Consider the following 55,154-nt stretch of genomic DNA (forward strand, 5'->3'; position numbering starts at 1 on the left):
GGTGGCGACGGCGTCGGGTGCCGCGTCGCTCGGGCACCCCGCGGCGGCCGTCGCCTGGCTCGTGCGCCGCCTCGCCGCGACCGGCGAGGGCCTCGCGGCCGGCGAGGTCGTCCTCTCCGGCGGCCTCACCGCCGCCACGCCGGTCGTCGCCGGCGACGTCGTCACCGTGACCATCGACCGTCTCGGCACGGTCGAGCTCGCCTGCTCGTCCTGACCCCCGGAGGCCGCCGTGCCGCTCGTCCAGATCACCCTCGCCCGGGGCCGCAGCCCCGAGCAGCTCGCCGCGCTGGGGGAGGAGGTCACGGCCGCGGTGACCCGCGCGGTCGGCGCGCCCGCCGAGAACGTCCGTGTCGTCGTCACCGAGTGCGAACCGGAGCACTGGTTCGTGGGCGGGGAGTCGCTGGCTTCCTTGCGGGCGTCCGGACGTCGATGAGCCTCGTGCGCGTCGAGGCGCCGGGCGTCGTCACCAGCGACGACGGCCGGCGCTTCGTCGTGCTCGCGGTCCCCGACGGCCTGCGCGTCGTCGACGCCGTCTGCCCGCACAACAAAGGGCCGCTCGAGCAGGGCTGGGTGCGCGACGGGAACGTGCTCGTCTGCCCGTGGCACTGGTACCGCTTCGACCTCGACACGGGGGAGTGCCCGACCTCGCCGCAGCACGTGCTCGGCGTCCACCCCGTGCGCGAGATCGACGGCGTGACCTACGCCGACGTCGGCGACCCGCCCCGGCAGCTGTCGTGGTCGGAGCGTCTGCGGGCCCACGCGCGGGAGTGATGCGCCCGGTTCCTCCGGGTCCTTCGAGCGGGTTCGCGAGGGGCGCCCTGACGACAGGGCGTGGGAGGTATGTTGCCGCGCGTGTCCTCCCCTTTCGGCGGTGGTTCCGGTTCCGGTGACCCCAACCGGTCGGAGTCGTTCGGCTCCCAGCCCACCCAGTACGGGCCCACGGCGGAGCCTTCCGGGCCCTCCGGGCCCCAGCCGTACTACGGGGGGCAGCAGGGCGATCCGTACCAGCAGGGCTACGGGCAGCAGGGGTACGGGCAGCAGCCGTACGGACAGCAGCCCTACGGGCAACCGGGCTACGGGCAGCAGCCGTACGGGCAGCAGGGGTACGGCCAGCCATACGGGCAGCAGCCCTACGGGCAGCAGGGCTACGGCCAGCCCGGCTACGGCCAGCCGGGGTACGGGCCCTACGGCGGCTGGCAGCAGCAGCCGCCACCGAAGAAGAACAAGGCGCTGCCCTGGATCCTCGGGGGCGCGGCGGTGGTGGTCGTCGCGGTGATCGCGGTCGTCGTCCTCGTGGTCACCCTCGGCGGCGGCACGGTCGAGGGCGCGTCGCAGCGCTCGGTGCCGATCCCCGACTCCGACCCCGTCGGCGTCACCGACACGATCACCCTCGACGGCTCGGGCACGGTGTCGGCGATCCAGGTCAACGCCACGATCAGCCACCCGTACGTCTGCGACCTGGTCGTCACCCTGCGCTCGCCGCAGGGCCAGACGGCGGTGCTGTCCGACCTCGACCAGTGCGACCGCAACCGCCCGGGCCTCGCCCTGGCGCTCGACAGCAACCAGGGTGGCCCGCTCGCCCCGCTCGTCGGGCAGTCGGTCTCGGGGGCCTGGACGCTCACGGTCGCCGACCGCGTCGCGATCGACCGGGGCACGCTCGACAGCTGGAACATCACGATCGAGCGCTGATCCCGGCGCACCTCAGAGGGGGACGTGTGGTCGTCCGCCGGGTCGGGGTTGTCGGTCGGGGTCGAGGATCCAGGGTGGGGTGAACCAGGGCCGGCCGTCTCGCATGGTGATGGTCCAGTGGCCGTGGTGGATCAGTTGGTGGTGGTAGCGGCACAGCAGGCACATGTTGTCGAGCGCGGTAACTCCGAGGTCGGCCCATCCCTGCAGGTGGTGGACTTGGCAGCGGCGGGGTGGTCGGGTGCAGCCGGGGAACGCGCAGCCCACGTCTCGGAGGTTGAGCGCGCGGCGGATGGCGTCGGGGGCGGTGCGCTGGCGGCGTCCGACGTCGAGGGGTTCGGACCTCGACCCGAGTACGACGGGCACGATGTCGGCGTCGCAGGCCCAGCGACGCACGGTGCCGGGGTGCACGCGGAGCCCGGATTCGAGCACGCCGTAGCCGCCCTTGTCGGTCAGGGCCTGGCGGAGCCAGCGGTGGTCGATGGTGATCGTGAGTAGCGCGCGCCCCGGGCTCGCGGGTGCCGGCCGACGTCGAGCCTGCTCGGGGCGGCCCGATTCGGGGCGGCGCGGCTCGGGGATCAGCGCGTCGCGCGCGGTGTCCGAGTCGGTGTCCGAGTCGGTGTCCGAGTCGGTGTCCGAGTCGGTGTCCGGCGCGGCGTGCTCGCCCTCGCCGCTGCCCTCGCCAGGGCGTTCACCAGTGCCCTCGGCTGTGTCGTCCGGCTCGTCGCCTGGCTCGTCGGCGACGATGCCGCCAGGGCGGCGAGCCTCGCCGGCGAGGTCCTTCAGCCCCTCGATGCGGCGCAGCGCGAGTCCACGGGTGTCATCCGGTCCGCAGGGGGCGGCCAGGTCGTCGATCACCCCGAGGAACGCTTCGCCGTCGACAGGGTCGGACATCCGCCCACGGAACAGCAGCACCCCGTTCTTGCGACGGGTGAACAACAACTCGTCATCACCGCCGGCGTGCTCTTCGGGTGGTTCTTCCCCGTCGGGGTCGAGGTGCGCGAGCAGCCGGTCCGCGATTGCTTGCAACCCGCGCGGGCCGAGTCGGGTGGCCTCGTCGGCCAGGCGGTGCTCGGCGTCGACCCACTCCCGCAGGGGCAGGGCCTCGACGCGGTCGAGGCGGCGCATCGTGGACCGGATGATCGCGATATGGGCCGGGGCGATCTGCCCGGCGGCGGCGACCGTCGCGGTGGCGGGCAACCGGGCCGGCTGCGGCTCGCCGGTCATGGAGCGGCGACCGCACAGATCGCGGGCCTCGTCGACCAGCCGTTTGGCCTCGACCGCCCCGATCCGCCACAGCTGTTCGAGCAGCCGCCCGGTGGAGCGGTCCCCGGTGTGCTCCGCGACCTGCAGCTCCTCGAGGGCGGCGACCTGCTCCAGACGCACGTAGGCCTCGCGGCGGCGGGCGGTCTCGGCGAGGCGGGCGCGCTCGATCGCGTCCCGCTCCACCGTCCCGAGCACCCGTTCGCTCATGCGTTCGATTCTAGCGGACATGGACGACAGTAGCGACACCCGCGACACCGCCGGGGCCCGTTCACGCACACCGCCTCAACGCTCGGGAGACTGCCCGACCAGCCCCGACGATCACGGGCACCGTGCCGGCGAAGGGCACCCCTCGCTCCTCTATCCGAGCGAAGGTGCCCCTCGCTCAGAGTCGCCGGGGTGAGCAGCCCGACCAGCCCGTGATCACGGGCACCTGGTGCACCGTCGGCGCCAGGCGGACGTGCACGAGGTGCCCGTGATCTCCACGGGCCCGCGCGGCCCGCCGGCGGCGTTCTGGCGAGGGGCGCCCCTCGCTCACCTACCCCGACCGAAGGTGCCCCTCGCTCACGATGCAGGGCCGCCGACCAGCCGGCACCGTTCCGGCGAGGGGCGCCCCTCGCCCATCTATGCGACCGAAGGTGCCCCTCGCTCAGAAAGCCCCGGGCCCCGCGCGCCTCAGTGCTCGGGCTCGTGACCGATCGCCCGGTCGCCGGTGGTCGTGACCTCGCCCGTCCAGTCGCAGCTCGCGCACCAGCAGTAGAACCGCCGCGCGTCGCCCTCCCAGAACTCGTTGGCGAGGCCGAGGTCGCGGGCGCACGCCGGGCAGAAGCGGGGCGCGTCGCGGCGGTGGGCCTCGACGTCCGCGGCGAACCGGCGGTCGATCCTGGCGCCGGGCGAGCCGTCGGGCGCTGTCACGTCCGACAGTCTCACCGCGGGATCGTCCCCGAGTCCACCTGCGCCGAGGTGTCGGGCGCGAGGGTGGCGGTGCCGATGCCGCCCTCGGGGGTGAACGACGGGCGCCCGGCGGCCTTGTCGTCCTCGACGCGCGCGGCCGCGGACAGGTGCACCTGGCGGATGGTCTCGAGCGCGGGGGAGTAGCGCGTGGAGCCCATGGCGCAGAAGTCGAGCGCGAACTCGGCGGCGCCCGCGTGGAACTTGTCCTTCTCGCAGGGCAGGTCGATACGCTCGTGCGGCTCCCGGATGGTGCCCAGCGGGTCCTCGCCCTTGGCGACGGCCTGCATCGCCTGGCGGAACATCTTGCGCAGCAGCGAGACGCCGATGTCCGAGCGCCCCAGGTGCTCGGTGGTGCGATCGGTGATCGGGCCCTGCGTCACCCAGGCCATGATGTCCTGGCCCTCGACGTAGTTGACGACGTGGTTGCCGCGGTCGTCGAACACCGGGATCTCGTAGTCGGGCACGTTCTCCTGCACGACCGGCTCGTAGCCCTCGGGCGCGTGCACCGTGTAGAGCATGAACCGGGTCGTCGTGCGGTTGATCGGCACCCGGATCTGCATCTGGTGGATGCCGCCGCCCCCGACGCGCATGTTGTAGGGGAAGACGAGCGGGTGGCCGACCTTCCAGTCGTCGTTGTCCTCGCTCGCCCCCGAGAGCACGCGGCGCTTGATGATGCCCCACTCGAAGGCGTCGAAGCCGATGCGCTGGTGCTTCTTGCCGAACGACGCCGGGGCCTCGAAGCCCTCGTGGCGGCCGATGAACTCGAAGTAGCGGCCGTGCAGGTGCTCGACGTGGTGGGGGTCGACCGCGTTCTCCATGACCTGCACGTAGTTGCAGGGGATGTCGGCCCAGCCGATGTCGCGGTAGCCGTCCATCACGTAGACGTCGAAGCGCGGCAGCAGCGGCGCCGGGTCGGGACCGATGTAGGCCCAGACGAGCCCGCCCATCTCCTCGACCTTGCCGGCGGTGGCGCGCACCCGCTCCTGGAAGTTGGTGTTCGCCTTCTCGGCCGGCTGGTCGGTGCACGCGCCGTCGGTGTCGAACTTCCACCCGTGGTACGGGCAGCGCAGCCCGTCGCCCTCGACGACCCCGTAGGCCATCGACGCCTTCCGGTGCGGGCAGGGCTCGGGGATGATCCCGTACTTCCCCGAGGGCGAGCGCCACAGCGCGAAGAACTCGCCGAGCAGCTCGACGCGCTTGACGGGGAACTCGGTGAGCTCCCGGGTGAACGCGACGGGGTACCAGTAGCGGCGCAGCACCTCGCCCATCGGCGTGCCGGCCTCGACGGCGGTGAGTTCCTCGTTCTGCTCGGCGGTCAGCACCGGTGTCCTCCCGGGATGTGGCGGTGACCCCGACGCTAGGGAGCCGGCGCGTCCCGGAGAAGAGCTCCGTCCCTCTCCGCGGGATGCGCGCTCAGGCGCCCCGGCGCCGGAACCGTCGCCGGTAGGCGAGCGGCGAGAGGCCGACCTCCTCGGCGAGGTGGGCCCGCAGCGAGGCCGCCGTGCCCAGCCCCGCCTCCGCGGCGACCCGGTCGACGGGCAGGTCGCTGCCCTCGAGCAGACGACGCGCGCGGGCCACCCGCTGCGCCACCAGCCAGGCGTGCGGCGAGGTCCCGGTCTCGGCGCGGAAGCGGCGGGTGAACGTGCGGACGCTCATCGACGCCCGCGCCGCGAGGCCCGCGACGTCGATGTCCTCGTCGAGGTGCTCCACCGCCCACGCCCGCACCGTGCCCGTGGCGCCCGCACCCGCCGGCGGCAGCGGGTGGTCGATGAACTGCGCCTGCCCGCCGTCGCGCCACGGGGCGACGACGAGGTGGCGGGCGACGGCGTTGGCGACCTCCGCGCCGTGGTCGCCGCGCAGCACGTGCAGGCAGAGGTCCAGGCCGGCGGCCAGCCCCGCCGAGGTCGCGACGTCGCCGTCGTCGACGAAGAGCACCGACTCGTCGACCTCGAGGTGGGGGTGCAGCCGGCGCAGGTCGGCGGCGCGGGCCCAGTGCGTCGCGACCCGCCGCCCCTCGAGCCGGCCCGCCGCGGCCAGCACGAACGCGCCGGTGCAGATCGAGAGCCACCGGGCGTGGGCGGGCACGGTGGCGAGCGCGGCGAGCACGTCGTCGGGCAGCACGCCGTCGCGGCGCGCGGGCACGTAGTGGGTGCCCGGCACGATCACGGTGTCGGCCGCTGCGAGCGCCTCCGGCCCGTGCTCGAGCAGCAGCGAGAACCCCGCCGTCGACGGCACCCGCTCGGTCATGCCGCAGACGCGCACGTCGTAGAGCGGGCCGTCGGGACCCTCGGCGGTCCCGAAGACCTGCGGCGGGATCTGCAGGTCGAAGCCGACGACCTCGGGCAGGGCGAGGACCGCGACCACGTGACGGGTCATGGCCGGATTCTTGCACGACATGGCGTTCGGGCCACTGGTCGATCGACGAGCGGTCCCGCAGGCTGTCTCCTCGTGACCGAGACGCGGCCCGACGCCACGCCCACGACGACCACGTCCGCCCGCCGGAACGCCTGGCCGTGGGCCGTCGCCGCGACCGCGTTCGTGACGCTGCTCGGCGCCTCGGGGTTCCGGTCGGCGCCGGGGGTGTTCGTCGAGCCGCTGCACGCCGAGTTCGGCTGGTCGACGGCGACGATCTCGTCGGCGGTGTCGCTCAACCTGCTGCTCTACGGCATCGTCTCGCCGTTCGCCGCGGCGCTGATGGAGCGCTTCGGGATGCGGCGGGTCGTCTCGATCGCCCTGCTGCTCGTCGCCGCCGGCAGCGGCCTCACGGTGTTCATGACGACCGCCTGGCAGCTGGTGCTGCTCTGGGGCGTGCTGGTCGGGGTCGGCACCGGGTCGATGGCGCTCGCCTTCGTCGCCGTGGTCACCGGGCGGTGGTTCGTGCGTCGGCGCGGTCTCGTCTCCGGCGTGCTGACCGCGGCCCAGGCCGCCGGCGGCCTGGTGTTCCTGCCGCTCATGGCCTCGCTCGCCGGGTCGGTGGGATGGCGGTTCGCGTCGCTGGTGGTCGCGGCGGGCGCGCTGGTCGTCGTCCCCCTGGTGCTCCTCTTCCTGCGTGATCGGCCCTCCGACGTCGGCACGGTCGCCCACGGGGCCACCCCCGGCGAGGACGAGCCCGAGGAGGTCGTCACGGGCGGGGCGGCCCGGCGCACCGTCGCCGTGCTGGCCGACGCCGCCCGCACCGGGACGTTCTGGCTGCTCGCGGGCGGGTTCGCGATCTGCGGGGCGACCACCGTCGGCCTGCTCAACACCCACTTCGTGCCCGCCGCCCACGACCACGGGATGCCGGCCACCACCGCCGCGGGACTGCTCGCCGTGGTCGGCGTGTTCGACGTGCTCGGCACCATCGCCTCGGGCTACCTGACCGACCGCGTCGACCCGCGCAAGCTGCTCGCCGTCTACTACGTGCTGCGCGGCGCGTCGCTGCTGGTGCTGCCGTTCCTGCTCGCGCCGACCGCCGCCCCGCCGCTGTGGGCGTTCATCATCTTCTACGGCCTCGACTGGGTCGCGACGGTGCCGCCGACCGTGGCGCTGTGCCGCGAGCGCTTCGGGTCGCGGGCGCCGATCGTGTTCGGCTGGGTCTTCGCGGCCCACCAGCTCGGCTCGGCGATCGCCGCGGTCGGCGCCGGACTGATCCGGGACGTCACCGGCGCCTACGACGGCGCCTGGTGGTCGGCCGGTGCGCTGTGCGTGGTCGCGGCGGGGCTCTCGCTGGCCATCCGGCGCTCGGTGACGACCCGGACTGCCGGCGACCCCGCCCGCCGTTAGCGTCGGCCGGGTGACGATCTCCGTGCACCCCGGCGCCGACGACCGCGACTGGGGCGGACGCCTCCCGCGCAACGAGACGCTCGAGCTCGACGACGACCAGCGCGCCGTCCGCGACCGGATCGTGGAGCGCGGCGCGGTGTGGGCCGAACGCTCCGGCTTCGCCGCGACCGACGACGCCGGCGGGCTGCTCGGGCCGTTCAACGCGTTCGTCCTGCGCCCCGAGCCGGGGACGGCGTTCAACCGCTGGATCGCCACCGACCAGCGCCACTCGTCGCTGGCCGCGCCGATCCGCGAGGTCGTCATCCTCACCGTCGGTGTCGCGTGGCAGGCCGACTACGAGGTCTACGCCCACGTCGCCGCCGCCCGCAGCGCCGGGCTGTCCGAGACGGTCATCGCCGGCCTGCGCGAGGGCTCCACCGAGGGCTTCGCGGACGACGAGCTCGCCGCGCACCGCTTCGCCGACGAGCTCGTGCGCACCCACCGCGTCGCCGCCGGGACCTACGCGCGGGCCGAGGAGCTGTTCGGGCGCGACGGGGTCCTCGACCTGGTGCACCTCGTCGGCATGTACCTCGCGACCTCGGCGCTGCTCAACGCCTTCGAGATCCCCGCGCCGCCGATCCCGGACTAGGTTCGCTCCCGTGGCGCCGCGGCCGAGCTGGGAACTGGGCTCGGTCCGCAACGCCGCGCGGCTGCTCAAGGAGTTCTCGGTCCTCGACCGCGAGCTCGGGGTCGCCGAGCTCGCCCGCCGTCTCGACCTGGGCACGAGCACGGTGCACCGGCTGCTCGCGACCCTCGCCGACGAGCGCCTGCTCGAGCGCGGGCCCGGCGGCACCTACCGGCTCGGACTGGCCGTCCACGAGCTCGGGGCGAGCGTCGCACCGCACGTCGGGCTGCACGAGGCGGCGATGCCGGCGATGGCCGGGCTGCGCCACGCGACGGGGGAGACCGTGCAGCTCGCGGTGCTCGACGGGATGGACTCGGTGTACGTCGAGCGCCTGGAGAGCCCGCACACCGTCCGGATCTTCGCGCGGGTCGGGACGCGCCTGCCCGCGACGACGACCAGCACGGGCAAGGTGCTGCTGGCCGCGCTGGCCCCCGAGGAGCTCGACGCCCGGCTCGCCGCGTGGACGCCCGAGCGCCCGACCCCGCACTCGATCGCCGACCCGGCCACGCTGCGGCGGCGCCTGCGCGAGATCGCCGAGCGCGGCTGGGCCGACAACCGCGAGGAGAGCCGGCTGGGCGTCGTCTCGGTCGGCGCGCTGATCCGCGACGGCGCGGGCGAGCCGGTCGCCGCGGTGAGCGTGGCCGTCCCCGTCGCGCGGGCGGCGGCGGCCACGATGCGCCGCTACACCGCGCTCGTCACCGACACCGCCGACGTCATCAGCCGCCGCCTGGCCCTCACGTGACCGGACGCGCCCGCGCGAGGCCGACGAACGCGACGATCCCGAGCACCGCGACGGCCCCGGCGAACACCATGCCGGACGTCACCAGCCCGAACGCCGCCGACGCGACGCCCTCGCCGATCACCGGCAGCGAGATGCCCACGTAGAGCACGAGGAAGTAGCTGGACGCGACCTCGCTGCGCTGCGCCGCCGGGCTGCCCGCGCTCACGGCGCCGAGCCCCGCCCGGAAGCTCATGCCCTGCCCGGTGCCCGCGACCACCGCGCCCGCCACGAGCAGCGCGAGCGAGGCGAGCCCGATCGCGGCGCCGACCAGCAGCACGCCGACGACCAGCATCGCGCAGCCGACGAGCAGGGCCGGGCGCTCGGCGAGCCGGGACGAGGCGATCTGCCCGACGGTCGAGGCGCCGAAGAGCGCGAAGACGACGAGCCCGTCGACGAGGTGGTCCTGGATGTGGAGGACCTGCGTGAGGAAGGACGGGGACACCCCGGTGAACAGGCCGAGCACGGCGAACCCCGCGAACCCCGCGATGGCCGCGCGCACGAACACCCCGCGGACCTCGGGCGGCACCGCGATCCGCTGCGGTCGCCAGCTGACCGGGCCGTCCGCGGTCTCGATCGGCTCGACGACCCTCCAGAGGGCGACGCCCACCACGAGCACCAGCACGATGTGCACGAGGTAGGGCAGGACGAGCGGGGCGGGCGCGTACTGCGCGAGCGCGCCGGCCACGACCGGCCCGAGGCCCAGACCCAGCATGTTCACCGACGCCGCGAGCAGGCTGTGGCGCTGCTGGCGGCCCTCGGGGGCGAGGTCGACGATCGCCGCGGTGGCGGTCCCGGTGAAGATGCCGGCCGAGATCCCGGACAGGACGCGGCCGACGAGGAGCGCGGTGACGCTGTCCGGGACGAGGAAGACCGCGCTCGACACCGCCGCGAGCACGAACCCGGGCAGGAGCACCGCGCGGCGTCCGAGCTGGTCGGAGAGCCGCCCGAACAGCAGCAGCGCGAGCGTCACGCCGACGGCGTACGCCGCGAAGACCACGGTGACCATGACCCCGCCGAACCCGAGGCGCTGCTCGTAGATCGGGTAGAGCGGGGTCGGCAGGGTCGCGCCGAGCATCGTCACGAGGAAGGCGAGGGCGACCACCCCCGCCGCCGGCGATCCGCGCAGGCCGCGGGGCGCCCCGCGGGTGGAGGTCTCGGTCGACGAGCTGATGGTGGTCCTCCGTCCGGTCGACGGAGGCGTGTTCCCGGGCGGTGGCGGCCGTACGCGCGCCGGCTCGCAGGTGGCGCAGCTCACACGGCGGATGGCTATCCTCGTGCGGGAGACCGCGCGTCCTCCTGGAGGCCCCCATGACCACCGACCGGCAGGACGTCGCCTCGCCCGAGTTCTACCTCGACCAGGCCCTGGCCGCGTTCGAGCGGGCGCGCGAGCTCACCGACGTCGACGAGCACCCGGCCACCTACGGCGTCGTGCTGCACGACATCGCCCTGGTGCACGAGTCCAGCGGGCGGGTCAGCGAGGCCGCCGACCTCTACCGCCGCTCGGCGGCCGCCAAGCGGATCGGCTCCGCCCCGGACGACCTGCAGATCACGCTCTCCGCGCTCGCGACGTGCCTCATCGACGCCGGGGAGGTCGGCGAGGCCCACACGGTGGCCGACGAGGCCCTCGAACTGCTCGGCCGCCCGGGTCTCGACCTCGACCGGTCGCGGCGCGCCGACCGGGCGTACCGCCTGGGGCTGCTCTACGAGCGGCTCGGCGAGCACGGGGCACGCGGGGCCGACCGGCAGGCCCTGGAGACGTTCGAGTGGGCGCTGTCGCTGCTCGACGAGCAGGCGAGCCCGGGCTACTGCGGGCGCATCCTGCGGGCGGTGGCGCGCATGCAGGTCCTGCTCGGGCGGGTGCACGACGCGTCGGCGAGCCTGACCGAGGCCGTCCGGTTCCTGGAGCGGGACGGGGACGCGATGGTGCTGGTGTCCGGGCTGATCGACCTCGGGCGGGTGTACCAGCGGCTCGCGGACGAGAGCATGGTCCCTCCCGTCGTCCCCGCGCCGCGGGCGCCGGAACCGGCGACCGACGCCGAGCCCGAGGCCGACGCCGAGCCCGAGCCCGAGGTCGAGGCCGAGGACCCGCCCGAGGCCGCGAGCACCGACGGACCCGGCTGGGTCGCCGGGTCCGACGGCATCGCCCGCGCGGAGCCCGCCGGGGCGTGAGCGCCCGGCGCTACCGCCCCGGGATCGGCTTGCCGGAGAACAGGTACTTCTGGGCCAGCGCCACGGGGTCGTAGGCGGCCGGCGCGGCCTCCTCCGGCGGCGCCGTCACCGTCACCGGCCGGGTCTGCACGATGCACACCGGGTCGCCCGCACGGCGGTGGCGGCTGATCACCCACTCGACGTCGACCGGGTGGCCGTAGTGCTCCTCGATGGCACGCACCGCGGAGGCGATCGCGCCGATCTGCTCGTCGTCGAGCACCTTCCGGTCGGCGAGCTTGGCCGGCATGTCGATCTCGGTGACCGCGCCGACCGCGAAGTCGAACGCCGACACGATCCGCTTGTGCGCGACGTCGTACTTCAGGACCCGGCCGTCGGCCTTGCCGATCTCGACGTGGTCGGGGTCGACGAGGCCCTGGACGATCGCCTCGCCCCAGCCCCAGCTGGTCTCGACGACGATCCGGTCGGACTTGCCCGTCACCGGGTGGACCGAGAACGCCACCCCGGACGCGCGGGCGTGGATCAGCTCGATGACGCCGACGGCGATCGGCATCGCGTGGTGGCTGATGCCTTTGCGCAGTCGGTAGGCGAGCGCGCGGGCGGTGAACAGGGAGCCCCAGCAGTTGCGGACCGCGTCGAGCACCCGCTCGATCCCCGACACCCCGAGGTAGGTGTCGAAGATGCCCGCGAACGACGCGTCGGCGGCGTCCTCGCCGGTGGCCGACGAGCGCACCGCGACCGGCACGTTGACGTCGACGCAGCGCAGGCACAGCTCCTCGTAGGCCTCGGTGAGCCGGGCCGTGAGGTGCTCGCCGACGGGCGTCGCCGTGAACATCGCCCGGATCTCGGCCGACGCCGCCTCGACCTCCGCCTCGGAGGGCGACGGCCCGAGCCGGCCGATCACGGCGTCGATCCGTTCGTCGAGGCCCGACTCGCGGCAGTGCCGGGCGTAGGCGTCGACGGTCACCGCGAAGCCCTGCGGCACCTCCACGCCCGAAGCCAGCAGCTCGGCGAGCCGGCCCATCTTCGAGCCGCCGGCCGCGATGGCCCGCTGCGGGTCGACCTCGTCGATCCAGACGACGGCGTCGCAGCTGTGGCCAGTGGTGGGTGTGACGGTGGTGGGCGTGACGGTGGTGGCCGGGTCCATGGCTGCCTCCGGAGCGGCGGTCACCCGGCGACACCCGCAGGGGTCTCGGCGGTGTCCGGGGTGGTGGTGGCCTTCGTGACGATGGTGACGGTGCCGGTGGTGCCGTCGACCTCGATCTCGTCGCCGTCGGCGATCGACAGCGTCGCGACGCCGACCGCGGTGACCGTCGGGACGCCGTACTCGCGACCGACGATCGCCGCGTGGGACAGCATGCCGCCCCCGTCGCACACGGCGCCAGCGATCTTGCCGAAGGCGGGCGTCCAGTTCGGCGATGTCGACTCGCAGACGAGGATCGAGCCGGGCTCGAGGCGGTGCAGCTCGTCGGACGACTGGAGCACCCGGGCGATGCCGCGCGCCGTGCCCTTGGACGCGGCGACGCCCGACATCACCGTCTGCTTCGCCGCGTCCGGATTCTGCACGGCCTTGATCGCCGAGGGGTTGAGCCCGAAGATCTCGATGAGCACCGGGTCCTCGACGGCCTCGGGGATGGTCCCGAGCACCTTCGGCATCTCGCTGCGCTTCGAGAACCAGTGGTCGAAGTACTGGCGGCGCTCGCCCACCAGGCTCTTGAGCTCGCCCGCGTAGGGGCGCCGGCCGCTCGCGACGTCGACGAGCTCCGGCCAGAACAGGTAGAGCATGTCGTCCTTGTGGTCGGCGTTCTCGCGCCGCGCCAGCTCCTGGCAGCCCCACCGCAGCGGGAGCATGACCTTGAGGTCGATGTAGTAGTTGTGGTCGTCCTGCCACCACGGGAAGTTGGCGGCCTGGTTGGACTGCAGGCCCGCGTCGAAGACCGCCTGCTCCTCCTTGGTGAGGCCGGAACGGGCGTTGTCGATGGCCTCGTCGCGCTCGGCCAGCGCGTTGCGGGCCGCGGCCTCGAAGTCGTGGGCGTCGTCGCGCTTGAGGAACGTCTTGACGAGGCCGAGCGGGATCGTGTTGTCCTCGATCCAGCTCGGCACGCCGACGTCGCACGTCGCCTCGGCGCGCCAGCCGTAGACCTGCAGGAAGTCGTCGAACTCGGTGAGCCACACCGACGCCGCGCCGCCGTGGCGGCCGAGGGCCTCGCGCAGCTGGTGGGGCTCGTTCTCCTCGAAGACCGCCTCGATGCCGACCTGGCGGGCCTTGAGCGCGAGCCGGTAGAGCTCGCGGTCGGTCTCCATGATCTTGGTGTCCTCGCCCTGGAGGAACTTGCCGATCTCGGCGGGGTCGATCCCCATGTCGGCGCAGGCGCCGTAGAACCCGAGGAAGTTGGCCAGCATCGGGTACATGACGCCAAAGTGGATCTCCATCGAGCGCTTGTGGTAGCGCCGGCCCTGGGTGAGCAGGTCGGTGAGGTCGGGCGTGCCGGTGAAGTCGACACCGCGGAAGTACTGCCAGGTGGCCTCGAGCTCGTCGCGGCCGCTCTCCCAGATCGAGCGGTAGTTCTGCAGGAAGTGGGGGAGGTTGGTCGCGATGCGGTTGGCGCGGGCGCCGATCTCGCGGGGGTCGGTCTCGGGCAGGGCGCAGCCGTAGAGGTGGGTGCCGGCGAAGCGCGCGGTGATGCCGCGCCCGGGCGGGAGCGGCAGCGACTCGGCGGCGTGCTGGGTGCCCCAGCAGTAGCCGTCGGAGCTCCACAGGGTCGCGGCGAGCGGGGTCAGGCCGCGCGACCAGTGGAAGTCGAGGAACCAGAAGCCCTGTTCGTCGCCGGGCTTGAAGGGACTGGCCCCGTCGACGATGTACGGCGACTCGAAGTGCTCCGGCTTGTACCCCGGGTACCACTCGCCCGTGGCGAACTCGTCCACCGGCACCACGTTGGCCATCTGGTCCTCCTCGTCGATGAGCGCGAGGTCACCGTTCATCCCCTCGGCGCTGTGATGCAAGCAACACGTTCCACCAGCGCGAACGTTGCCCGCCGCCGAACGGGGGCGTGGGTGGGCCGGCCGGGGGTCCTAGGGTCACGCGTCATGACCGAACCGCTCGCCGTGGTCGTCGGCGCCACCGGCGCCCTGGGCGGGGCGATCGTGCACCGGCTGCGCTCGCGCGGGCTGCCCGTGCTCGCCGTCGCCCGCTCCGCCGAGGCGCTCGCCGCGCTGGCGGCCGACGACGAGGGTGTCGGGGCCTGCGCGGCCGACATCGGCGACGACGGCGCCGGTGAGGTGATCGCCGAGGCGCTGCGCACCCGGGACCTGCCGGTGCGGATGGTCGTCCAGGCCGCCGGCCTGCCCGCCCTCGGCGGGCTGGACGTCGTGGAGCCGGCGGCGCTCGGTGCGGCGGTCGCGCTCAAGGTCGGGGGCCTGCTGCGCCTGGTCCGGGCCGCCGACCCGTGGCTGGGCGACGGCGCGCGGATCGTCGCGCTCGGCGGGCACTACGGCGCCGAGCCGTCCCCGCACGTGCCGGGTGCGGGCGTCACCAACGCCGCCCTGGCCAACCTCGTGCGCCAGCTCGCCGACGCGTACGGGCCGCGCGGGATCACCGCCCACCTCGTCGCCCCCGGGCCCGCCGACACCGACCGCCTGCGCCGCCTCTCGTCCGCGCAGGCCGACGCGCGGGGGATCGACGTCGAGGACGTGCTCGCCGAGCGCCGGGCCGAGTCGCCGCTGGGGGCGATGGTGACCCCGGAGCAGGTCGGCTGGGCCGTCGCGACGCTGCTGGACCCCGAGGCGTCGGCGCTGACCGGCTCGACCCTGGCGCTCGACATGGGCGCCCGGCGGGGCCTCTAGATCCGGTCTTGCCTAGATCCGATCGGCCAGCGCGACCACCGCGCCGACGACCGCCGGCCCGTGCGCGAGGACGGCGTCGTTGTGGTCGGCCCCCGGGACCGCCACCACGTCCCCGGCGGCCGCGGCGGCCACCGCGCGGCTCTGCGCCGGCGGGATCGTGCGGTCGGCCTCGCCGAGCACCACGGTGGTCGGCACCCGGGCGCGCGCGACCATCTCGGTGACCGGGAACCGGTCGGCCAGCAGGGCCCGGACCGGCAGGAACGGGTAGACGAGCTCGCCGATCGAGGGCAGGTCGACGAACGGCGAGCGCAGCACCATGCCGGCGACCGGCGCCCCCGGGGTCTCGGCCGCGAGCCGGGCCACGACGGCCGAGCCCATGCTCTCGCCCAGGTAGAGCAGGCGCTGCGGGGCGACGCCACGGTCGCGCACGAGGTGGTCGCGGGCCGCGCGGGCGTCGGTGGCGAGGCCCTCCTCGCTGGGGCTGCCGGGGTTCCCGCCGAAGCCGCGGTAGTCGAACAGCAGGACGTCGAGACCCTGCTCGGCGAGCGCCGCGGCCAGCGGTGAGCGCGCGGAGCGGTCGCCGGCGTTGCCGTTCGCGACCAGCACCGTCACCTCGCGCCGCTCGCTGCGCGCGGGCACGAACCAGGCCCCGAGGGCCAGCCCGTCGGCGGTCGTCAGGGTGACGTCCTGCGCCGCCGCGAGCGCGGACGCCGCCGGGGCGACCGGTCCGCGCGAGGGCACGTAGACGAGCTCGCGCTGGAACAGCCACAGGCCGGCGACGAGGACCAGCGCGGCCACGAGCAGCACGGCGATCCCGACGCCGATCCCTCTCGTCCCGCCCATGCCTGTTCGTCCTCCGGGTCCGAAATGGTAGGGATTGTCCCCGACAGGGGAGGTGGTGCTCGTGGAGGTCGCGCTCGTCGCCGAGGAGGCCGCGGGGGTCCGCACGCTGCAGCGGATCGCGCGCAGCGACCACCGGCTGCGGATGGTCCTGACCGCGAGTCGTCCCGACGAGGGCGGTGTCGCCGCGGCGGCCGCGGAGCTCGGCGTGCCGACGGTCCCCGCCGACCGCGTCCGCGACCCCGCGCTGGCCGACCAGCTGCGCGACGCCGGCATCGACGTGCTGCTCAACGTGCACTCGCTCCACCTCGTCCGCCCGGAGGTCCTCGCCGCGCCCCGCGTCGGGGCGTTCAACCTCCACCCCGGCCCCCTTCCCGAGGTCGCGGGTCTCAACGCCCCCAGCTGGGCGGTCGCGCGGGGCCACGCCGAGCACGGCGTGACGCTGCACTGGATGGAGGCCGGGATCGACACCGGCGACGTCGTCGACCAGATCCGCTTCCCGGTCACGGCCGACGACACCGCGCTCACCGTCTCGGTGCGCTGCGTCGCCCGCGGCCAGGAGCTCGTCGACCGGCTGCTCGCCCACCTCGACGCCGGCGCCGTCCCCCGGCACCCGCAGGACCTCGCCGCCCGCCGCTACTTCGGCCGCGAGGTCCCGCACGACGGCCGCATCCCCTGGTCGAAGCCCGCCCGCGAGGTCCTCGACTTCGTGCGCGCCTGTGACTACGGCCCCTACCCCTCGCCCTGGGGCATCCCGACCACCCGCCGCCACGACGCCGACCTCGGCGTGGTCCGCCTCGCGGCGACCGGTCGCGCGTGCCCGGGACGCTCGCCCGGCGAGGTCGACGACGACGACGAGGGCCCGGTCGTCGCCACCGCCGACGAGTGGGTGCGCCCCCGCCGCCTCGTGGCCTCCGGCCGGGGCTGCGACCCCGCCACGGTGCTGCGCGCGGGGGACCGGCTCTCCTAGGAGCTCCTAGATCACCTGGAGCCCGAGCGCGCGGCACACGTCGGCCGCCTGCTCGGCGGAGACGATCGCGCCGCGCAGCACCGCGGGCGTCTCCGGGGTGATCTCGCCGAGGTCGGCGCCGCGCAGGTCGGCGCCGTCGAGGCGGGCGTGCGTGAGGTCGGTGCCGCGTAGCGCGCAGTCGGTGAGGACGGCCTCGCGCAGGTCGGCGCCCGAGAGGTCGGCGTCGGAGAGGTCGACGCGCTCGAGGCGCCAGCCGCGCAGGGCGGCGTCGGCGAGGCGCGCGAGGGCGAGCGAGCACCCGTCCACCGAGAACGTGACCGCGAGGCTGCGCATGCCGGTGAGGTCGGCGCCGATCATGCGGCAGTCGCGGAACGCGGTGTCGGTGAGGCGGGCGCCGACGAGGCGGGCGCGCGAGAGGTCGACGCCCGTGAGGACGGCGTCGGTGAGGTCGGCGTCGCCGAGGTCGGCCTGGGCCAGCGAGCCGCCCTCGACCGTCGCGCCGTCGAGCACCGCGCCGCGCAGCCGCGTCCTCGTCAGCGTGCAGCGCTCGAGCGTCGCGGCACCGAGGTCGACCCCGGAGAGGTCGAGCTCGGTGAGCACGCAGCGCCGGAGCACCCACCGGCCCCCGTCGGACAGCGCCTCGCGGACCGCCTCGGGGTCGGCGCCGGAGAGGTCGACGTCGGTGACCTCGGGGCCCTGCCCCAGGGCGGCGAGGAGGTCGGTGCGCACGGGCGCCGAGTCTGCTCCCCCCGCCCGGACGACTCAGCCGGGGATCGGTGCCCCGGAGGGGACGCCGGCGTCGACGTAGGCCCGGTAGAGCTCCTCCCAGCCCGGGGTGCGGACGCCGGGGGCGCCACCGGGCGCGCCGGCGATCGCGGCGTCGAGGGCGTCCAGGCAGAGGTCCCAGCCGGCGGCGTTGCGCGAGGCGGCGTCGCGCTCCTCCATGACGTGGGTGAACGTCAGCCGGGTGCGGCCGTCGCGCAGCGTCTCGACCTCGAACCACAGCTGCTCGTCGTCCCACGAGAACCCGACGCGGTGCGGCGGCTCGTGCACCAGGACCTCGCCGCCCCCGCCGTCGCCGTCGGTCTCGAAGGAGTAGGTGACCGCTGCACCCGGAGCCCACGACGACGCCGCGATGCGCGCGGGGAACCAGTGCACGAGCTCGTCGGGGTCGGTGAGCAGGGCGAACACGCGGTCGGCGGGGTGGTCGTACTCCCGGACGAAGCGCAGGGCGGGGCGTCCGTCGATCTCGAGGTAGCTGCCGGTGGGGCTCACGGGGTGTCCTTCCGTGGGTCGGTCTCCTCGAGTCGCCGGCCGAGGGCGTCGAGGCTGTCGGACCACAGCCGCCGGTAGGGCGCGAGCCAGGCGTCGAGGGCGACGAGCGGGGCGGGGTCGACCTCGTACACCCGCCGCTGGGCCTCGGGTCTCGCGCGCACCAGCCCGGCCTCGCGCAGCACCCGCAGGTGCTTCGACGTGCTGGGCTGGCTGAGCTCGAGCAGGTCGACGAGCTCCCCGACCGCCCGGGGCCGCTCGCGCAGCAGCCCGAGCATGGCCCGGCGGTGCGGGTCGGCGAGCGCCGCCCACGTCCCGGTGTCCGGTGCGGTGGTCACGGGATGAGCATGCCGTACGTGGAATATGCCGCGCAAGGCATATGGAGCGGCGTCCGTCGATCATGTGCAACCGTGGCGTCCCCGCCGACAGTCGGTGATCAACGGGGACTTTCGGCGCCTAGAAGCTGCGAACAGCGCGTTCGCGGCAACCCCGGCGCGGCTCACCACGTCACGTCGAGCGTCTCCAGCCCGCGGAAGAAGTAGCTCGCGATGTAGGTGGGCTCGTAGCCGTCGGCGAGGCGCAGGGTCGGGAGGCGGCGGATCAGCGTCTCGAGGGCGACGCGGATCTCGGCGCGCGCCATCGGGGCGCCCGGGCAGACGTGCAGGCCGCGGCCGAAGGCGAGGTGGTCGCGGACGTTGGCGCGGTCGATGTCGACGACGTCCGGGTCGGGGAACGTCGTCTCGTCGCGGTTCCCCGAGCCGAACAGCAGCAGGACCATCGTGCCGGCCGGCAGGTCGGTGCCGCCGAGGCTCGTGTCCCGGGTCGTGATGCGGAACAGGCCCCGGTGGGGCGCGTCGCGGCGCAGGACCTCCTCGGTGACCTTCGGGATCGCCTTCGCGGGGTCGGCCCGCACGCGGGAGTTCACGTCCGGGTTCTGGAGGATCGCCAGCATCGTCGCGGTGATCGCGTCCCGCGTGGTGTCGAAGCCCGCCACCCGCGCGGCCCCGCGGACCACGTTGATGACGTAGTCGTCGTCGAGGCCGGGGAAGCCGTGGGCGCCGTGCACGAGGTCGGAGATCAGGTCCTCGCGCCGGTGCGCGCGCCGGTCGTCGATGAGGGCCTGCAGATAGACGGTGTAGTCGGCCATCCGGCGGGCCGAGGCGATGCGGTCGTCGAGGGGGGCGAGCAGGTTCCAGAGCATGTTGACGTCGTCGGTCCACTGCTGGATCCGCTCGCCGTCCTCGGCCGGGAAACCGATGATCGCGTTGATCACCGACTGCACGAACGGGACGGCGTAGCCGACGACGAGGTCGGCCCGGCGGCCGTCGAACCCGTCGATCAGCGACTCCGCCGTCGCCCGCATCGTCGGCAGCATCGCGCGCACCCGCGCCCCGGTGAAGCCGGCGTCGAACACCCGCCGGATCGGGTGGTGGGCGGGCTCGTCCTCGTTGACCACGGCGTTGGTCTCCGGGACGTTGCCGGCCTGGAGGACCTCGGTGACCTCGGGCGGGTTCCAGTAGATCTTCGGGACCGCGACCGCCGACGAGTACGTCTCGGGGTCGTCGATGACGGTGGTCAGGTCGGCGTACCGGGTCACCATGTACGCGCCCAGGACCGGGTTGATCATCGGCGGGTGGGCGCGGGCCTCGCGGTAGAACAGGTGCGGGTCCTCCCGGTGCGGGCTGACCATGGGGTTGAAGTCGAGGGTCACGGCGCCGACGCTAGGTGTGGTCCAGGTCACCCGTCGATCCGTGCGCGGTAGGCCGGACGCCGGTTGCGGCAGTGCGCGACGGGGGCTCGCCGAAGGCCGTGCGGTAGGACCGGGCGAAGCGGCCGAGGTGGGTGAAGCCCCAGCGCATGGCCACCTCGGCCACCCCGCCCCGCCCCGCTGCGAGGTCGTCGCGGGCGCGGCGCAGGCGCACGTCCCGCACCAGCGCCATGGGGGAGACGCCGTGGTGGCGGGCCATGCCGTCGCGCAGGCCCCGCGCGCTGACCCCGGCGACCTCCGCGAGCGAGGCGACCGTCCAGGGGTGCTCGGGCCGCTCGACGACGGCGGCCACGGCGCGGCGCACCGACCGCGGTCCGACGGCGCTCGCGGGGGTGGCGAGGGCGTCGCGGTAGGGGTGGTCCACGGTGTGCAGCAGGCCCGCGACGACGGCCTCGACCAGCGGGCGCATGACGCGCGGGTCGGCGGCGAGCCCGCGCGGGTCGGCGGCGAGGTCGGCGAGCGTGCGCACGAGCGACCACCACCGCCGGCCGTCGTCGGACTCGAGGTCGATCGTCGGCGCCAGCGCCACCGCGCCGCGCACCGGACGGTCGAGCAGGGACGTGAGCTGGTCCTCCAGCGCGCCGCGCTGGATCTTCAGCCCGAACAGCCGCCCGCCCTCGGCCCACCCGTGCAGGCGCGCGGTGCCGTCGGGCCGGTAGACCGCCGCGGTCGCCGCGGTGGAGCACACGTCGGCGCGCCCGCTGCGCGTGCGCAGGACGCCGTCCAGGGCGATGTTCACCTCGTAGCCGGTGGCCAGCTCCCCGGTCTCGATCACCACCTCGCCGCCGTAGGACAGCACCCCGGCCGCGACGGGCCCGAGGTCGACGGCCGAGAGCGACATCGAGAACTCGGCGGGGTCGTGGAGCATCGTCAGCCGGTGCGGGAAGTAGATCTCCGCGCACTCCGCCCGCGCGCGGTCCGGATCCGAGGTGCTGACGCGCACGGTGGGCCTACCCGGCCGGGGACCCTGTGGCCGCCGCCCGCGCCGCGATCTCGTCCCGGCGGGCCCCGGACGCCGGCACGCCGCCGATCGCCCAGTCGTCGGGGGGCACCTGGATGATCCTCCCGCGCACCCGGGAGCGCTCCACGCCGAGGACGCCGACGATCAGGTCGGTGACCTCGGCGAGCAGCCGGTGGCGCTGCTCGACCGGCCGGCCCTCCAGCACGATCGCCGTGAAGTACGGCGCCGGCGCCGCGCCGGTGGAGCCGCCGACCGCCCAGTGCTCCCGCGCGTGGAGCGTGAGGTAGGCGCGGACGCGCTCGAGCGGCGACTCCAGCACCTCGGCGTAGCGCCGGCTCAACAGCTCCAGCAGCCGCGCGTGCTCGTCGGGGGCGTGGTCGCCGTCGACGAGGTGGAGCTCGAGCACGGGCACGTCGTCACCCCTGCTCGCGCTCGCGGGCCAGCTCCAGCGCGATGTCGATGATCATGTCCTCCTGGCCGCCGACGAGGCCCAGCTCGCCGCAGCGGCGCAGGATGTCGGGCACCGGGACCTTGTAGCGCTCGCCCGCGTGCTCGGCGTGCAGCAGGAAGCTGGAGTAGACGCCCGCCCAGCCCTGGGTGATGGCGTTGCGGTCCATCTTCGGCCAGCGGTGCAGGTAGGGGCGCACGACGTCCTCGGCGGCGTCGAGCAGCGCGGTGACGTCGACGCCGGTGGAGACGCCCATGCGGTCGAACACGGCGGCGAGCACCTCGGTCGGGGAGTTGCCCGACCCGGCGCCCAGCGCGCACAGCGACCCGTCGATCTCCTTGACGCCCAGTTCGGCGGCGATCACCGAGTTGGCCACGCCCATTGAGAGGTTCTGGTGACCGTGGTAGCCGACCCACGCCTCGTCGCCGACCTCGGCGAGCAGCGCCTCGAACCGCGCGCGGGCCTCGTGCATGAGCAGCGCGCCCGCGGAGTCGGTGACGTACGGGCACTGGCAGCCGGCGTCGACCATGATCCGGGCCTGCTTCGCGAGGTCCTCCGGCGACGTCCGGTGCGCCATCATGAGGAACCCGACGGTCTCCATGCCCAGGTCGCGGGCGACCCCGAAGTGCTGGGGCGACACGTCGGCCTCGGTGCAGTGGGTGGCGACCCGCACGACGTCGGCGCCGGCGTCGCGGGCGCGGCGCAGGTCCTCGACGGTCCCGATGCCGGGCACCAGCAGCACCGCGATCTTCGCCTGCCTCGCCTCCTCGCGGGCGGCGGCGATCAGCTCGAGCTCGTCGGTGTGCGAGAACCCGTAGTTGAAGCTCGAGCCGCCCAGGCCGTCGCCGTGGGTCACCTCGATGACCTCGACGCCCGCGCGGTCGAGCGCGCGGACGGTGTCGCGCACCTGCTCCTCGGTGAACTGGTGCGCCTGCGCGTGGCTGCCGTCGCGCAGGGTGGTGTCGGTGAGGCGGACGTCGTGCCTGATCTCGGGCCTGCTCATGCCACGACCTCCGTCATGTCCGCTGCGACCAGCTCGCCGACCTGTGCCGCGGCGGCGGTCATGATGTCCAGGTTGCCGGCGTACTCCGGCAGGTAGTCGCCGTTGCCCTTGACCTCGAGGAACACCGCCACCCGCCCGCGCCCGCCCCACTTCTCGGTGGGCGGGTCGAACTGCGGCTCGGCGCGCAGCGTGTAGCCGGGGACGTACTGCTGGACCCGGGCGACCATGTCGTGGATCGAGGCCGCGACCGCGTCGTGGTCGGCACCCTCGGGCAGGGAGCAGAACACCGTGTCCCGCATGATCATCGGCGGCTCGACCGGGTTGAGGATGATGATCGCCTTGCCGCGCTCGGCGCCGCCGACCTCCTCGACCGCACCCGCGGTGGTCTGGGTGAACTCGTCGATGTTGGCGCGCGTGCCCGGCCCGGCCGAGCGCGACGCCGCCGACGCCACGATCTCCGCGTAGGCCACGGGCACGACCCGCGAGACCGCGGCGACGATCGGGATGGTCGCCTGCCCGCCGCAGGTGATCATGTTGATGTTCGGGGCGGCGAGGTGCTCGCCCATGTTCACCGCCGGGCACACCATCGGCCCGAGGTGCGCGGGCGTCAGGTCGATCGCCGTGATGCCCGCCTCGGCGTACCGCGGGGCGTTCGCCACGTGCGCCTTCGCCGACGTCGCCTCGAAGACGATCCGGGGCAGCGGGTCCTGGCGCAGCAGCCAGTCGACCCCCTCGGCCGACGCGGCGACGCCCGCCGCGCGCGCCCGCTCCAGCCCGTCGGACTCGACCACCCCGACCATCGCGGTGACCTCGATCCGCGGACTGCGCGCGAGCTTGGCCAGCAGGTCGGTACCGATGTTGCCCGGGCCGACGATCGCGGCCGGGACCTTGGCGGGCGTACTCATGACCGCAGCGTGGCACCGGTCACGCACCCCGGGGAACCGCGGCGTTCCACTCGGTGGGACACGACCGGGCCGGGGACGGCTCAGGGGGTGAGTTGCCGCGCCGCCCGGGACGCGGCCTCGACGACGTCCTGCGCGCAGCGCGCGAGCACCGCCCGGCTGAACAGCGACGACGGGCCGGCGACCGAGAGCCCGCCGACCGGCCGCCCGTCGGCGTCGACCACCGGCGCGGCCACCGAGGTCCGCCCCGCCTGGAAGGTCGACGACACCACGTACCCCGCGCGCCGCGCGGCCCCCAGCTCGTCGTGCAGGGCGCCGCGGTCGGGCGGGGGCAGGCCCTCGTCGCGGCACAGGCGCCCGACGCGCTCGTCGACCTCCGCCGCGGGCAGTCGCGAGAGCGCCGCCTTGCCGCAGCCCCCGCGCCAGGCCGGGGCCCGCAGGCCGACGCGGTTGTCCATGGGCGCGCGGACCGGGCCGGCCTCGCGGTGCAGGTAGACCGTCCAGCCCCCGACGAGCTGGGCGACGTGCACCTCCTGGCCCGCGGCGCGGCGCAGCCCGCCGAGGCCGCCCTCGACGGCGGCGACGAGCCCGGTGCGCTCGATGATCTGCCCCGCCAGCCCGACGAGCAGCGGTCCGAGCCGCCAGCCCCGGCCCGGCACGGTCTCGAGCAGGCCCTCGGCCGCGAGGGTGCTCGCGAGCACGTGGACGGTGCTGCGCGGGATCCCGGTGCGCGCCGCGAGAGCGCGGGTGGAGAGCACGTCGGTGGTCGGCCCGAAGGCGCGCAGCAGGACCGCGGACTTGCTCACCGCCGCCACCGTCACCCGAACGAGTCTGGGCGGTCCCGAACGGCGGTGTCCAGCACCGTTGGACGCCGACCTGGGGGAGGAGGTCCGGCTCTCCCTAGCGTCGCCGCCATGTCCCGTGTGTTCCACGCCACCGCCGGGAGCGGTCGCTCGGCCGCCCGGCGTGCCCCGCGCACGGGGCCTGCGCCCGCGGGGGCACCGACGGCGCCGGGACAGGGGAGCCGCGGCGGCATCGTCGCCGGCTACCTCGCCCCGCATCCGCCGCACCTCGTCTACGCCGAGAACCCGCCGCAGAACGAGCCGCGCTCCACCGGTGGCTGGGAGGTGCTGCGCTGGGGCTACGAGGAGCTGCGCAAGAGGCTGCGCGCCCACCGGCCCGACGTGCTCGTGGTGCACGCGCCGCACTGGATCACCATGGTCGGCCACCACGTCAACTGCGTGCCGAACCCGCGCGGCGTCTCCGTCGAGCCGATCTTCCCGCACCTGTTCCGCTACCACTACGACTTCCGCACCGACGTCGAGCTCGCCGAGGCGATCGTCTCCGAGGGCGAGCGCGCCGGGCTGGTCACGAGCGCGATGCGCGAGGACGGGGTGCGGGTCGACTACGCGACGATCGGGGCGCTGCACCTGGCCAACCCCGACTGGGACATCCCGGTCGTGTCGCTGTCGGCCAACAACAACCCCTACTTCTACTCCGACGCCTCGCTCGCGGAGATGGAGACCCTCGGCGAGGCGACGCGGAAGGCGATCGAGCGCACCGGGCGCCGGGCGGTGCTGCTGGCCTCGAACTCGCTCTCCCACCTGCACTGGGACACCGAGCCGGACCTGCCCGAGGACATGGGCGTCGAACGGCCCTTCACCCACGCCCAGTACGCGGGAGACATGGAGCTGCTGCGGACGATCCGCGAGGGCCCGACCGCGAGGCTCAAGGAGGCCGTGCCCGCGCACATCGAGGCGACCTCGTCGGAGACGAAGGCCGGCAGCCTGACCTGGCTGATGGCGGCGATGGGCTGGCCCGCGATCGCCGGCGACGTGCTGGCCTACGGCACGGTGATCGCGACGGGCAACGCCGTGGTCGAGTGGGTGGCGCCGTGATCCCGGCGGCGCTGGTCCCGACCATGCCCCACCTGCTCGCCGGCGACCCCGCCCCGAGCTGGGCCGAGCTGGCCGCGGCGACCCGGACGGTCGGCGACCGCCTGCGCGCCGCCGGCGTCGACACCGTCCTGCTGCTCTCGACGCAGTGGTTCACCGTGCTCGGCCACCAGGTGCAGTGCGACGACCGGCTGCGCGGCCGGCGCACCGACGAGAACTGGTACGCCCACGACTACGGGCACCTCGACCACGACCTCGCCGTCGACACCGAGCTCGCGCACGCCTGGGCCGACGCCATCGACGCCGCGGGCCTGCAGGCCCGGCGCACGCGCTACGACGGCTTCCCGGTGGACACCGGCACGGTGGTGGCGGCGAAGTTGCTGGACCCTGGCGATCGGGGTCGCTGGGCGATGGTGTCGTGCAACCTCTACGCCGACCCCGCCGCGATGGCGCAGGTGGCGGCGGCCGGGGTGCGGGCGGCGTCCGGGCTCGGCCGGCGCGTCGGCGTCGTCGCCGTCAGCGGGCTGTCGTCCGGGCTGACGCCGCGCTGGATCCGCCCGGCGGAGGACCGCGTCGCGCCCGAGCACGACCGCTGGAACCGCAAGGTCCTCGACGCCATCGCCGCGGGGGACCGCGAAGCGGTGCTGGCGATGCGCGAGGAGTTCGCCGCGGCGGCGCAGGCCGACAGCCAGTTCCGCGCGTTCGCGTTCCTGGACGGCAGCGGCGCGGTGGACCGGCCGGGCGAGGTCCTGGCGTACGGACCGGTCTGGGGCACGGGAGCAGCGGTCGTCTGGTGGGGCGAGCACGCCGACAAGAGGGAGACCTGATGGCACGGGCAGTGGGGTTCATCGAGGCCGAGGGGTTCGTGCCGGTCTTCGACGCGGTCGACGCCATGGTCAAGGCGACCGAGGTGGAGGTCCGCGGGGCGGTGCGCCTCGGCGGCGGGCTCGTCGCGGTGGCCGTCACCGGCGACCTCGCGACGGTCGAGGAGGCCGTGGAGGTCGGCGAGGAGGTCGCCCGGGCGGTGTCCGGGCGGGCCGTGAAGTCGATCGTGTTCGCGAGCCCGTGCGTGCCGGTCCAGGCGCTGGCGGGCGACATGGCGATGGTGGGGAGCTGAGCCGGGGATGGCGGAGAGGGGCATGGGTGCGATCGGCATCCTCGAGACCCGCGGCGTGGTGGCGCTCGCGGCGGGCATCGAGGCGATGATGAAGACCGCCGACGTCGAGACCGTCACGGTCGACCGGGTGAGCAGCGGCTACCTCGCCGCCGCCGTCCGCGGGTCGCTGGCCGCGGTCCGCCAGGCGATCAACGCGGGCTCGGCGGCCGTCGAGCAGTACGGCGAGCTGCGTGCCGCGCAGGTCTACCCGAAGCCGCACGGCGTGTCGGTCGGGCTGCTCGAGAACGGGAGCGCCGACCGACTCACGCGGGCGATCGAAGCGTCGTCATGATCCTCGGCGAGGTCGTGGGCCGGGTGTGGTCCGAGCGCGAGGTCGACGGGCTCGGCGGGATGCGCATGGTGCTGGTGCGCGACCAGGACTCCGGGGCGCGGCGGGTGGCGGTCGACATGCTCGACGCCGGCACCGGGACGACGGTGCTCGTCGCCACCGACGAGGCCGCGGCGGCGGTCACCGGGCGCGCTTGCGTCGACGCGGCCGTCGTCGCGCTGGTCGCCGGGTGGGATGCGCCGTGAGCGGGACCTGGACCCTGGGTCTCGCGGACCCGGCGACCGCCGACGTCGCCGCCGTCGGCGGCAAGGGCGCGGGACTGCACCGGCTGGTGGCCCTCGGCGCGCGGGTGCCGGCCGGGTTCGTCGTCACCACCGACGCCTTCCGGGCCGCCCTCGCCGACGCGGGCGACGTCGAGGCGCCGCTGCGCGACCTCGCCCCCGACGCCCCGATCGACCAGGTGGAGCGGGCGGCGGCGCAGGCGCGGGCGCGCCTGCTGCGCGCGACCACCACCGGGCCGGTGCTCGACGCCGTGCGCGCGGCCTACGACGGGCTCGCCGGGGGCATCGCGCGGGTCGCGGTGCGCTCGTCGGCGGTCGGCGAGGACGCCGCGGGCGCCTCGTTCGCCGGGGAGCACGACACGTTCCTGGAGATCCGGGGCCGCGACGCGCTCGCCGACGCCGTGTGCCGGTGCTGGGCGAGCCTCTACACCGCCCGCGCCGTCTCGTACCGCGAGCACGCGGGGGCGGGGCCGGCCGGCGCGATGGCCGTGGTCGTGCAGGAGATGGTGCCCGCGCGGGCCGCCGGGGTGTTCATGACGCTGAACCCGGCCAACGGCGACCGCTCGACGGTGGTCTGCGAGGCCGTGTGGGGCCTGGGCGAGCCGCTGGTCTCCGGCACGGTGACCCCCGACCGCTTCGTCATCGACAAGATCAGTGGTGAGGTCGTGCGCCGCGAGGTGGCCACCAAGGAGCGCTGCCTGGTCCGCGACCCCGAGCACCCCGGCACCGGCGAGACCGACGTGCCGGCCGAGCGCCGGGACCAGCCGTGCCTCGACGACGCCGAGCTCGCCGAGATCCTCGAACTGGCCCGCCGCGTCGAGCGCGACGCCGGGGTGCCGCAGGACGGGGAGTTCGCGGTCGCCGAGCCCGGCGGCCCGGCCCGCGTCCACCTGCTGCAGACCCGTCCCGAGACCGTCTGGAGCACCCGCGCGCCACGCACGGTGTCGGGCGGCGCTCGGTCGGCGCTCTCGGCGGTGCTCGCCACCCTCACCCGCGGTGCGACCGCGACCAGCCCGACGCCCGAAGGGACGCCCGACCATGCCGGCTGACCGTTTCCCGAGCCCGTTCGAGATCGAGACCCCGCCCGGCGCCGAGGGGTGGGAGTCGATGTACGACTGGTACCACCTGTTCGGCCCGGAGCGTCGCGAGACCGACGAGGGCCGGTTCTGGTTCGCCGACCGCCTGCACCACCCCGACGTGCTGCACCCGTACGACGAGATCCAGTGCGAGTGCTGGTGGCAGGCGCTCGGCGCGTTCAACACCCGGATCTTCGCGATGCCGCCCGCGTTCGGCGTCGACCAGCGGATCGTCAACGGCCGGCTCTACGTCACCCCGGTGCCGGCGCCCGCCGAGGACATCGGGGCCCGTGCCGAGGAGTTCGGGCGCCGCGCCGGGCACTACTACGAGCGCTGGGACGCGATCTACGCGGAGTGGAAGGAGAAGGTGACCGCGAAGCTGGAGGAGATCCGGTCGCTGCGGTTCGACCCGCTGCCCGACCTGGAGCCCGAGCGCACGGTGTTCGACCACGTCGGGCACTCGGCGGGCTTCCGCATGATCCGGGACTTCGACCGGCTCGTGCTGACGATGTACGAGACCTACCAGTACCACTTCGAGCTGCTCAACATCGGCTACGCGGCCTACCTGACGTTCTTCGGGCTGTGCCGCGCGGCGTTCCCCGACATCTCCGACCAGTCGATCTCGCGGATGGTCGGCGGCCTGCGCGTCGAGCTCTACCGGCCCGACGACGAGCTCAAGCGCCTCGCGAAGGAGGCCCAGCGCCTCGGGCTGGTCGAGCGCCTGTCGGGCACCGAGGACGCGGCGACGCTGTTCGCGGCCCTGCGGGCCGACGCGGCGGGCGCCGAGTGGGTCGCCGACTGGGAGCGCACCGCCGACCCGTGGTTCCTCATCAACACCGACCCCGGGCACCCCGGCGGATACCACACCTACCCGACCTGGGCCGACCAGCCGGACATCCCGCTGGCCTCGGTGCGCGAGTACCTGCGGCGCCTGGAGTCCGGCGAGTCGATCGACCGCCCGACCGACGAGGTGCTCGCCGAGCGCGACCGGATCACCGCCGGCTACCGCGAGCTGCTCACCGACGCCGACCGCGCGACGTTCGACGAGACCGTCGCCCTGGCCCGCCAGGTCTTCGCGTTCATCGAGGAGCACGTGCTCTACATCGAGCACTGGATGTGGGCGACGTTCTGGGCGAAGTCCCACGAGCTCTCGCGTGCGCTGGCCGCGATGGGCGAGATCGACGAGCCCGAGGACATGTTCTTCCTGCGCCGCTACGAGGTCGCCGAGGCGATCTACGACTGCGTCGCGGCCTGGTCGGTCGGCTCGCGGCCGCGCGGCGCGGACCACCTGCGCCCGACCATCGCGCGCCGCCGCGAGATCTACACGGCGCTGCGGGCGTGGGAGCCGCCGCCGGCGCTCGGCCCGCCGCCGACCCAGATCGACGAGCCGTTCACGGTGATGCTGTGGGGGATCACGACGGCGTCGGTGGCGGAGTGGCTGCGCGCCGACTCGCAGGACGGCGTGCTGCGGGGCACCGCGGGGTCGCCCGGCGTCGTCGAGGGCCCGGTGCGGGTGGTCACCCACCCCAACGAGCTGCCCGAGGTGCAGCCCGGCGACGTGCTCGTCTGCCCGGCCACGTCGCCGGCGTGGGCGCCGGTGTTCGCCCGCGTCGCGGCCACCGTCTCCGACGTCGGCGGGATCATGAGCCACACCGCGATCGTGTGCCGCGAGTACGGCATGCCCGCGGTGGTCGGGACCGGCAACGCCGTCGCGACGCTGCGGACGGGCCAGCGGGTGCGCGTGGACGGGGACGCCGGGATCGTCACGGTCCTGGAGCCCGCGTGACGTCCTGCGCGCCGCGGCCGGGCGGGCGCCCGGAGCCGGTTCCGCCCGACCCGGTTCGCGCGGGCCGGCGCCGGGCGCTGCGCCGGACCCGGACCGGGAGCGGCACCCTGCTGCTCGACATGGGCGGGGTGGTGATCCCGACGCTGTTCGAGTCGACGGCCGTCCCCGGTTTCCCCGCCGGGCCGACGGGCGTCGACGAGGACTACCGGTCGGTCGAGGCGGGCCGGTCCCAGGAGCGCGACTACTGGGCCCGGCTGGCGCAGCGCCGGCCCGACATCGACATCGGGGCGCTGTGGCGCGACTGCTCGTACGTGCGGGGCGAGGTGCTCGGGCTGATCGAGCGGCTCGCCGGGCGGGTCCGGGTCGTGGCGTTCACCAACGACATGGCGCACTGGTTCGGCGACGACTGGCCGGCGCGGTTCCCGGCGGTCGCCCGCTTCGACGGGGTGCTCGAGGCGGCGAAGCTGGGCGTCCTCAAGCCCGACCCGCAGGCCTTCCGCGTCGCGGCGGACGCGCTGGGCGAGGACCCGCGGCGGTGCCTGTTCGTCGACGACCTCGCCGCGAACCTCGACGGCGCCCGCCGCGCCGGCATGGCCGCCGAGCTGTTCGAGGTGACCGACCCGGCCGGCTCGGTCGCGCGCGTGGCCCGGGCGCTGGGCCTGCCGGCGGAGGAGCCCCGGCGCCGGCGGGTGTGGGCGCCGTGAGCACCTCTCCGGACCATCGCCTCGACGAGCTGGGGCTGACCCTGCCGCCGCTGCGCCGGCCCGCCGGGCACTACCGCGGCTGGACGACGGCCGGCGACGTCCTGCACCTGGCGGGGCAGGGCGCCGACGGGCACACCGGGCGGCTGGGGGCCGACCTCTCGGTGACCGACGGCTACGCCGCGGCGCGGGCCTGCGCGCTGAACCTGCTCGCCCAGGCCCGCGACGCGCTGGGCTCGCTCGACCGCGTCGCCCAGGTCCTCGTCCTGCGCGGCTACGTCGCGTGCACCGACGACTTCGTCGACCAGCCCGGGGTGATCGACGGGGCGTCCGACCTGCTCGCCGCGGTGTTCGGCGAGCGCGGCGAGCACGCCCGGACCGCGATCGGCGTCCGCGCGCTGCCCAAGGGGTTCGCCGTCGAGCTGGACGCGATGCTGCGTGTGCGCTGACCGGGTGCGCTACGGGAGCGACGCCGCGCAGTTCGTCGACGTCCACCGGGGAGCGGGGCCGCCGGTCGTCCTGCTCCACGGCGGGTTCTGGCGGGCCCGGGTGGGGCTCGACCACATCGCGCCGGTGGCCGCCGACCTGCACGCCCGCGGGCACACGGTCGTCAACGTCGAGTACCGCCGCGTCGGGCAGGGGGTGTGGCCGGCGACGCTCGAGGACGTCGAGGCGGCGGTGCGCACGGTCGCCCGGATGACGGACGCGCCGGCGGTCCTCGTCGGCCACTCGGCGGGCGGGCACCTCGCCACCTGGGTGGCGTCACGGCTCCCGGTGCGCGGGGTGGTGTCGCTCGCCGGCGTGCTGACGCTCGCCGACGGCGCGCGCGAGGGGATCGGGAGCGGTGCCGTGCATGACTTCGTCGGCGGGCTGCCCGACGAGGTCCCGGAGCGCTACGCGCTCGCCGACCCGCTCGCCCACCTGCCCCTGGGCGTCCCCGTGCGCGCGGTGCACGCTCCTGACGACGAGCGCGTGCCGTTCGCGATCAGCGCGGCCTACGTCGACGCCGCCCGCGCCGCCGGCGACGACGCGGTCCTCGTCGAGGTGGCGGGCGGCCACTTCACGCTCGTCGACCCCGCGCACGCCACGTGGCCGACCGTGTACGGACAGATCACGGGCCTGCTCGCCTAGGAGAAGGGGCTCTGACCTGGGACGATGTCCCGCGTGGGGGACCTTCTCGAGCGTGCCGCGGAGCTCGGGGTGCTCGCCTCGACGCTGCCCGCGGCGGCCGCCGGGCAGGGCAGCGTCGTGCTCCTCGCGGGTGAGGCGGGCATCGGCAAGACCAGCCTGATCCGCGCGTTCGTCGCGGCGGTGCCGCCCGGCGTCCGGGTCCTCGCCGGGGCCTGCGACGACCTCGTCACGCCCCGCACGCTCGGCGCGATCCGCGACGCCTTCGCCGGCCACTCGCCGCGCCTCGACCGCGTCCTCGCCGAGGGCACGCGCGACGACGTGCTGGTCGGCGTGCTCGCCGAGCTCGTGGACCCTGCTGAAGCGGGCCGGCCGACGGTGCTCGTCGTCGAGGACGTGCACTGGGCCGACGACGCCACCCTCGACGTCCTGCGCTACGTCTCGCGGCGGATCGAGCGGACGTCGGCGGTGCTGGTCGTGTCGTACCGCGACGACGAGGTCGGCCGCGACCACCCCGCCCAGCGCCTGCTCGGCGGGCTGGCGGGGACGCCGGCGCACCGCGTCGTCCTGCCGCGCCTGTCCCAGGCCGCCGTGGCGCGCCTGGCCGGCACCACGTCGGGGTCGCTGTACGCGCTCACCGGCGGCAACCCGTTCTACGTCACCGAGGTCGTCGCCGCGGGCGAGGACGCCGTGCCGCTGACCGTCACCGACGCCGTCATGGCCCGCGTCCAGGGGCTGCCGGCCGCGACGCGGGGCGCGCTCGAGCAGCTCGCGGTCGTCCCCTCGCAGGTCGAGCTGCCGCTGGCGCGGGCGCTGCTGGGCGACCTCACGGTGCTCGCGGAGGCCGAGCGGCGCGGGGTCCTGCACGTGCGCCCGGACGCCGTGGCGTTCCGGCACGAGCTCGCGCGGCGCGCGGTCGAGGACTCGCTGCCGGCGAGCGAGCGCATGCGCGCGCACACCGCGGTCCTCGACGCGCTCCTGGCCCGCGACGACGTCGACCTGCCCCGGGTGCTGCACCACGCCGTCGAGGCCGCCGACGACGAGCGGGTCGTCGCGCTGGCCCCGCGGGCCGCGGCGCGGGCGGCGCGCGACGGCAGCTTCGGCCAGGTCGTCGAGTGCCACCGCCTGCTGCTGGCGCGCGAGCAGCTGGTGCCCGCGGCCGAGGTCGCGGCGGCGCGCCACCAGCTGGCGGACGCGCTGTGGGCGATGGACGAGCCGACCGAGGCGCTCGAGCACGGGCTGGCCGCGGTACGGATCCTCGAGGAGCTCGACGACGTCGCCGGGCTGGGCGTCGCCCTCATCGTGCTCGGGCCGGCGCAGTGGTCGCTGGCGCGGACCGCGGAGGCCAAGGTGAGCCTGGCGCGGGCGGTCGCGCTGCTCGAGTCGGTGCCGGAGACGCCGACCCGCACCCACGCCCTGCTGTGGAACGCGGTGCTGCTGGCCATGGCGGGCGACGGCGACGTCCTCGGCGCCGCCGAGGCGGCCGCGGCCTCCGCCGAGCGCACCGGGGCGCCGGAGCACCTCGGGATGAGCCTGACCTGCCTCGGCCGGGCGCGGGTGATCGGGGGCGATCACGACGCCGGTCTCGCGCTCATGCGCCGGGGCGTCGCCGAGACCCGGGCCGCCGGGGCCCACACGTTCACCCTCATCGCCCACGGCCTGCTCGTGCTCGACCTGTTCGCCCTCGCCCGCTTCGACGAGTGCCGGCGCCACCTCGACGAGGCGATCGCCTACGCCGAGGAGCTCGAGACGTGGTTCCTCGCCACGTCGTGGCAGGCGGTCGGGTACCGCCTGCAGGCGGTGCACGGCGACTGGGACGGCGCGATCGCCGGGCTGCGCGGCATCGTCGGGGTCCGGGGCGAGCCGGAGCGCGGCTCGTTGCGCTACGCGCTCCCGCCGCTGGCCCGCCTGCTCGCGCGCCGGGGTGACGACGACGCCCCGGCCTACCTGGCGTGGACCCGGGACCTCGCCGCGCGCGCCGAGTGCTACGACGTGTGGTGGGCCTCGGGGCTGCTGGAGATCGAGACGGCGTGGCTCGCGGGGCGCCCCGCCGACGCCGACGAGGCGCTCGCGCGGCTCGGGGAGCTGACCGCCCGCCCCGGCCGCGAGCTCGACCGCGGCGAGCTGGCGCGCTGGCGGCAGCGGCTCGGGCGGCCCGTCACGGTGCCGGCGGGCGCCCGCGACGTCCACGCCGCCGGGTTGCGCGGCGACTGGGAGGCCGCGGCCGCCGCGTGGGAGGCCGAGGGCGTGCCGTACGACCAGGCGCTCGAGCTGCTCGACTCCGGCGCGGCCGAGCCGACCCTGCGGGCGCTGCGGATCCTCGACGGGCTGCGCGCGAAGCCCGCGGCGCGGCTGGCCCGGCAGCGGTTGCGCGCGCTGGGCGTCTCGCACATCCCGCGCGGCCCCTACGCCGCGACCCGCGCGAACCCCGCGGGGCTCTCCGACCGGCAGGTCGAGGTGCTGCGCCTGCTCGCCGAGAGCCTGACCAACGCCGAGATCGCGGCCCGCCTCGTCATCTCGGAGAAGACCGCCGACCACCACGTGTCGGCGATCCTGGGCAAGCTCGACGTGCGGAGCCGTCGGGAGGCCGCAGCGGTGGCCCGGACGCTCGGTCTCGCCCCCGAGCGCCGCGGCGCGCCCCGATAGGTGTCGTGACGGTCAGGCGTGGGGGTAGCCGCGCTCGGCGTACTCGAAGCCGCCGAGCTCGAGGCGCTCGTAGCCCGACGCCTGCGGCGAGGCGTAGTAGGCGCGGATCTCGGTGATGCGGCCCTCGTCGTCGAACTCGTACCACTCCGCGCCGCGCAGGATCACCCCGAGCGAGCCCTTGTGGTGGGTCCACTCGCACACGGCCTGCCGGCGCGGCTCGTCGACGACGATCGCGTCGACGGTCCACGACGAGCCGCGCTCGCGGACCGCGGTGGCCCAGCGCTGCGCGATCACCCGCGCGCCGACCCAGGGGCCGTCGTACATGTCCGGCGGGAAGTAGTGCCGGGCGTTCCCGGCGAGGTGGGCGGCCACCGCGTCGGCGTCCCCGGACGTGCAGGCGTCCATGTAGCCCCGCACCGTGGCCTCCAGCTCGGCCGATGTCGTCCCTCTGCCCACCATGGCCTCCTCCACGGGTCGAGCTCCGCTGCGCTGCGTCTCCCGACCTGATCTCCGTGTGCCGGGCGAGGATGCGGATGTCCTGACGATGAGTGCAAGCGTGGCCCCCGGGCCGGAACACCGGTGACCGCGCGAGGATGGGTGCCGTGAGCCAGAGCGGGCGGGTGCGACAGGACGAGGTGTACCGGGCGGGGATCACCGGGCGCCGGCCGGCGGTGCCGACGGCGTTCCCGGCGCTGGAGCGCCGGGCGCGGTGGGCGATGTCGCGGCGGGCCCACGCCTACGTCGCGGGCGGCGCGGGCAGCGAGGAGACGGTGCGCGCCAACCGGGCGGCGTTCGAGCGGCACCGCATCGTGCCGCGGATGCTGCGCGGGGTGGGGGAGCGCGACCCCTCGGTCGAGCTCTTCGGCCGCCGCCACGACCACCCGCTGCTGCTCGCGCCGATCGGCGCGAGCGACCTCGTGCACCGCCGCGCGGACCTCGCCGTCGCCGAGGGCGCGGCGCACGCGGGCGTCTCGATGATCGTGTCCAACCAGGCGGGCTTCCCGATGGAGGAGATCGCGCCGCGGGCGACGGCGGGCTGGTGGTCGCAGCTGTACTGGTCGACCTCCGACGACCTCGTCGACAGCTTCCTGCAGCGTGCCGAGGCGGCCGGGGCCGGCGCGGTGGTCGTCACGCTGGACACCACCACGCTGGGCTGGCGCCCGCGCGACCTCGACCTCGGGCACCTGCCCTTCGCCCGCGGCCTGGGCATCGCGCAGTACACGTCCGACCCGGTGTTCTCCCGCCTGGCGCAGGAGACCGCCGACGGTCCCCGCCGCGCGACGCCGCGGCCCACGCCGGCGGCGGTCCGGACCCTGCTCGAGATCAGCCGCCACCACCCCGGCCGGTTCGTCGACAACCTCCGCTCGCCGCTGCCCCGCGCGGCCGTCGAGACGTTCCTGCGCGTCTACTCGCGTCCCACGCTCTCCTGGGACGACATCGCCACCCTGCGCTCGCGCACCCGCCTGCCCGTGGTGCTCAAGGGCGTCCTGCACCCCGACGACGCCCGGCGCGCCCTGGACCACGGCGTCGACGGGGTGCTGGTCAGCAACCACGGCGGGCGGCAGGTCGACGGGTCGGTGCCGACGCTCGACGCCCTGCCCGGCGTCGTCGAGGCCGTCGACGGGCGCGCCCCGGTGCTGTTCGACTCCGGGATCCGCAGCGGGTCCGACGCCGCCCGCGCGCTGGCGCTCGGCGCCAGCGCGGTGTGCCTCGGACGGCCCTGGGTCTACGGGCTCGCGCTGGCCGGGGCGGCCGGGGTCGCGCAGGTGGTCCGCGACGTCCTCGCCGAGCTGGACCTCACCCTCGCGCTGGCCGGGGCCCGCACGCCCGCCGACGTGGAGCTCGAGCCGTTCGGGAGCGCGGAACCGGCCGTGCGCCCGCGGGGGTGATCACGCCAGGGTGGAGGGCATGACCCGGGTGCTGCTGATCCGCCACGGCGAGACCCACGGCTACTTCGACGACGTCGGGCTCACCGAGCACGGCGAGGACCAAGTCCGCGCGAAGGCCGCGGAGCTGGCGGCGGAGCTGCCGGCGTCGGCGACCGTGGTGCTCCCGCACGCGCCGACGGCCCGGGCGACGGCGACGGCCCGCGGCCTGCGCGAGGGGCTCGCCGGGCGCCGGCCCGACCTGCACCTCGGCGAGCTATACACCGAGGGCCGGTTCGACAGCGTGCAGTTCCTCCACGACGGGGCGGCGCGGGAGTCGTCCGGCGTCGCCGCGCACCGGCTGCGGTTCGAGGAGAACGGCGACGGCGTCCCCGACTGGGTCGCCGCGTACGACCGCTTCGACACCGACTACGGCGCCGGATCGCGTCTCGGTGGGCCGATCGACCGCTGGATGGACCTGGTGAGCCTGCACTTCGAGCCGCCCCAAGTGATCGCCTACCGCGCGTGGGCGGGCATCCGGGTGCTCGACCCGCAGGCGGTCGCCCTCGTCTCGACGCACTCCGCCCTCCTGCGCGGGTTCGCGGCCGCCGCCCTCGGCCACGATCCGGGAGAGGCGCGCAACCTCGAGCACGTCGAGGTCGTGCACGACGGCACCCACGCCACGGTGACGTTCCGCGGGGAGTCCGCCGAGGTCGGCGTCCCCACCGAGCTGCCGCCGTGGCTCGACCCCTCCTACCTCGAGGCGGGGGAGCGGGCGGCACACCGCTGGTGAGGACGTGACGTTTCGGGGTGTCCCGCGCGGCCGATGCTCGTGGGACACCACCGATCACATCCGGGAGCACCCGTCATGTCCCTCGCCGACACCCTCGCCCGCTGGCGCGCCCGCCTGACCGGCGAGAGCGGGCCCGTCGGCCCGTCCACCGCCACGCAGCCCACCGAGTCCGACGCCGGGCACGACCCGCGCACCGCCGCGTCCCGCGCCACCGGCGGCGCGCACCCGGAGAACCGCGGCGACCAGGGCTCGGTCACGGGCACCGGGGAGACCGACGTCTTCGTCGGCCGCGCCGCGGGGCAGGACCCCGGCTACGCGGGGGAGACCGGGGCCGAGGCCCGCCGCGAGGCCGAGCAGCGGGACGCGCGATGACCAGCGGCGCCGGCGTCGTCCAGGTCCACCGCATCGGCGCGGTCGTGGTCGCGCTGGTGATCGCGGCGTTCGGCGTGCTCGGCCTCGTCGGCGGGCTGTCGTTCTTCGACACCGAGGGCGCGCCGGTGCTCGGTCTCTCGACCAACGGCGCCCTCTCGACGATCTCGCTGGTGACCGCCGTGGTGCTCGTCGCCGCGGCGATCCGCGGCGGCCGCCTGGCCTCCACGGTGATGATGGTGGTCGGGACGCTGTTCCTGGTCTCGGCGTTCGTCAACCTCGCGCTGATCGGCACCGCGTACAACCTGCTGGCGTTCCGCCTGCCCAACGTCTTCTTCTCGATCGGCGCCGGGTGCGTGCTGCTGTTCACCGGCGCCTACGGGCGGGCGTCGGCGAAGCTGCCGCCGGACAACCCGTACAAGCGCGAGCGCCGTCCGGACGACCCGGAGGACCACGGCGACGCGGCCGAGGCGCCGCAGGACTCGCACCGCCAGCCGCGTCCGTCGTCGGCGGCGGAGGCGGCGGCCGACGCCGCGATGGCCGAGGCCGAGCGGGCGCTCGCGCAGGGTGCCGCCGACGACGAGCAGCGCCGCCGCCTCGCGGCCGTCGACCACGCCCGCACCCACGAGGAGCGGCGCGCGATCTGGATGCAGGGCGCCTGACCCCGTCCGGTCGGACGGGCACGGATGGCCCGTCCTGATCTGGCCGCGGTCGCGCACGACTGATAGACGTGGACGCATGAGCGCGACCGCGGCTGCTGACCCCACCGTCACCCCGGGCGCCGTCAGGGTCGAGATCGACGGACCCACGGCGGTGCTCACCCTCGACAACCCGAAGCGGCGCAACGCGCTGTCGGTCGCGACGATGACCGAGCTGACCGCGGCGCTGCGCGACGTCTCGGCGCGTGAGGGCGTGCGGGCGATCGTGCTGCGCGCCGAGGGGCCCGCGTTCTCCGCCGGACACGACCTCTCCGAGATGGTCGACCGGACGCTGGAGGAGGAGCGCGAGGTCTTCGCGGTCTGCACCGACCTCATGACCGCGCTGCACGCGGTGCCCCAGCCGGTGATCGCCGCGGTGCAGGGCGTCGCGGTGGCCGCGGGGTGCCAGCTCGTCGCCGCCTGCGACCTGGCGGTGGCCGCGCAGGGCGCGGTGTTCGGCACGCCGGGCGTGAAGATCGGGCTGTTCTGCTCGACCCCGATGGTCGCGGTGACCCGGGCGATCGGGCGCAAGCGCGCGATGCAGCTGCTGCTCACCGGCGAGACGATCGACGCCGCCACCGCCGCCGACTGGGGCCTTGTCAACCAGGTCGTCGCGGCCGACGAGCTCGACGGCGCGGTGCGCGCGCTGGCGGCCAAGGTCGCCGACGCCAGCGCGGTCACCCTGCGCATCGGCAAGGAGGCGTTCTACCGGCAGGTCGACCTGCCCGAGGACGCCGCCTACGAGGAGATGCGCGAGACGATGGCGACCAACGCCATGACCTGCGACGCCCAGGAGGGCATGTCGGCCTTCCTCGCGAAGCGGGCCCCGCAGTGGCAGCACCACGACTGAGTACGTCGCAACGAGGCAAAGGAGCCCCGGCCATGGCCTTCCCCGGCCTGCAGCACGTCGCGATCACCGTCTCCGACATCGGTCGCAGCACCGAGTGGTACACCCGCCTCTTCGGCGCCGACCCGGTGCTCACCGAGGACGAGGAGGGCGGCGAGTTCCACCACGTGGTGTACGCGCTCGACGGTGGCTCCCTCTTCGGGCTGCACACGCACATGGGCCGCGAGGCCAAGGACCGCGCCGACGAGCGCCGCACCGGCCTCGACCACGTGAGCTTCGGCCTGTCGGGCACCGCCGAGCTCGAGCAGTGGCGCGACAAGCTCGACCAGCTCGGCATCCAGCACGGCGGGATCAAGAAGGCGCACTACGGGTCGGGCATCTCGTTCCGCGACCCCGACAACATCGCCCTCGAGTTCTTCATCGCCCCCGGCACCTGAGCGCCGCCCGCACGACACGAACGCGCCGTTCGCTGCGCTGGAAGCAGCGAACGGCGCGTTCGTTCGTTCCGGGGCGGGCGGAGGTGCTCAGGAGGCGGCGATCTCCTCGCGGCGCACGCGGGCCGAGGAGCGCTGCAGCAGGCGGGCGCCGACCACGATCATCGGCGCCACCGACAGGGCCATGCCGGCGAGGATGCCGAAGGGCACGGGCACGACGAAGCCGGCGAACCCGATCACCGGCGCGAGCAGCAGCCACCAGCTGACGACGCCGGCGCGGGCGAGGGCCGCGATCACGAGCGGGATGCCGACGAAGCCGACGAGGCGCCCGCTGACCAGCCACGTCGCCACCCACGGGTCGGCGACGGCGGTGTCGAAGATCGTCGTCGCCTGGTCGAGCGGGACGGTGTTCGCCGCCGCGCCGATGAACCAGTCGTAGGCCAGCAGACCCGAGAGCTGGATCGCCGAGAAGGAGGTGACCACCGCGGCGAGCGGCACCACCACCCGGCCCCGCGGGCCCCGCACGAGCCCGATGATCGCCAGGACGCCGAGCGCGAAGGCCACCCACGAGTAGTGCAGGAGGCCGGCGGACAGGGCCGTGAGCGCCGGGTCGGCCCCGAGGCTCGCGACGTAGTCCCGCGACGCGTCCGACGCCTGGGGTGGTGACGTGGCGATGCCGGCCGTGAACAGGACCGGGAACGCGACCAGGGCGAGGCCGGCGGCGAAGCGCAGGGGTGCCGGGCCCACGGGCTCGGTCGCGGAGCGGGTGGCGATCGTGACGGTGGGGTCGGTCGTGATGCTCATGGTGGCTCCTCGTGTCCAGGTTGCTCTCTGCGAGCGATGACCGGAACCCTAGGAACCCGCCTACGATCACACATCGTGTTCGAAGCTCGATCAACTCCTCCCACGGTCCACCCGGGGTCCTCCCGCAGGAGGACCCCGTGGCGACGGGGGACGCCTAGGCTCCCCGCGATGGGTCCCGTGCCGGGCAGGCTCCTCGCCGGCCTCGTCGCCGGCGGGCTGGTGCTCGCCGGGAGCCTGGTCGAGGCCGCGACCTACCGCGGCGTCGCCCCGCAGGTCCTCGTGCTGCCGATCGCGCTGCTCGTCCTCGGCGCCGCGCTCGCGCCGCTGGCTCCCGCGGTCGGGGTGCTCGCCGCCGCGCTGACGTTCCCCGTCCAGGTGCTCCTCGCCGCGCGGACACCCGGGATCGGCGGCACCGCGCTGATCGCGATGATGGCGCTCGTCGGCTGGGGCGCCCTCCGGATGCGCCCGCGGTGGAGCGCCCCGGGGGCCGTCCTGGCGGCGCTCGGCGGGTCCGGCGGGCTCGTCGCGCACGGCGAGTCGGTGTTCGAGTTCGGCTTCTTCGCGGTGACGATGGGCGGGGCCTGGCTGGTCGGGTGGCTGCTGCGCCGGGAGGGCCGGCGCCGCCGGGAGCTGCGCGAGCTCGCCGCCGCGCTGGCCGCCGAGCGCGAGCGCTCCGGGCGCCTCGCGGTGGTCGAGGAGCGGGCCCGCATCTCCCGCGAGCTCCACGACGCCGTCGCACACACGGTCAGCGTCATGACCCTGCAGGTCGGCGTCCTGCGCCGCCGCCTGCAGGAGACCCCGGAGGGCGACGTGCTGCGCTCGGTCGAGGAGCTGGGCCGGCGCTCGGTCGACGAGCTGCGCCGCGTCGTCGGCGCGCTGCGCGAGGACGCCGACGACGCGGCCGGGCGCGACCCCGCGCCCTCGCTCGCGCGGCTCGACGGCCTGGTCGCCGAGCTGGGCCGGGTCGGGCTCGCGGTGACCGTGCGCCACGACGGGGAGCCGGCGCCGCTGGCGCCCGCGATGGACACCTCGGCCTACCGGATCGTCGCCGAGGCCCTCACCAACGTCCTGCGCCACGCCGGCACCGCGGAGGCCGAGGTCGTGCTGACCCACCGCCGGGAGTCGCTCGCGATCGTCGTGCAGGATCGCGGCACCGGCCCGGGCACCGCCCCCGCCGACGTCCACGGCGGCCACGGCCTGCTCCACATGCGCGAGCGCGCCGCCCTCTTCGGCGGCACCCTGGACGCCGGCCCGCGCGAGGGCGGCGGGTACCGGGTCGAGGCCGTCCTCCCGCTGGCGCCCGCCCCGGTGGTGACGGCGTGAGCGCACCCGCGCCCATCCGCGTCGTCCTCGCCGACGACGAGAACCTCGTGCGCGCGGGGCTCCGGATGCTGCTCGAGGGCGAGCCCGACCTCGTCGTCGCGGGCGAGGCCCCCGACGGGCGCGCCGCGGTGCGCGTCGCGCTCGACGCCCGGGCCGACGTGGTCCTCATGGACGTGCGCATGCCCGGGCTCGACGGCATCGGCGCCGCCCGGGCCCTCGCCGAGGCCGGCTCCGCGGCGCGCGTGCTCGTCCTGACCACGCTCGACGAGGACGAGACGCTCGAGGCGGCGCTGCGCGCGGGTGTCGCGGGGTTCCTGCTCAAGACCGCGCCGCCCGAGCAGATGCTCGACGCCGTGCGGCGGGTGGCGGCGGGTCAGGGCGCGCTGGACCCGTCGGTGGTGCCGCGCGTGGTGGCCGCCGTGGCCCGGGCGCGGCCCCGCCCCGAGCCGCCCCGGGAGCTGGCCGCGCTCACCGCCCGTGAGGCCGAGGTGCTGGCCGAGGTGGCCCGCGGGCTGTCGAACGCCGAGGTCGCGGCCCGGCTGCACCTGGGGGAGACGACGGTGAAGACCCATCTCGGGCGGGTGCTCGACAAGCTCGGCCTGCCCGACCGCCCCCGGCTCATCGCGTTCGCGTGGGAGCACGGGGTGGTCACGGCCGAGCACGGATCGTGATGGTCCTACAAAGCAACTCATCGGGTCGATAGACGTATCCGGTGGTAATCTGCGGCTATGGCTGCACGACGGGACTACTTCGACGGCTGCGGCGCCGCGCACGCGCTCGACCTGGTCGGCGAGCGCTGGGCGCTGCTCGTCGTCCGCGAACTGGTGCTCGGGCCCAAGCGCTTCACCGACCTGCGGGCCGGCCTGCCGCACGCCAGCCCGAACGTGCTCTCCCAGCGGCTGCGCGAGCTCGAGGACGCGGGCGTGCTGCGCCGGCGCCGGCTGCCCCCGCCGGCCGCGTCCGCGGTCTACGAGCTCACCGAGTGGGGTCAGGAGCTCGAGCCGGTGCTCCAGTCGCTCGGGCGCTGGGCCGCCCGCGCGCTGCCGCCGGCCGACAGCATCAAGGTCGACTCCTTCATCCTGTCGCTGCGCACCCTGTTCGTGCCCGAGCGCGCCGCGGACGTCGACGTGACCCTGCAGCTGGTCCTCGACGAGCAGCCCTTCCGCGTGCACCTCGCGCACGGCGAGCTCGACATCGAGCGCGGCGAGGTCGCCGACCCCGACGCCACCGTGCGGTGCTCGCCCACCACGCTGGCGGGCATCGTGCACATGGGCATGCCGGTCGCCGACGCCGAGGCCGGGGGGCTGCTCGACCTGTCGGGCGACCGGGCGGCGCTCACGGCGCTCACCGACAGCGTCCAGATGCCCGAGCCGCTGCCCGCCTGACCGGCGTCACGGCCGGGCGGGCCACTGCGGCACGAGGTCGGTGTGGTCGCGGGTGCGCCGCAGCGGGAAGGCGGGCGGGCGCTTCTCGAGGAACGCGGTGACGCCCTCGGCGGCGTCGGCGTCGCGGCCGAGCTCGAGGACGGCCCGCGAGTCCAGCGCGTGCGCCTCCCACGGCGACGCGGCCGAGAGCATCGACCACATCATCTGCCGGGTGACGGCCACCGACACCGACGAGGTGTTCTCGGCGACCTCGCGGGCCAGCGCGTCGGCGGTGTCGAGCAGGTCCTCGTCGGGCACGACGCGCGACACGAGCCCGCCCTCGAGCGCCTCGCGCGCCCCGAACACGCGCCCGGTCATCGCCCACTCCATGGCCCGCGAGATGCCCACGACCCGCGGCAGGAACCAGCTCGAGGCCGCCTCGGGCACGATCCCGCGGCGCGCGAAGACGAAGCCGAAGCGTGCCGACGCGCCGGCGATGCGCACGTCCATCGGCAGGGTCATCGTGGCCCCGACGCCCACGGCGGGCCCGTTGACCGCCGCGATGACCGGGACGCGCAGGGCGGCCAGGCGCAGCGAGACCACCCCGCCCCGGTCGCGCCCGACGCCGTCGACCTCGCCGTAGCGGGCGGCCTTCGTGTCGGAGGGGTCCCGGCCACGGTCGTCGAACGTGCTGCCGCCCTCGCCCAGGTCGGCACCCGCGCAGAACGCCCGGCCCCGCCCGGTGACCACGAGCACGCGCACCGCGTCGTCGGCGTCGATCGCGTCGCAGGCGGCCACGAGCTCGTCGCACATCCGCCCGGTGAACGCGTTCATCCGCGCCTCCCGGTCGAGCACGACGGTGGCGATCCCGTCGGTCACCGAGTACTCGATCTCCGTGAAGTCCTGCACCCGACCTCCTCGTCGCCGTTGCTCCGCCGCAGCCTCCCGTCGGGTCACCGGAACGGTCAACCCTGACCGGAAACGGCGAGCGCTCAGCCGGGCAACGAGGAGGTCTCGGGCGCCGTGGGGCGTGGACATGACCCGATCGGGGTACAACAGTGAGGAGTCCGGGTCGACGGTGCGGTCGCCCGTTCCCGACCGGCGCTCCGAGCGCCCGAGGAGGGCCCGTGACCACTGCACTGCCGATGTCGAGCGAGTCGAGCGAGTCGGCCGACATGCCCGAGCACCCCGAGCACCCCGAGCACCACGAGCCCGCCGAGGTCGTCGTCGCCGTCCCCGGCGACCCCGCCACCCTGAGCTGCCGACTGCACGCCGTGATCGCCGGCGCGGGGGAGGGCGCGGTGCTGACGGTCGTCGTCGACGCCGGCGACCGGGCCGACGACCCCGACCTCGCCCGCGTGCTCGCCTGCGCCCGCGAGGCCGCCACCGGCCGCGGGCTCGGCTTCGTCGTCCGCTAGCGGCGCACCTGTCGGACCCCCGTGGTTTCCTGGGGGCATGTCGTTCGTCCACGGGCACCCGCGCGAGTCGGGGTGGGTGGTGTCCCACTACCGGCGCCCCCAGCGGGCCGGGGACGACCAGCTCGATCTCGCCCTCCCCGCCCCGCGGGCGGGGGAGGAGGACGAGACCGCGGATCAGGACACCGGCGACGACACCGACGAGGACGCCGACGAGCCCCGCGCCAGCGTCCTGTCCATCCCGCGGCGCACGGCCTCGACGAGGTAGGGCCGCAGGCGCGCGGGGTCGACGATCGCGTGCACCGAGCCCATCTCCTGGGCCCGGGCCACCGAGTGCTTCGTGTCGAACTCGTCGGCGACCTCGCCGAGCTTCTCCGAGCGCACCACCGGGCGGACGTTCGCCAGCTCGCCGCGCAGCTCCGCGACGTCCTCGCCGCGCTCGAGCCGCTCGCTGATCCGGCTCTCGAGCTCGGCGACGCGCGGGTCGGCGGCGGTGCGCTTGGCGACCTCGCCGGAGAACACCACCGCGGCCGCCGGCGCTCCGCCGATCACCGAGGCGTAGGAGCCCTCGACCGCGGCGATCTCCATGTCGTCGTTGAGCGTCCCGGAGAACACGACGAAGGCGCCGCCGTGGTAGCGCGAGACCACGCAGAACACGATCGGCCCGTCGAAGTTGACCACCGCCCGGCCGATCTCCGCGCCGTACTCGAGCTGCAGGCCGCGCAGCGACTCGGGGGAGCCGTCGAAGCCCGACAGGTTGGCCAGGACGACCACCGGCCGGTTGCCGCTCGCGGCGTTGATCGCCCGCGCCGTCTTCTTCGACGAGCGGGGGAACAGCGTCCCGGCGGTCCACTGCGACGGCCCGTCGACCGGTGGCGGGCCGTGGCGGGGCAGCGGCTTGGACTCGATGCCGATGAGCTCGACGGGCTGCCCGCCGAGGTGGGCGTCGAGCACCACCACCGACTCGGCGGCCTGCATGTCGGCCCAGCGCTCGAGGGTCGGGTGGTCGGCGTCGGCGACGCCGCCCATCAGCGAGCGGATGTCGAACGGCTTCTTGCGCTCGGCGTTGACGGCCGGGTCGAAGATCTCGCCGACCACCGAGAACCCGTCGCCGTGGTGGGGCGCGGTGCGCACGTCGCGCTCGATCGGGTCGTCGGTCGGCGCGACCCGGGGGAACCGCTCGCCGGGCACGACGTAGGTGTGCGCGTAGTGCGCGAGCAGCACGTCGACCGCGCCCGAGAGGTCCGGGGCCCAGTACTGCGCCTCGCCGTTCGGGCCCATGATCCGGTCGTAGCCGCCGATGCCGTAGTTGTCCTCGGCCGAGACGCCGCCGGAGTAGTCCAGCGACTGCTTGCCGGTGAGCACCATGGCCGAGTCGGGGGTCATGACGAGCACGCCCCGCGTGTGCATGAGCATCGTGGCCTCGGCGTTCCAGTAGGGCTGGGCGCCGACGTTGATGCCCGTGACGACGACGTTGATCTCGCCGCCGGCCTGGGTGAACTCGATGATCTCCCGCAGCACGCGGGAGATCCAGTCCATGTTCTCCGTGCCGGAGTCCATGGCGATCTTGGCGCCGGCCGAGACCGCGTACCACTCGATCGGCACGCGGTGCTCGCGGGCGAGGTCGATCGCGGCGAGCACCCGGCGGCACTCGGGCTCCGCGATGGCCCCCAGGGCGCGGGTCGGGTCGCCGAGCAGCACGACGCGCGTCAGACCCTCGGGCTGGCGCTGCGTCGGCGTGCTGACCATGCCGAGCACGAAGTTGGCGGTGTTCGACCCGGGCACGCGGTCGACCGGCACCGGCCGCAGGGTCTCGGGGTCGATGTCGTACTCGGTGAACGTGCCCGCCGCGCCGTCCGGGTCGGGGTTGCGCGTGAGCAGCGGGATGAGCTCGTAGGGGTAGAGCGCGCCCCGGCGCGCGGCCTTGATGACCTTCTGGGTGTAGGCGTCGAGCTCGCCCATCGGCCGGGTCGGCGGTGCGGTGACCCGCAGCGTGAGCCCCGCGCCCGGCGGCCGGGACATGCGCAGCAGGAACTCGCCGTCCGGCGTCCGGAACCGCACCATCACCTGCTCGATGCCCAGCGACTCGGTGCGGGGCGCGAGCGTGCGCACGATGCCGTCCAGCTCGGCGAGCGGGACCTCCACCAGCGGCCACACGTAGAGCAGCACCCGGTTCCAGCGCAGCGCGGCGAGGTCGGCGTCGGCGGCGCGCGCCGAGCGCAGGCTGTCCAGCGCCGCGTCGAGCACGGCCTCCACCTGCGGGAGCGCCCGCACCGCGCCGTCGTCCCCGCGCAGGACCGTGAGGTCGCGGACGTCGCCGGTGACGATCAGCCGGCGGTCCTCGGGCACGTTGCGGCCCTGCGCGTGGAACAGGTGTACGTCGGTGGCCGAGGGCAGGCGCGTGAGCTCGAAGTCGCGCAGCCGCCACAGGCCGAGCCGCTCGGCGACCATCGGGTGCAGGCCGCGCAGGGTGCGGTCCTCGACCGGCGCGCCGGCCTCGTCGCGGCGGAACGTGAACCAGCTGGTCGCGGCGCCGCCGTGGTCGCCGTCGTGGACGGTGCCCCGGATGCCGACCGTCACCCGCCCGACCGCGGCCGGGATGGTGCCGATGGAGTCGCGGATGCGCGTCGCGCGCTCCTCGGGCCCGTCGGGGGCCTCCGGGCCGCGCGGGGAGGTGACGTAGAGGTCGACGAGCACCGTGTCGCCGGCCGGGAGCGCCTCGATGAGGCGGTGCAGGTCGGTCGACACCGTGGCCGGCGCGGTGGCGCCGTCGGGCTGGTCGACCGTCGCCACCGTCGCCAGCACGACGTACGAGTGGTCGTCGTGGGTGTAGCGCGCGATGAGCAGCGGGCGGCCGTCGTGCTGCTCGACGCGCACGTCGCCGAGGTCGCGGATGAGCCCGTAGTACCGCCGGGTCATCACCTCGAGCATCGCGGCGTGGTGCCGCTCGGAGAACAGCCCGAGGATCGGCTCGCCGGACGCGACGATCTCGTCGATCTGGCCCGATCGGGTCGCGGGGTCGTCGGAGAGGGCGTCGAGCTCGGCGCGCACCCGCTCCTGGGTCTGCTCGCGCTCGGACTCGATCAGCGGGGCGTCGAAGCAGCGGAACCGCACCTGGCGGGCCAGGTCGCCGATCTGCGGGTGGCGTACCTGGGTGGCCGCGACGAGGTGGTCGAGCACCGTGCGGTAGCCCTCGCCGTCGGCGCGCACCGACTCCGGCGCCCGCAGGCGCGCGCTCAGCAGGGCCGCGACCACCGGCTGGTGGGCCCCGGCGCGGCGGTGGGCCAGGAACATCCGGTAGAGCGCCGGCCCGAGCAGCTCCGGCGCCGCCCCCAGGTCGGGGACCCCGTAGTGCGCGAGCGCGCGCCCGAGCTTGAGCCGGAAGGACTCGGGCAGGACCTCGGCGTCGGCGTCGCGCGAGCGCAGGTAGGCGTAGAAGTACTCCTGCGGGTTGCGCGCCGACTCCTCGTCGACCGCGGTGTCGTCGAGCTCGTCGGGACCGCCCTCGAGGCGGCGGTTGCGCGAGAGCGCCGAGAGGTCCGCGACGATCCGCAGGATGGCGATCTCGTCGCGCAGGAGGTCGGGGTCGTCGGGCGGCAGCTCGCCGCGGGCGCGGTCGAGGGCGTCGAGCAGGGGCTTCGCCTCGCGCTCGTCGACGTCGTAGCCCAGGACGAGCGCGCGCAGGGCGGCGAGCGCGTCGCGGGCCCGGGTGCGGGCGTCGGCCTGCTCGTCCTCGGGCAGCGGCGAGACCAGCGCCGCCAGGCTCACCCGCTCCTCGCCGGAGGACCCGCCCGGGTCGTCGGCGTCGGGCTCGAGGCGGACCAGCCGCGAGCCGCCCTCGACCTGGGTGTTGGCGTCGACCAGCACCTCGGCCACCCGCCCGGACACCGGCGCCCGCAGCGCGGTCTCGAGCTTCATGCTCTCGACGACGGCGACGGTGTCGCCCTCGGCCACCGTGTCGCCGGGGGAGACGGGGATCGAGACGACCATGGCCGGGGCGGGCGCGCGCACGAGGCCGGCCTCGCCGCCGGCGATGCGGTGCACGGCGCCGTCGACCTCGACGAGGTAGTCCGGCCCCTGCGCCACCGACAGGACGCCGAACGTGCGGCCGCCGACGGTCAGGCGGCGCTCGAAGCGCCCGGAGCGCTCGACGACGACGTCCACCCCGGAGCCGTCGCCGTCCCCCTCGAGCACGACGCGGTAGTGCGAAGGGCGCGTGCGGGCCACCCGCAGCCGGTAGGACTCGCCCACGACGCGGACGTCGACCTGGTGCCACACCTCGTGGCCGACCTCGGGGCGCCCCCGCTCGGCGGAGAGGAACAGCCGGCCCTGCTGGCGGAACTCGTGGGCCTCGTGGGCCTCGACGGCGGCGGCGAGCAGGGCGATGTCGACGCGGCGCGGCGGGGTGTAGCCGTCGGCCATCATCGTGTCGAGCCAGGTCGTGTCCGCGGTGCCCTCGGTGACCTCGGGGCGCGAGAGCAGGTCGAGCAGGAACGCCTTGTTGGTGGTGCCGCCCTCGACGACCACGGCGGTCTGGCGGATGGCGCGCGCGAGGCGGGCGCGGGCCTCGTCGCGGGTGCGGCCCCAGGCGATCACCTTGGCGATCATGGAGTCGTACTGCGGCGGGATGACGTCGCCGGTGGCCACGCCGGTGTCCACCCGGATGCCGGGGCCGGCGGGCAGCACGAGGTGGCGGATCGCGCCGGGGGCCGGGGCGAAGCCGCGCTCGGGGTCCTCGGCGGTCAGCCGCGCCTCGATGGCGTGCCCGGAGGCGGGCGGGTGGATCGGGTCGACGTCCCCGAGCACCTCGGCGAGCTCGCCGCCCATCGCCACGTGCAGCTGCAGCTTGACGACGTCGACGCCGGTCACGGCCTCGGTGACCGGGTGCTCGACCTGCAGGCGGGTGTTGACCTCCATGAAGGTCAGCACGTCGCCGCGGGGGTCGTAGAGGAACTCCACGGTGCCGGCGTTGACGTAGCCGGCGGCGCGCGCGAGGTCGGCGGCGCTCCGGCGCAGCAGCCGGTCCTGCTCGGCGTCCAGGGCGGTGGACGCGGACTCCTCGAGCACCTTCTGGTTGCGGCGCTGCACGCTGCAGTCGCGCACCCCGAGCGTCACCACGCCGCCTGCGGCGTCGGCGACCACCTGCACCTCGACGTGGCGCCCGCCGCGCACGGCGCCCTCGAGGAACACCGTGCCGTCGCCGGCGGTCCGTGCGCCCTCGGCCGACGCGCGCGTGAAGGCGTCGTCGAGGTCCTCGGGCCGCGCGACGAAGCGGATCCCGCGCCCGCCGCCGCCCGCGGTCGCCTTGACCATCAGCGGGAAGCCGATCTTCTCGGCGGCCGCCCGGGCGGCGTCGACGTCGGCGACCGGCCCGCCGCTCCACGGAGCCATCGGCACGCCGACGCTCTCCGCGATCCGCTTGGACTCGATCTTGTCGCCGAGCCGCTGCATGGTCTCGGAACCCGGCCCCACGAACGTGATGCCCAGCCGCTCGCACAGCGCGGCGAACTCGGCCCGCTCGGAGACGAAGCCCCAGCCCGGCCACACGGCGTCGGCGCGGGTGGCGACGAGGGCACGCTCGAGCTCGGCCAGGTCGAGGTAGGGCACCGGACCCATGTCGTCGGGGTCGTCGGGCCCGATGAGGACGGCCTCGTCGGCCTCGCGCACCGCCATCGCGTGGCGGTCGACCGCGGTGTGCACCGCGATCGTGCGGATCGGGGGGAGGGCGCCGGAGTGCTCGGCGTTCCACTCCCGGACGGCGTTGATCAAGCGCATCGCGGGCTCGCCACGGTTGACGATCGCCAGGCGCTGGAACGGACGAGGCGGCACGCTCACGGTCGCCGACCCTAACGGCGACGGGCGGGTCTCGCGGAGTCCTCGCGGGGCTCGTCGGGCGAACCCGTCACGGATCCCGGCGGTCGGAGCGGTGCCGGGGGAACGTGAGCAGGCCCGGCACGCGGCCCACGCTCGCCGGCCGGCGGTCACCCGGGGTCTCGTCGCGCAGCTCGCGCAGGAGGTCGGTGACCGGGCGCCCCGAGCCGTGGGTCGCCGGCCGCTCCCGGTCGGTGCGCGTGAGGGCGGCGTAGATCGGCGTGGGCTCCACGGCGCCGACGCTAGGGGCGCGCGTCGTCCGCCGCCGGGACCCGCCCACGATCGTGGGGGGTCGCGCCACCCGCCCGGTGAACGGCCACCAGCCGCACCACCACCCCGACCAGCCCGAGGCCGCCGAGCCCGAGCAGCACGGCCGTGCCCCAGCCGTCGAGGGCGCCCTGGATGAGCACCGCGTGCCCCACCCCGAGGACGACGACGAGCCCCGCGAGGCTCCCGTGCACGAACCGCCAGGTGGGCGCCGACCAGCGCAGCCGGCGCCGCAGCAGGCCGAGCAGCGTCACGGCGGCGAGCAGGATCGTCGCGAAGAGCGCCATCCGCGAGCGCGTCGGGCCGTCGGGCGACATCGCGAAGAGCGCGTCGTCGGGGCTCTCGAGCACCAGGGCCAGCACGTGCACCGCGACGAGGACGCCGATCACCCCGCCGACCCGGACGTGCGCGGGGACCTTCCGTCGCGTCAGCCAGGGCTGCGCCGCGAGCGCGGCGACGGCGACGCAGGCCGCGAGCGTCGACACCACGAGCAGCGGCGAGCCCTCCCCGAGGTGGGGCGCGGTGACGGCCAGGCCGAGCAGGAGCACCCCGCCCAGGACCGCGACCCCGACGACCCACCTCACGAGGCCGGCGCCAGGGTCAGGTCGACGACGGCGAGCTCGTCGTCGGAGCGCAGGACGTGGCGCTGCCACACCGACGCCCAGGGGCTGTCGTCGACGTCGTGGGCCACGTGCACGTTGGGCTCACCGAACTGAGCGACGGCGGGGTCGCTGGCGACGCGGTAGCGCCCGTCGGGGCCGGTCAGCACGGTGGTGCGGTTCTCCCGCTCGCTGCCCAGGGCGGTCTGCAGCCAGACCTGCACCGGCACGCCGGGCAGCACCCGGCACGCGGTGTCGCGCACCGTCCCCGTGATCACCAGCCCGCGTCCCAGGGGCACGTCGCGCGGCGCGTCCTCGCGATAGTTGTTGCGGCCGCCGGGGTTGGTCACCGTCGGGGCGCACGTAGCGCCGGGCACGGGGGCCGGCGCGGCGACGGGGGCGGGGGCGGCGGCGCCCACCTGGCGCGCCCCCGTCCCCGACTCGTCGGAGTTCCACAGCGCGGCGGCGATCATCGCCGCGAGCAGCGCGACCGCGACGACCGCCGCCGGGTGCGGGCGGGTGCGGGTGGGGGGCACGGGGACAGCGTCCCCGATCAGGCCGGGACGCGGGCGAGCACCACCGAGTTGACGACGTCGGTGTGCGGGTGCAGCACGGCGACCGGCTCCAGGCCGCCGAGGCCCTCACCGGCGACGTCGAGGACGGGGTAGAGCAGCCCGCGCAGCGAGTGCGCGCTGCGGGCGAGCACGGTGGCGCCGGGCCGCATCCGCGCGCGGACGTGGGCCAGGGCCGCGGCCTTGTCGTCGGGGGCGAGGCCGACGAGGGCGGCGACGCAGACGAGGTCGTAGCCCGCGAGGTCGCCGAGGGCGAGCACGTCGCCCTCGGCCACGGTCACGTCGTCGCCGAACGTGCGGGCCAGCGCGCCGCCGAGGGCGACGGCCTCCGCGTCGACGTCGACGGCGTCGACCGTGACGCCGTGGCGGGCCAGCAGGAGCGCCGAGAGGGGCAGCGGTCCCGAGCCGACGAACAGGGCGCGCCGCGGTGCGCGCGGTGCGTGGCCGGCGACGGCGTGGTACTCGATGCGGGTGAGGTCGCGGTAGTTCTGCAGGTAGGGGAAGCGCTCGAGCTCCGCGGCGGGGTCGGGCGCGGCGAGCACGCGGCGGGCCCAGGCCCGCTCGAGGGCGTACTCGCCGCGCGCACATCGGGCCCGCAGGTCGGGCAGGCGCCCGGCCAGCTCCCCGTCGGCGAGCACCGCCTCCACCACGTGCGCGGGGCGCGGGGTGACCGCGAGGCCGACGAGCCGGGTGAACAGCGCGTCGGTGCCCGGGCCGGGCTCGAGCGACGGTGCGGCGACCAGGGCGTCGTGCAGGGCGAGGATCTCGGCGAGGAGCGCGGTGTGCCCGGCGGCGCTGCCGCACGCGCGCACGGGGAGGCGGGGGCCGGCGGCGCGCGGGCGTCCGGCGGGGCGGGTGATGGGGCGGTCGAACGGGGTGCTCATCGGCAGTGGTCCTCACCGTGCGGGCGTCGTCGGCCGGGAGCCCATGGAACACGATCTCTTCGGATGGCACGATACGTAAATGTGTACGCAACCGACAACGTCGGGGCGCCGAGCGGCCCCTTCGCGGACCTCCCGGCGCCCGAGCACGTCGACGTCGCGGTCGAGGGGCTGCGGATGCTCGCCGACCCCACGCGGCTGCGGATCCTCTGGCTGCTCTGCGGCGACGAGCTCGACGTCTCCACGCTCGCCGAGCGGCTGGGGGCGACGCGGCCGGCGATCTCGCAGCACCTGGCGAAGCTGCGGCTCGCCGGTCTGGTCACCCAGCGGCGTGCGGGACGTCACGTCCTGTCCCGGGCGCGCGACCACCACGTCGGCGAGCTGCTCGACGTGCTCGTCCACGACGCGGGGCACCGTCGGACGATGACCGCGCACCCGCGGGAGGCCGCACCGTAAGGTCCGGACGCGTGGGCGAGTCTGGGCCGGACGGGCCATTGGGCGAGGTCGTCGCCGCGCTGGCCGCGGGCCGGACCGCCGCGCAGGTCGTCGACGCGCAGGGGCGCCTGGCGTGGGTGTCCGAGCAGATGCAGCTGCTCGCCGGTGTCGCCGAGAGCACCGACCTCGGGCTCGGCCGGCACCTCGACGAGGTGCTCGAGCGGGAGGTCTGGTTCGACCTGCTGACCGCCGAGGCCGCCGAGACCCTGCGCCGCGAGCTGCACCCGCGCCTCGAGGACCCGACGAGCACGCCGCTCTGGGTGCTCTCGCTCGACCTGCGGATCGGCGGGCGGCACCGGGGCGTCGGGATGCTCGGGGTGACGCTGCGCCACCCCGACGGGAGCCCGCTCGGCGCGGTGCTGATCTACGCGCCGCTGCTGCCCGCGCGGGTGCTGGCGCTGGTCAGCGAGGGCGACGAGGCCATGTTCACGCGCATGGCCGACCTCTCGGCGCCCGCCCAGCGCCCGGCGGCGGTGGTCTTCGCGGACATCGACGGGTCGGGGCCGCTGTCCCGCCGGCTGCCGACGCCGGTGTACTTCGAGCTCATCCGCGGCGTCACGACGGCGTTCGACGAGCTGGTGGCGCGCCACGGCGGCATCGTCGGCAAGCACGCGGGCGACGGGGCGAGCGCCTACTTCCTGCGCGACGGCCACGGATCGGACGCGGCGGCGGCCGGTGCCGCCCTGCGCGTGGTGCAGGAGCTGCCGGACGTGGTGGCCGCGGTGGTCGCCGACCTCGCCGAGACCGGCGCCGACGTCCGGGTCGAGGACTGCCGCATGAACGTCGGCGCGCACTGGGGCTCCGACCTGTTCATCGGGCAGATCGTCACCGGCGGGCGGCTCGAGGTCACGGCGCTGGGCGACGAGGTCAACGAGTGCGCGCGCGTCGAGCAGGTCGCCACCGGCGGCCAGCGCCTCGTCACCAAGAACCTCGTCGAGCGCCTCGACGAGGGCGCCGCCGCCGAGCTCGGGCTGCGCCCGCGGGGCCTGACCTACCGGGTGCTCGCCGACCTCACCCGCGACGGCGGCGCGGCCGGCGGGAAGGCGGAGCGGGACGCGGGCTCGCTGGCGGTCCACGATCTCGGTTGAACGGTCTATCTTCTCGGGCATGAGCGCCGACAAGAGTTCCCTGATCAGCGAGGACGAGCGGCAGCGGTTGACCGAGGCGCGCGACCGGATCCGCGAGGAGTTCCTCGTCGCTCGCGAGCACCGCCCGCCGTCGACCGGCAAGGGCATCCACCACACCGCGCTGGTGTGCCGCGACGTGCGCACGACCGTCGAGTGGTACCAGAACGTGGCCGGCTTCCCGGTCACCGTGCTGTTCGAGAACCGCGACCTCGCGGGCTCGACGCACTTCTTCTTCGACGTCGGCAACGGCAACAACCTGGCCTTCTTCGACCTGCCCGGCGTCGACCCCGGCCCCTACGCCGAGGTGCTCGGCGGCCTGCACCACATCGCGATCTCGGTGCCCGGCAGCCAGTGGTACGGGATCAAGCGCCGCCTCGACGAGCGCGGCGCCGAGTACATGGTCGAGTCCGAGGTGTCGATCTACACGCACGACCCGGACGGCGCCCGCGTCGAGTTCATCATGGACCCGCTCGGCGAGATGTACGGCGAGGACACCATGTGACGCACCCCCGTGCGAGCGATGCGGCGTTGCCGGCGTCTGACGCCGGGATCGTCACATCCTCGGTGCGCGACACGCCGTGGGACGGCGCCGTCGCTCAGGCGGGCGGGGAGAGGTCGTGGCGTGCGGCGCTGGCGCCCGCGCGGAAGCGGTTGAGGTGCTCGCCCACCGTGTGCGGGTCGGGTGCGGTCGCCGGGCGCTCCCGCGCCGGGGCCTGGATGCCACCGGGGGCGAGGCGGGCGGCGGGCTGGCGGATCGGCAGCCCGGCGGGCGTCAGCTCCACCGTCGACTCGCGCAGGGCCGAGCGCGCCGCCTCGTGCGCGGTGTCGGCGGGGGAGGACCACGCCGGGGAGCTCTCGGGGGCCGACTCCTCGAGGAACCACGCCGACAGCTCGTCGAAGATCGGCTCGCTCGCGGTCGACCGGCGGTGGGCGCCGGCGTGCTGCTCGGGCTCGGCGTGCTGCGGCGCGCTCGGGACCACGGGCCGGAAGGCGTCACCCGGCTCCCGGGCCGCGGGGACGGGCGGCGGCGGGGGCACGGTCGGTGGCGGGGGCACGGTCGGTGGCGGGGTGATCGCCGGCGGGGGCACCGACGGGACCGGCGCCGATGACCGGAAGGCCGGCGTCGTCGGGTCCCAGCGCGACATCAGCTCGCGCACCTCGCCGTCGGCGTGGCCCGGGACGCGCACGA

60 protein-coding genes (2 of these 60 running past the window's edge) are annotated in these 55,154 nt (G+C 75.2%); 34 read left to right on the top strand and 26 right to left on the bottom strand.

Annotated features, from left to right (window positions below; all coding sequences use genetic code 11):
* From ACFPK1_RS09625 to ACFPK1_RS09640, 4 genes are all read left to right on the top strand, one after another.
* Positions 1 to 214, top strand: partial view of a 2-keto-4-pentenoate hydratase gene (locus ACFPK1_RS09625; protein WP_378020697.1) — the final stretch only. 557 nt of this gene lie to the left of the window's left edge; only the last 214 of its 771 coding nucleotides appear in the window; the start codon falls outside the window, past its left edge; the stop codon is at positions 212 to 214.
* A 15-nt stretch (positions 215 to 229) separates the two neighbouring features.
* The gene (locus tag ACFPK1_RS09630) at positions 230 to 433 is read left to right on the top strand and encodes a 2-hydroxymuconate tautomerase (RefSeq protein ID WP_274199461.1); all 204 of its coding nucleotides are present in this window, start codon (positions 230 to 232) and stop codon (positions 431 to 433) included.
* Entirely contained in the window at positions 430 to 771 is a 342-nt protein-coding gene (locus ACFPK1_RS09635; protein WP_378020698.1) for a Rieske (2Fe-2S) protein, read from the top strand. The genes ACFPK1_RS09630 and ACFPK1_RS09635 overlap by 4 nt, the downstream gene beginning before the upstream one ends.
* Positions 772 to 852: 81 nt before the next feature.
* Positions 853 to 1,689 (top strand): proprotein convertase P-domain-containing protein, encoded by an 837-nt coding sequence (locus ACFPK1_RS09640; RefSeq protein ID WP_378020699.1) that lies wholly within the window; start codon positions 853 to 855, stop codon positions 1,687 to 1,689.
* A gap of 12 nt (positions 1,690 to 1,701) precedes the next feature.
* Here the strand turns inward: ACFPK1_RS09640 and ACFPK1_RS09645 are convergent, their stop codons facing one another.
* From ACFPK1_RS09645 to ACFPK1_RS09660, 4 genes are all read right to left on the bottom strand, one after another.
* Positions 1,702 to 3,159 (bottom strand): DUF222 domain-containing protein, encoded by a 1,458-nt coding sequence (locus ACFPK1_RS09645; protein ID WP_378020700.1) that lies wholly within the window; start codon positions 3,157 to 3,159, stop codon positions 1,702 to 1,704.
* A gap of 465 nt (positions 3,160 to 3,624) precedes the next feature.
* On the bottom strand, positions 3,625 to 3,864 hold the full coding sequence (locus ACFPK1_RS09650) for a hypothetical protein (protein WP_378020701.1): 240 nt from the start codon (positions 3,862 to 3,864) through the stop codon (positions 3,625 to 3,627).
* 11 nt (positions 3,865 to 3,875) lie between these two features.
* Positions 3,876 to 5,225, bottom strand: coding sequence for a Rieske 2Fe-2S domain-containing protein (locus ACFPK1_RS09655; protein WP_378020702.1), 1,350 nt, complete (start codon positions 5,223 to 5,225; stop codon positions 3,876 to 3,878).
* A gap of 91 nt (positions 5,226 to 5,316) precedes the next feature.
* Positions 5,317 to 6,279 carry a GlxA family transcriptional regulator gene (locus ACFPK1_RS09660; protein WP_378020703.1) on the bottom strand — a complete coding sequence of 321 codons (963 nt, stop codon included), beginning with the start codon at positions 6,277 to 6,279 and terminating at the stop codon, positions 5,317 to 5,319.
* 72 nt (positions 6,280 to 6,351) lie between these two features.
* On the opposite strand from ACFPK1_RS09660, the gene ACFPK1_RS09665 reads away from it, so the two are divergent.
* From ACFPK1_RS09665 to ACFPK1_RS09675, 3 genes are read left to right on the top strand one after another with little or no spacing between them, the layout of a single operon-like run.
* A complete protein-coding gene (locus ACFPK1_RS09665) occupies positions 6,352 to 7,665 on the top strand; it encodes an MFS transporter (RefSeq protein ID WP_378020704.1) in 1,314 nt (437 codons plus the stop codon).
* A gap of 10 nt (positions 7,666 to 7,675) precedes the next feature.
* Positions 7,676 to 8,293 (top strand): carboxymuconolactone decarboxylase family protein, encoded by a 618-nt coding sequence (locus ACFPK1_RS09670; protein ID WP_378020705.1) that lies wholly within the window; start codon positions 7,676 to 7,678, stop codon positions 8,291 to 8,293.
* A 10-nt stretch (positions 8,294 to 8,303) separates the two neighbouring features.
* On the top strand, positions 8,304 to 9,071 hold the full coding sequence (locus ACFPK1_RS09675; RefSeq protein ID WP_378020706.1) for an IclR family transcriptional regulator: 768 nt from the start codon (positions 8,304 to 8,306) through the stop codon (positions 9,069 to 9,071).
* Here ACFPK1_RS09675 and ACFPK1_RS09680 read toward each other — a convergent pair.
* Positions 9,064 to 10,212, bottom strand: a complete 1,149-nt coding sequence (locus ACFPK1_RS09680) for an MFS transporter (protein WP_378020707.1) — start codon at positions 10,210 to 10,212, stop codon at positions 9,064 to 9,066. The genes ACFPK1_RS09675 and ACFPK1_RS09680 overlap by 8 nt on opposite strands.
* Before the next feature lie 206 nt (positions 10,213 to 10,418).
* Here ACFPK1_RS09680 and ACFPK1_RS09685 point away from each other — a divergent pair, with 206 nt between their 5' ends.
* The gene (locus ACFPK1_RS09685) at positions 10,419 to 11,279 is read left to right on the top strand and encodes a tetratricopeptide repeat protein (RefSeq protein ID WP_378020708.1); all 861 of its coding nucleotides are present in this window, start codon (positions 10,419 to 10,421) and stop codon (positions 11,277 to 11,279) included.
* 10 nt (positions 11,280 to 11,289) lie between these two features.
* Here ACFPK1_RS09685 and ACFPK1_RS09690 read toward each other — a convergent pair whose 3' ends face one another.
* Together ACFPK1_RS09690 and ACFPK1_RS09695 are read right to left on the bottom strand one after the other, a co-directional pair.
* Positions 11,290 to 12,447 (bottom strand): PEP/pyruvate-binding domain-containing protein, encoded by a 1,158-nt coding sequence (locus ACFPK1_RS09690; protein ID WP_378020709.1) that lies wholly within the window; start codon positions 12,445 to 12,447, stop codon positions 11,290 to 11,292.
* Positions 12,444 to 14,258 carry a PEP-utilizing enzyme gene (locus tag ACFPK1_RS09695; RefSeq protein WP_378020710.1) on the bottom strand — a complete coding sequence of 605 codons (1,815 nt, stop codon included), beginning with the start codon at positions 14,256 to 14,258 and terminating at the stop codon, positions 12,444 to 12,446. Before ACFPK1_RS09695 ends, ACFPK1_RS09690 begins: the two co-directional genes overlap by 4 nt.
* Positions 14,259 to 14,363: 105 nt before the next feature.
* Here ACFPK1_RS09695 and ACFPK1_RS09700 point away from each other — a divergent pair, with 105 nt between their 5' ends.
* Positions 14,364 to 15,119, top strand: a complete 756-nt coding sequence (locus tag ACFPK1_RS09700) for an SDR family oxidoreductase (protein WP_378020711.1) — start codon at positions 14,364 to 14,366, stop codon at positions 15,117 to 15,119.
* Positions 15,120 to 15,131: 12 nt separating this feature from the next.
* On the opposite strand, the gene ACFPK1_RS09705 is transcribed toward ACFPK1_RS09700, so the two are convergent.
* Entirely contained in the window at positions 15,132 to 15,962 is an 831-nt protein-coding gene (locus tag ACFPK1_RS09705) for an alpha/beta hydrolase (RefSeq protein WP_378020712.1), read from the bottom strand.
* Positions 15,963 to 16,023: 61 nt separating this feature from the next.
* Between ACFPK1_RS09705 and ACFPK1_RS09710 the strand changes: the two genes are divergently transcribed.
* Entirely contained in the window at positions 16,024 to 16,929 is a 906-nt protein-coding gene (locus ACFPK1_RS09710) for a methionyl-tRNA formyltransferase (protein WP_378020713.1), read from the top strand.
* 6 nt (positions 16,930 to 16,935) lie between these two features.
* Here ACFPK1_RS09710 and ACFPK1_RS09715 read toward each other — a convergent pair whose 3' ends face one another.
* From ACFPK1_RS09715 to ACFPK1_RS09755, 9 genes are all read right to left on the bottom strand, one after another.
* Positions 16,936 to 17,658, bottom strand: coding sequence for a pentapeptide repeat-containing protein (locus ACFPK1_RS09715; RefSeq protein ID WP_378020714.1), 723 nt, complete (start codon positions 17,656 to 17,658; stop codon positions 16,936 to 16,938).
* A gap of 33 nt (positions 17,659 to 17,691) precedes the next feature.
* A complete protein-coding gene (locus ACFPK1_RS09720; RefSeq protein ID WP_378020715.1) occupies positions 17,692 to 18,204 on the bottom strand; it encodes an SRPBCC domain-containing protein in 513 nt (170 codons plus the stop codon).
* Positions 18,201 to 18,539: an ArsR/SmtB family transcription factor gene (locus ACFPK1_RS09725; RefSeq protein WP_378020716.1), complete on the bottom strand. Its 339-nt coding sequence runs from the start codon at positions 18,537 to 18,539 to the stop codon at positions 18,201 to 18,203. The genes ACFPK1_RS09720 and ACFPK1_RS09725 overlap by 4 nt, the downstream gene beginning before the upstream one ends.
* Before the next feature lie 161 nt (positions 18,540 to 18,700).
* Positions 18,701 to 19,912, bottom strand: a complete 1,212-nt coding sequence (locus ACFPK1_RS09730; protein WP_378020717.1) for a cytochrome P450 — start codon at positions 19,910 to 19,912, stop codon at positions 18,701 to 18,703.
* A gap of 10 nt (positions 19,913 to 19,922) precedes the next feature.
* Complete coding sequence (locus ACFPK1_RS09735; protein WP_378020718.1) at positions 19,923 to 20,912, bottom strand: AraC family transcriptional regulator; 990 nt, start codon at positions 20,910 to 20,912, stop codon at positions 19,923 to 19,925.
* 7 nt (positions 20,913 to 20,919) lie between these two features.
* Positions 20,920 to 21,342, bottom strand: coding sequence for a tautomerase family protein (locus ACFPK1_RS09740; protein WP_378020719.1), 423 nt, complete (start codon positions 21,340 to 21,342; stop codon positions 20,920 to 20,922).
* Positions 21,343 to 21,346: 4 nt separating this feature from the next.
* Entirely contained in the window at positions 21,347 to 22,381 is a 1,035-nt protein-coding gene (gene dmpG / locus ACFPK1_RS09745; protein WP_378020720.1) for a 4-hydroxy-2-oxovalerate aldolase, read from the bottom strand.
* Entirely contained in the window at positions 22,378 to 23,286 is a 909-nt protein-coding gene (locus ACFPK1_RS09750) for an acetaldehyde dehydrogenase (acetylating) (protein ID WP_378020721.1), read from the bottom strand. The genes dmpG and ACFPK1_RS09750 overlap by 4 nt, the downstream gene beginning before the upstream one ends.
* Positions 23,287 to 23,366: 80 nt before the next feature.
* A complete protein-coding gene (locus ACFPK1_RS09755; RefSeq protein WP_378020722.1) occupies positions 23,367 to 24,089 on the bottom strand; it encodes an IclR family transcriptional regulator in 723 nt (240 codons plus the stop codon).
* 108 nt (positions 24,090 to 24,197) lie between these two features.
* On the opposite strand from ACFPK1_RS09755, the gene ACFPK1_RS09760 reads away from it, so the two are divergent.
* From ACFPK1_RS09760 to ACFPK1_RS09810, 11 genes are read left to right on the top strand one after another with little or no spacing between them, the layout of a single operon-like run.
* Entirely contained in the window at positions 24,198 to 25,181 is a 984-nt protein-coding gene (locus tag ACFPK1_RS09760; RefSeq protein WP_378020723.1) for a DODA-type extradiol aromatic ring-opening family dioxygenase, read from the top strand.
* Positions 25,166 to 26,005 (top strand): DODA-type extradiol aromatic ring-opening family dioxygenase, encoded by an 840-nt coding sequence (locus ACFPK1_RS09765; RefSeq protein ID WP_378020724.1) that lies wholly within the window; start codon positions 25,166 to 25,168, stop codon positions 26,003 to 26,005. Before ACFPK1_RS09760 ends, ACFPK1_RS09765 begins: the two co-directional genes overlap by 16 nt.
* A complete protein-coding gene (locus tag ACFPK1_RS09770) occupies positions 26,005 to 26,295 on the top strand; it encodes a BMC domain-containing protein (protein WP_208114379.1) in 291 nt (96 codons plus the stop codon). The genes ACFPK1_RS09765 and ACFPK1_RS09770 overlap by 1 nt, the downstream gene beginning before the upstream one ends.
* A gap of 22 nt (positions 26,296 to 26,317) precedes the next feature.
* Positions 26,318 to 26,626: a BMC domain-containing protein gene (locus ACFPK1_RS09775; protein WP_378020725.1), complete on the top strand. Its 309-nt coding sequence runs from the start codon at positions 26,318 to 26,320 to the stop codon at positions 26,624 to 26,626.
* A complete protein-coding gene (locus ACFPK1_RS09780) occupies positions 26,623 to 26,868 on the top strand; it encodes a EutN/CcmL family microcompartment protein (protein ID WP_378020726.1) in 246 nt (81 codons plus the stop codon). The genes ACFPK1_RS09775 and ACFPK1_RS09780 overlap by 4 nt, the downstream gene beginning before the upstream one ends.
* On the top strand, positions 26,865 to 27,953 hold the full coding sequence (locus ACFPK1_RS09785; protein WP_378020727.1) for a PEP/pyruvate-binding domain-containing protein: 1,089 nt from the start codon (positions 26,865 to 26,867) through the stop codon (positions 27,951 to 27,953). The genes ACFPK1_RS09780 and ACFPK1_RS09785 overlap by 4 nt, the downstream gene beginning before the upstream one ends.
* Positions 27,943 to 29,766: a PEP-utilizing enzyme gene (locus ACFPK1_RS09790; protein ID WP_378020728.1), complete on the top strand. Its 1,824-nt coding sequence runs from the start codon at positions 27,943 to 27,945 to the stop codon at positions 29,764 to 29,766. Before ACFPK1_RS09785 ends, ACFPK1_RS09790 begins: the two co-directional genes overlap by 11 nt.
* On the top strand, positions 29,763 to 30,470 hold the full coding sequence (locus ACFPK1_RS09795; protein WP_378020729.1) for an HAD-IA family hydrolase: 708 nt from the start codon (positions 29,763 to 29,765) through the stop codon (positions 30,468 to 30,470). The genes ACFPK1_RS09790 and ACFPK1_RS09795 overlap by 4 nt, the downstream gene beginning before the upstream one ends.
* On the top strand, positions 30,467 to 30,916 hold the full coding sequence (locus tag ACFPK1_RS09800; protein ID WP_378020730.1) for a RidA family protein: 450 nt from the start codon (positions 30,467 to 30,469) through the stop codon (positions 30,914 to 30,916). The genes ACFPK1_RS09795 and ACFPK1_RS09800 overlap by 4 nt, the downstream gene beginning before the upstream one ends.
* 4 nt (positions 30,917 to 30,920) lie before the next feature.
* Positions 30,921 to 31,598, top strand: a complete 678-nt coding sequence (locus ACFPK1_RS09805) for an alpha/beta hydrolase family protein (protein WP_378020731.1) — start codon at positions 30,921 to 30,923, stop codon at positions 31,596 to 31,598.
* 33 nt (positions 31,599 to 31,631) lie between these two features.
* Positions 31,632 to 34,241, top strand: coding sequence for an ATP-binding protein (locus tag ACFPK1_RS09810; protein ID WP_378020732.1), 2,610 nt, complete (start codon positions 31,632 to 31,634; stop codon positions 34,239 to 34,241).
* Positions 34,242 to 34,253: 12 nt separating this feature from the next.
* Here the strand turns inward: ACFPK1_RS09810 and ACFPK1_RS09815 are convergent, their stop codons facing one another.
* Positions 34,254 to 34,697 carry a nuclear transport factor 2 family protein gene (locus ACFPK1_RS09815; protein ID WP_378020733.1) on the bottom strand — a complete coding sequence of 148 codons (444 nt, stop codon included), beginning with the start codon at positions 34,695 to 34,697 and terminating at the stop codon, positions 34,254 to 34,256.
* Positions 34,698 to 34,834: 137 nt separating this feature from the next.
* Between ACFPK1_RS09815 and ACFPK1_RS09820 the strand changes: the two genes are divergently transcribed.
* The 6 genes from ACFPK1_RS09820 (at position 34,835) to ACFPK1_RS09845 (ending at position 39,250) form a co-directional block, all read left to right on the top strand.
* The gene (locus ACFPK1_RS09820) at positions 34,835 to 36,130 is read left to right on the top strand and encodes an alpha-hydroxy-acid oxidizing protein (RefSeq protein WP_378020734.1); all 1,296 of its coding nucleotides are present in this window, start codon (positions 34,835 to 34,837) and stop codon (positions 36,128 to 36,130) included.
* A 19-nt stretch (positions 36,131 to 36,149) separates the two neighbouring features.
* Positions 36,150 to 36,899, top strand: a complete 750-nt coding sequence (locus ACFPK1_RS09825) for a histidine phosphatase family protein (RefSeq protein WP_378020735.1) — start codon at positions 36,150 to 36,152, stop codon at positions 36,897 to 36,899.
* 75 nt (positions 36,900 to 36,974) lie between these two features.
* On the top strand, positions 36,975 to 37,271 hold the full coding sequence (locus tag ACFPK1_RS09830; RefSeq protein WP_378020736.1) for a hypothetical protein: 297 nt from the start codon (positions 36,975 to 36,977) through the stop codon (positions 37,269 to 37,271).
* Complete coding sequence (locus ACFPK1_RS09835) at positions 37,268 to 37,930, top strand: DUF4383 domain-containing protein (protein ID WP_378020737.1); 663 nt, start codon at positions 37,268 to 37,270, stop codon at positions 37,928 to 37,930. The genes ACFPK1_RS09830 and ACFPK1_RS09835 overlap by 4 nt, the downstream gene beginning before the upstream one ends.
* Positions 37,931 to 38,006: 76 nt before the next feature.
* Positions 38,007 to 38,816 carry an enoyl-CoA hydratase gene (locus tag ACFPK1_RS09840; RefSeq protein WP_378020738.1) on the top strand — a complete coding sequence of 270 codons (810 nt, stop codon included), beginning with the start codon at positions 38,007 to 38,009 and terminating at the stop codon, positions 38,814 to 38,816.
* Between the two features lie 32 nt (positions 38,817 to 38,848).
* Positions 38,849 to 39,250 carry a VOC family protein gene (locus ACFPK1_RS09845; protein WP_378020739.1) on the top strand — a complete coding sequence of 134 codons (402 nt, stop codon included), beginning with the start codon at positions 38,849 to 38,851 and terminating at the stop codon, positions 39,248 to 39,250.
* A gap of 87 nt (positions 39,251 to 39,337) precedes the next feature.
* On the opposite strand, the gene ACFPK1_RS09850 is transcribed toward ACFPK1_RS09845, so the two are convergent.
* Positions 39,338 to 40,051, bottom strand: a complete 714-nt coding sequence (locus tag ACFPK1_RS09850) for a hypothetical protein (protein ID WP_378020740.1) — start codon at positions 40,049 to 40,051, stop codon at positions 39,338 to 39,340.
* Positions 40,052 to 40,219: 168 nt separating this feature from the next.
* On the opposite strand from ACFPK1_RS09850, the gene ACFPK1_RS09855 reads away from it, so the two are divergent.
* The 3 genes from ACFPK1_RS09855 to ACFPK1_RS09865 are packed head-to-tail and all read left to right on the top strand — an operon-like array spanning position 40,220 to position 42,759.
* Complete coding sequence (locus ACFPK1_RS09855; RefSeq protein ID WP_378020741.1) at positions 40,220 to 41,374, top strand: sensor histidine kinase; 1,155 nt, start codon at positions 40,220 to 40,222, stop codon at positions 41,372 to 41,374.
* The gene (locus ACFPK1_RS09860; protein WP_378020742.1) at positions 41,371 to 42,045 is read left to right on the top strand and encodes a response regulator; all 675 of its coding nucleotides are present in this window, start codon (positions 41,371 to 41,373) and stop codon (positions 42,043 to 42,045) included. Before ACFPK1_RS09855 ends, ACFPK1_RS09860 begins: the two co-directional genes overlap by 4 nt.
* 57 nt (positions 42,046 to 42,102) lie before the next feature.
* On the top strand, positions 42,103 to 42,759 hold the full coding sequence (locus ACFPK1_RS09865; RefSeq protein WP_378020743.1) for a winged helix-turn-helix transcriptional regulator: 657 nt from the start codon (positions 42,103 to 42,105) through the stop codon (positions 42,757 to 42,759).
* A gap of 6 nt (positions 42,760 to 42,765) precedes the next feature.
* Here the strand turns inward: ACFPK1_RS09865 and ACFPK1_RS09870 are convergent, their stop codons facing one another.
* Positions 42,766 to 43,647, bottom strand: coding sequence for an enoyl-CoA hydratase-related protein (locus tag ACFPK1_RS09870; protein ID WP_378020744.1), 882 nt, complete (start codon positions 43,645 to 43,647; stop codon positions 42,766 to 42,768).
* A gap of 218 nt (positions 43,648 to 43,865) precedes the next feature.
* Between ACFPK1_RS09870 and ACFPK1_RS09875 the strand changes: the two genes are divergently transcribed.
* On the top strand, positions 43,866 to 44,156 hold the full coding sequence (locus tag ACFPK1_RS09875) for a hypothetical protein (RefSeq protein ID WP_378020745.1): 291 nt from the start codon (positions 43,866 to 43,868) through the stop codon (positions 44,154 to 44,156).
* Between the two features lie 174 nt (positions 44,157 to 44,330).
* Here the strand turns inward: ACFPK1_RS09875 and ACFPK1_RS09880 are convergent, their stop codons facing one another.
* From ACFPK1_RS09880 to ACFPK1_RS09900, 5 genes are all read right to left on the bottom strand, one after another.
* On the bottom strand, positions 44,331 to 49,988 hold the full coding sequence (locus ACFPK1_RS09880; RefSeq protein ID WP_378020746.1) for an ATP-binding protein: 5,658 nt from the start codon (positions 49,986 to 49,988) through the stop codon (positions 44,331 to 44,333).
* A gap of 67 nt (positions 49,989 to 50,055) precedes the next feature.
* Entirely contained in the window at positions 50,056 to 50,256 is a 201-nt protein-coding gene (locus ACFPK1_RS09885; RefSeq protein ID WP_378020747.1) for a hypothetical protein, read from the bottom strand.
* A gap of 10 nt (positions 50,257 to 50,266) precedes the next feature.
* Positions 50,267 to 50,875 carry a hypothetical protein gene (locus ACFPK1_RS09890; protein ID WP_378020748.1) on the bottom strand — a complete coding sequence of 203 codons (609 nt, stop codon included), beginning with the start codon at positions 50,873 to 50,875 and terminating at the stop codon, positions 50,267 to 50,269.
* Entirely contained in the window at positions 50,872 to 51,426 is a 555-nt protein-coding gene (locus ACFPK1_RS09895) for a peptidase associated/transthyretin-like domain-containing protein (RefSeq protein WP_378020749.1), read from the bottom strand. The genes ACFPK1_RS09890 and ACFPK1_RS09895 overlap by 4 nt, the downstream gene beginning before the upstream one ends.
* A 17-nt stretch (positions 51,427 to 51,443) precedes the next feature.
* Positions 51,444 to 52,346 carry a nicotianamine synthase family protein gene (locus ACFPK1_RS09900; protein WP_378020750.1) on the bottom strand — a complete coding sequence of 301 codons (903 nt, stop codon included), beginning with the start codon at positions 52,344 to 52,346 and terminating at the stop codon, positions 51,444 to 51,446.
* Between the two features lie 81 nt (positions 52,347 to 52,427).
* Between ACFPK1_RS09900 and ACFPK1_RS09905 the strand changes: the two genes are divergently transcribed.
* Genes ACFPK1_RS09905 through ACFPK1_RS09915 form a run of 3 tightly spaced genes read left to right on the top strand, consistent with a single transcriptional unit; the run spans position 52,428 to position 54,467 of the window.
* Positions 52,428 to 52,799, top strand: coding sequence for an ArsR/SmtB family transcription factor (locus ACFPK1_RS09905; protein ID WP_378020751.1), 372 nt, complete (start codon positions 52,428 to 52,430; stop codon positions 52,797 to 52,799).
* An 11-nt stretch (positions 52,800 to 52,810) separates the two neighbouring features.
* Positions 52,811 to 53,926: an adenylate/guanylate cyclase domain-containing protein gene (locus ACFPK1_RS09910; protein ID WP_378020752.1), complete on the top strand. Its 1,116-nt coding sequence runs from the start codon at positions 52,811 to 52,813 to the stop codon at positions 53,924 to 53,926.
* A gap of 19 nt (positions 53,927 to 53,945) precedes the next feature.
* Positions 53,946 to 54,467, top strand: a complete 522-nt coding sequence (locus ACFPK1_RS09915) for a VOC family protein (RefSeq protein ID WP_378020753.1) — start codon at positions 53,946 to 53,948, stop codon at positions 54,465 to 54,467.
* A 94-nt stretch (positions 54,468 to 54,561) separates the two neighbouring features.
* On the opposite strand, the gene ACFPK1_RS09920 is transcribed toward ACFPK1_RS09915, so the two are convergent.
* Positions 54,562 to 55,154, bottom strand: the 3' portion of a protein-coding gene (locus ACFPK1_RS09920; RefSeq protein WP_378020754.1) for a hypothetical protein. It continues 361 nt past the right edge of the window; 593 of the gene's 954 nt are visible here — the last part of the coding sequence; the start codon falls outside the window, past its right edge; it ends in the stop codon at positions 54,562 to 54,564.

The sequence above is a fragment of the Actinomycetospora rhizophila genome, assembly GCF_042657905.1.
Taxonomy (GTDB): Bacteria; Actinomycetota; Actinomycetes; order Mycobacteriales; family Pseudonocardiaceae; genus Actinomycetospora; species Actinomycetospora rhizophila.

Bases quoted from the DNA above. Each gene is read 5' to 3' on its own strand.
- ACFPK1_RS09855 (WP_378020741.1), top strand. From the start codon at position 40,220: ATGGGTCCCGTGCCGGGCAGGCTCCTCGCCGGCCTCGTCGCCGGCGGG.
- dmpG (WP_378020720.1), bottom strand. From the start codon at position 22,381: ATGAGCAGGCCCGAGATCAGGCACGACGTCCGCCTCACCGACACCACC.
- ACFPK1_RS09850 (WP_378020740.1), bottom strand. From the start codon at position 40,051: ATGAGCATCACGACCGACCCCACCGTCACGATCGCCACCCGCTCCGCG.
- ACFPK1_RS09645 (WP_378020700.1), bottom strand. From the start codon at position 3,159: ATGAGCGAACGGGTGCTCGGGACGGTGGAGCGGGACGCGATCGAGCGC.
- ACFPK1_RS09780 (WP_378020726.1), top strand. From the start codon at position 26,623: ATGATCCTCGGCGAGGTCGTGGGCCGGGTGTGGTCCGAGCGCGAGGTC.
- ACFPK1_RS09840 (WP_378020738.1), top strand. From the start codon at position 38,007: ATGAGCGCGACCGCGGCTGCTGACCCCACCGTCACCCCGGGCGCCGTC.
- ACFPK1_RS09705 (WP_378020712.1), bottom strand. From the start codon at position 15,962: ATGGGCGGGACGAGAGGGATCGGCGTCGGGATCGCCGTGCTGCTCGTG.
- ACFPK1_RS09750 (WP_378020721.1), bottom strand. From the start codon at position 23,286: ATGAGTACGCCCGCCAAGGTCCCGGCCGCGATCGTCGGCCCGGGCAAC.
- ACFPK1_RS09830 (WP_378020736.1), top strand. From the start codon at position 36,975: ATGTCCCTCGCCGACACCCTCGCCCGCTGGCGCGCCCGCCTGACCGGC.
- ACFPK1_RS09700 (WP_378020711.1), top strand. From the start codon at position 14,364: ATGACCGAACCGCTCGCCGTGGTCGTCGGCGCCACCGGCGCCCTGGGC.
- ACFPK1_RS09820 (WP_378020734.1), top strand. From the start codon at position 34,835: ATGGGTGCCGTGAGCCAGAGCGGGCGGGTGCGACAGGACGAGGTGTAC.
- ACFPK1_RS09845 (WP_378020739.1), top strand. From the start codon at position 38,849: ATGGCCTTCCCCGGCCTGCAGCACGTCGCGATCACCGTCTCCGACATC.
- ACFPK1_RS09760 (WP_378020723.1), top strand. From the start codon at position 24,198: ATGTCCCGTGTGTTCCACGCCACCGCCGGGAGCGGTCGCTCGGCCGCC.
- ACFPK1_RS09900 (WP_378020750.1), bottom strand. From the start codon at position 52,346: ATGAGCACCCCGTTCGACCGCCCCATCACCCGCCCCGCCGGACGCCCG.
- ACFPK1_RS09775 (WP_378020725.1), top strand. From the start codon at position 26,318: ATGGGTGCGATCGGCATCCTCGAGACCCGCGGCGTGGTGGCGCTCGCG.
- ACFPK1_RS09865 (WP_378020743.1), top strand. From the start codon at position 42,103: ATGGCTGCACGACGGGACTACTTCGACGGCTGCGGCGCCGCGCACGCG.
- ACFPK1_RS09635 (WP_378020698.1), top strand. From the start codon at position 430: ATGAGCCTCGTGCGCGTCGAGGCGCCGGGCGTCGTCACCAGCGACGAC.
- ACFPK1_RS09695 (WP_378020710.1), bottom strand. From the start codon at position 14,258: ATGAACGGTGACCTCGCGCTCATCGACGAGGAGGACCAGATGGCCAAC.
- ACFPK1_RS09790 (WP_378020728.1), top strand. From the start codon at position 27,943: ATGCCGGCTGACCGTTTCCCGAGCCCGTTCGAGATCGAGACCCCGCCC.
- ACFPK1_RS09835 (WP_378020737.1), top strand. From the start codon at position 37,268: ATGACCAGCGGCGCCGGCGTCGTCCAGGTCCACCGCATCGGCGCGGTC.
- ACFPK1_RS09915 (WP_378020753.1), top strand. From the start codon at position 53,946: ATGAGCGCCGACAAGAGTTCCCTGATCAGCGAGGACGAGCGGCAGCGG.
- ACFPK1_RS09660 (WP_378020703.1), bottom strand. From the start codon at position 6,279: ATGACCCGTCACGTGGTCGCGGTCCTCGCCCTGCCCGAGGTCGTCGGC.
- ACFPK1_RS09770 (WP_208114379.1), top strand. From the start codon at position 26,005: ATGGCACGGGCAGTGGGGTTCATCGAGGCCGAGGGGTTCGTGCCGGTC.
- ACFPK1_RS09685 (WP_378020708.1), top strand. From the start codon at position 10,419: ATGACCACCGACCGGCAGGACGTCGCCTCGCCCGAGTTCTACCTCGAC.
- ACFPK1_RS09825 (WP_378020735.1), top strand. From the start codon at position 36,150: ATGACCCGGGTGCTGCTGATCCGCCACGGCGAGACCCACGGCTACTTC.